Source organism: Streptomyces sp. NPDC007901 (assembly GCF_042959465.1).
GTDB lineage: Bacteria > Actinomycetota > Actinomycetes > Streptomycetales > Streptomycetaceae > Streptomyces.
Map to the genome: position 1 here is coordinate 1 of NZ_JBIBKW010000035.1, position 56,854 is coordinate 56,854.

Genomic DNA, 56,854 nt, shown 5'->3' on the forward strand with positions numbered 1-56,854 from the left:
GCCGTCGGGGGTGACGCGGAGGGTCTCATTGCCGTACCGCTTCCCGGACTCGCCGTCGGCCTGCAGGAAGCGGCGTTCGGCCTGCCACCTCGTACACCACTGTTCTTTGCTGAGCCCGGCGGCCTCCAGGTGGTGGCGGGTGTTCAGCAGCCGCTTGCCGCCGCGCACCACGCGCACGACCCCGGCCTGCCAGTCGGCTTGTGCCGCCTTCAGCCGGTCTTCGAGGACGTGCAGGCGGCGGGACTTGGCGAACCACTCCTTGCTGCTGCGATAGCCGCCCGGCTCATGCCTGGTGCCCTTCTCGCCCACGGGCAGGGACAGCCGGTGCCTGATCGTGCGCACGCCCGCCTGGAGACTGTGGACGTGCGCCAGCAGGCCGCGCCGGGCGAGCGCCCACTGGTCGTGGGTGGCCTTCGTGATGCTGCCGGCCCAGCGCGAGGAGGACTCCCCGGTCAGGACACGCTTACGCTCGGCCCACCGCTCACTGTCGTGCTCCAGCCCGGCCGCACACCGCGCCTTCAAATCCCCGCAGGCCAGCGAACCGAGGTGGCCGCCGACCAGGCCGAGCACCTGCTCGTCCCCGCCGGTCAGGCCCTTGAGCCGGGCACGGACCGCGACACCCGAGGGACCGGGCAGCACGAACGGCGCCACCACCTCCCGCAGTCCACCCATCCCGATCCCCCCGGACCCATGTCGAAGAAAGCTGTCACCACACCCAACGACCACCACCACGGAAGGTCACACATTCGACGCAAGAACTCCCGTTCCCCACCAGCGAGAGTCCGCCCACCACAACCGGGAAGCTCACTTATACGTGCCAGAACACACTCACGCGCCACCAACCACCACCAGTTCACAACCCCTGCTACCCGGCGAAACCGCCTGAGTGACGGTCAGCTCTCCTTCGGCCCCTCGGGGTGGCGGCGCAGCAGATAGGTGTCCATGATCCAGCCCTTGCGCTCCCGTGCCTCGGCCCGCAGCCGCTCGATCCGGGGAGCCGCCTCGGCGATCGGACCCGCGACCAGGATCTCGTCCGGGGTGCCGAGGTAGGCGCCCCAGTAGATGTCGATGTCCTGGTCCGCGTACCGCCGGAAGGCCTGGTGCGCGTCCAGCATCACCACGACGTCGTCCACCCCGTCCGGGAGCCCCTCGGCGAGCCGCCGCCCGGTGGTGATCTGCACCGGCCGGGCCACCCGGTTCAGCCCCGTGCGGTGCCGGGCCACCAGCGAGGACACACTGCTGATCCCGGGCACCACGTCGTACGCGAAGACCACCGCGCCCCGCTCCAGCACCTCCTCCAGGATCGCCAGCGTGCTGTCGTACAGCGACGGGTCCCCCCACACCAGGAAGGCGCCGGTCTGCTCCTCGCCGAGCTCCTCGCGGATCAGCCGCTCGTAGATGTCCGCGCGGGCGCTGCGCCAGTCCCCGACGGCCGGCGAGTACGCGCCGCCGCTCGCCGCCCGGTCCCGCTCCGGGTCCCGCGCCTCGACCAGCCGGTAACCGCCGTCCGGTATGTGTGTGTCGAGCATGTCCCGGCGCAGCTGGGTCAGGTCGTTCTTGACCTCGCCCTTGTCGAGGAGGAAGAACACGTCCGTGTCCTGCAGCGCCCGGACCGCCTGGAGGGTGAGCTGGTCGGGGTCGCCCGCGCCGATACCGATGACATGAATCTTTCGCACGCCCCCGAGTCTGCCGCATGCCACTGACAGCGGGTCACCCCGGTGCTACGCGGTGCCGCGCAGCCGGGGCGCCTCGGCCCCCGCCTCGATGCCCCCGGCGCCGCCCTCGACCCGTCCGGCCAGCTCCCGCGCCCACCGGGCGAGCCCCTCGACATCCATCCCGTACGGCCGCCGCACCCCGCTGCCGGCCGCCCACTCCTCGGCCGCGCCCGCGCCGCGCCGCAGCAGCCGCGCCCCGCCGGTCACGTTCCCGCGGGCCGCGTGCGTGAGCCCCACCGCCAGCTGGGCCAGCCCCCGCCACAGCGTCCGCTCCTCCTCGGGACCGGACTTCCAGGCGTCCTCGAACACCTCGTGCGCGTGGAACGGCTTCCCCGCGTCCAGCAGCGCCTGGGCCTCGCCGACCGTCTCCTCGGGACTCCGCACGACCCCCTCGGGCTGCCGCTCGACGCCGCGCGCACCGTACGGCAGCGGCCGCCCCAGCCCGTCGCGCGGCCGGGCACTGCGCGCCCGCCCCTCGGCGTCCCGGTCCCGTGCCCCTGTCCCCGCGTCTGTCCCCGCGTCTTCCATACGACCGATTGTCCCCCGTCCCCCCGCCCGCTTTCGGCCCGCCCAGGTACGTGCGGTAGGGTGCTGTTCGCGCGACCACGTGGATCACCGCGAGTGAGCGCACCGGGACGTGGCGCAGCTTGGTAGCGCACTTGACTGGGGGTCAAGGGGTCGCAGGTTCAAATCCTGTCGTCCCGACTGGAGACAGTCGCAGGTCAGGGCCGGTTTCGGAGGCATCCGAAACCGGCCCTTGATCATTCTTGGGGAGCAGGTGGGGACCGGCGCCCTTGACCGGGTTCAGCGGGTCACGACGATCGGGCTCGGCAGCGAGCGCGGTGCGCGCAGCACGCTGAGGTGCGCGGAGAGCGCCGCTCCGGCGGCCGTGATCTTGTGTACGTCCGGGTGCAGGTAGCGCTGGGTGGTGGTCAGGGATCCGTGGCCGGCGATCCTGCGGAGGACGTGGACCTGCACGCCTGCGTCGGCGAACCAGGTCAGTCCGGTGTGCCGGAGGTCGTGGCGGCGCAGGTGCTCGTAGCCGAGCTTGGTGACCATGTCGTCCCAGTGTGTGGCGTCGCGCAGGACGGCGGTGGAGATGCGTCCGCCGCGCGGGCCGGTGAACAGGCGGGCATCGGGATTCGGGCCGGCGGACAGGACACGCTGAGCGACGAGGGGACGGATCTCCTCGACGATGGGAACCTTGCGGGCCCGCTTGCCCTTGGTCCCCTTGTCGGTCAGCCCGCCGGGTGCGGGTGTGGTCTGGCGCCGTACCGTCCAGATCCACTGGTTGGTGTCGATGTCCCCGACACGGCAGCCTGAGACCTCGCCGATCCGTGCGGCGGTGCATGCGGCGAAGACGACGACGTCTCCCCAGCCGCGGTACTGGTCGTGGGAGGCGGCAACGAGCGCGATGCGCAGGTTCTCGCTCTCCGCGCCGATCTCGCCGAGCTGCCGGGTGAGCTCCTCGATGCGGGCCCGGAACTGCCCGGCTTGGTCGGCCAGTTCACGCTCACGGGTCTCGATGTGTTCCAGGATGGCTTTGACCTGTGGGTTTCTCGCTCATGCGGTCCTCCAGGAAGCGATGGTGGCTCCGGTGAGGCGGCGGCTCATGACGGAGGTCATCGCCCACAGGACGCGGGAGCGAGAGGAGGCGGGGCGGTGTTCGTAGTCGCGTACGAGGCGGCGGTAGAACATCAGGATCCCGTTCGTCTGCTCCACGATCCACCGCTTGGCCTGCGGAACGAAGCCCTTGTCGTCCGGGTAGCGCTCGACGATCTCGACGTCGATGCCCACGTGTCTGCCGTGCTCGACGACCTTTTTCTTGAAGCCCTGGTCGGCCAGGGCTTTCTTCACCGTGTCGCACTGCCCGGCGACACCGTCCAGCAGGGTGATGCCGGCGGTGTTCTCGTGCGCGGAGGCGGGCAGGACGCCGCAGTCAATGACGAGGCCCAGCACGTCCACGGCCAGGCATCTCTTCCTGCCCGGCACCTTCTTCGCGGCATCCCGGCCCGTCGTCGTGGCCGGGAATCCGACGGAGGCGTGGACGCTCCGCGTGTCCAGGACCACCAGGCCCGGGTCGGCTAATCGCTTCCGCTTCTCCCGCAACTGCCAGCGCAGCAGGTCGTGAACGTCCTGGTCAGTGCCCTCGTCACGCCAGAGGTAGAAGTAGTACTTCACCGCTCCGGGCGGGGGCATGTCATGGGGCAGGAACTCCCACTGACAACCCGTGCGGTTCTGGTAGAGGATCGCGTTCACGATCTCCCGCATCGCGTACTTCCCCTGATGCCCGCTGACCGACGGATATACAGGAAGAACTCCGCGCCATGCCAACGCGGCGTCGCCCGCGCAGGGTGGATCGCCCCGATCACGCGTGGGTCGTGCATCCTCGGCGGGAGGGGCGCTCCGGTCCAGTGGTGGTTCTGAGTTGCTCCTGGACTCGGGGGGCTTTTCACCCCGGTCTGCGAAGGACGAAGCCACGCCGTTGAGGCCGTCGAAGTGCTGGCCGCCCACGCGCAGACCTTGGGCCCAGGCAATGACGACCGTCCGGAGGTACCGACTGCTGCTCGACCACGCTCCGCTGGACGAGGCGGCGGGTCGTCAGCTTGCCTCGCTGGTCGTCCGCGCGGCACGCTGAGCGCACTGGGGTGGCTGGCTACTTGGGCAAGGTCTGGATCGACAACAAGGGATAACGGGTCGCACGTCGGCCGAGGACATGGATGGCGACGAGCACGACGACCAACTTCGCCTGGACGTCGTCGACTCTGGAGCGGCACCCGCGACTTCACCGCGAACCCACGGGTCCACCCCCTAGCATCAGGCCACCGCACCCCCGGGTCCCCCCCCGGAAGCGCCTTCTGTTTTCGCGAACTCGCGGGGGTCTCGGGGCGCCGGATCGTCATCAGCCGCAAACGGCGGAGCAACTGGGCCGACTTCGGGCCGGGACAGTTCGGGTGCGGCCGTCGCCTCCGCGAGGGCGACCCGGCCGCCCTCCGGTTCGGGCACGTACTTGTGGACCGTGTTCCTGCTGACGTCCAGAAGCTTCGCGATTGAGGTGACGGTGTTCCCCGGGCGGGCGACCAGGCTGCGGGCGTGACGTTCCTGCTCCACCGTCATCGCCGGCGGGCGGTCCGTCCACCGCACCGGCACGGTCGATCTGGACGGCGGAGGCACTGTCCTGCTCCACGACTCCGACTGCGCCCCCGCCTCCGGCGCCTGGCACTCGACCCTGGGCGCCTCCCCGCCTCCGCGACACCTGCGGGCCAGGGGGCTACGAGGTCGGCGGTCGGCGGGGACCACGGACGGTCCGGCCCGCCTCACACGCGGCCTTACGCGGCCGGGTGACGGCGGCCTGCGGGTGGACCGATACCCACCGCGCTGACCGCGGCTACGGTCGATGACGCGACGTTTTCGCGCATGCCGAGCGAGCGCTCTCGTGCCAGTCGTCGTGCGCTCAGAGGCAAGACGCCGCGACATGACTCCGTATCCTCGAACGGACGAAAGGGGCTCACCGCCCGTAGCTCACCCGAGGACCCCGCCATGACCCAACCGACAGACGTTCTCGTCCATGGAGCGTTCGCCGACGCCTCCTGGTACGCCCCCGTCACCAGCCGGTTGCTGAAGCGGGGCTTCAAGGTCGTCGCTCCTGGTGTGCCCAACCGCAGCCTGCTGGGCGACGCCGCCTACATGGCGTCCCTCGTGCGCGGTGCCTCGGTGAACCCCAGGGCGGCTTCCCCGACTCGAAGCTGGACGCCGCTCGTCTTCACGCCGTCGCCACTGGCGGACTACGACGAGAAGAACCCCGACGTCACCGTCGACGTGGAGAAGTTCCCCGAGGTCGTGGCCACCGACGTGGACCCGGATCTCGCCGCCGTGCTGCCGTCGTCGCAGCGCCCGCTGCGGGACTGGCGTTCGCCGAGAAGGCAACCGCCGCAGCGTGGAGGACCAAGCCCGCGTGGGCGGTCGTCTCCAGCTCCGACACCACCATCGATCCCGATGTGAACGCTTCGGTTACCGCCTTGCCGGAATCGACTTCGTGGAGATCGACGCCTCGCACATGGTCATGCTCTCCCACCCCGACGAGGTCGTGGACATCATCCTGCGGGCCGTCGAAGCAACCAAGTGAAGCTCCAAGCGGCTCGAGCGGGGGCCACCCGAGAGCCGTCTGACGGGCGAGAACGCTCTCGCACAGGCCCGACAGCGGGTCGACGCACAACCGAACATCCGAACAAGCAGAGGAACCAGCAATGAGCACAGTCACCACGCCGGACGGCACCGTCATCTTCTACAAGGACTGGGGCCCGCGGGACGCCCAGCCGATCGTCTTCCACCACGGCTGGCCGCTCAGCTCGGACGACTGGGACGCCCAGTTGCTGTTCTTCCTCTCCAAGGGCTACCGCGTCATCGCCCACGACCGCCGCGGGCACGGGCGCTCCAGCCAGCCCGCGACCGGCCACGAGATGGACACCTACGTCGCCGACGTCAACGTGCTGACCGACGCCCTGGACCTCAGGGATGCGGTGCACGTCGGGCACTCCACCGGCGGTGGCGAGGTCGCGCGCTACGTGGCGCAGGCCAAGCCCGGCCGGGTCGCCAAGGCGGTACTCGTCGCCGCCGTCCCCCCGGTCATGGTGCAGAAGGACAGCAACCCCGAAGGCACCCCCATCGAGGTCTTCGACGGCTTCCGTGCGGCGGTCGCCGCCAACCGGGCCCAGTTCTTCATCGATGTCCCGGCCGGACCTTTCTACGGCTTCAACCGGCCCGGCGCCGAGGTGTCCCAGGGACTCATCGACCGGTGGTGGTGGCAGGGCATGATGGGCGCGACGAACGCCCACTACGAATGCATCAAGGCTTTCTCGGAGACCGACTTCACCGAGGACCTGAAGAAGATCGACGTCCCCGTCCTCGTGATGCACGGGACCGACGACCAGGTCGTGCCGTACGCCGACTCGGCCCCGAAGTCCGTTGAGCTGCTCAAGAACGGCACGCTCAAGAGCTACGAGGGCTACCCCCACGGCATGCTGTCGACGCACCCCGAGGTCCTCAACGCCGACATCCTCGCCTTCGTCGAGGGTTAAGGCGACCACCCGGCTCTGCCGGGCGACAGCGCCAACCTGATCAGCGACACGCTGTCCCCCGGTGACGCCCATGCGGGCCGTTGCCGGGGGACAGCGGCGTTCGCGGTGGCGGCCGCTCGCCTCAGGCCGTCAGCTTGTCCGCGTCCGCGACACTGCACTCACGGAAGCCCAGGTGCCCGCGGATCTGCGCACGGTGGTACTCGACCGTCCGACCGCTCCACTCATACGCGTCCAGCTCGGACGCGGGCACCTGTACCTGCCGGGCAACGAACTCCACCGCCTCGCCCGGAGCTCGAACCGGCCCCGGGGAAACCGGCCGTACTGCGTATAGAACTTCAGCAACACCGCGAAGCCGAGTCTTGTCGCACCGCGCTTGCCGGACACGAGCCCCTGCTCGTCCTTCAACAGCGTCCAGTGCTCGACCAGGTCGTCCAGGTCCAAAGGGGTACGCGCCACGGTCGCAAATCGTCCTCTTGGGGCTTCCCCCGTGCAGCTGTACAACCCTGGACTCACCCACACGGGTCCCGCGGCCTGGGCATCAGGGGAGTGGCGTTCGGCGTACGCTCTGCGGAGAGTGGGCTTTTGACCGTGGCCAAGGGCGGTGGTCTGTCCGTGTGGAGGTCACGGAAGCGGGCCGGTTCTACCCCCGCCATGGGAGACAACCCAACGAAGCGGAGTCCGCTGACCGCGGTGAGACGCTGGTACCCGCCGCGTCTCCGACGCAGTACAACGAGCGGCCCGTGGCCCGTGCGCGGCGGGCGATGGCGGCGGGAGTTGGTTGACCGGCTCATGACTGAAGGACACTGCTGGTTCGCCAACGCCGATGATGAGGAGATCGCGGAATGGCGGCGCGTCATCTTGGCCGGGGCGTGCGCTGGCCTACCTGGCCGCCTACGACGTTCACCGCGCGCACGTCATCGGCTGCACCGAGGCCACCGCCGGCATCCACCCATTCATGAACATGGTCACCCAGGTCATGACCCAGGAACCCTACGCCGGCGCCAGGCGCGTGTTCTGGATTGTCGATAACGGCTTCTCCCACCGAGGAGGAGGGCCGCCGATGGCCTGACCAGCGCGTTCCCTAACGCCGTCATTGTCCACACTCCGTGTACGCCTCCTGGGCGAACCTGGTGGAGATCTACTTCTCCGTCGTACAGCGCAAGGTCATCTCACCCAACGACTTCACCGACCTCAACCAGGTCGCGGACCGGCTCCGAGTCTTCGAAGACCGCTACAACACCCCAGAGATCAAGACCTGGCTCGGCAAGCACCCCCGCTTCCATGTCCACTTCACCCCGACCGGCTCCTCCTGGATCAACCAGGTCGAGCGGTGGTTCGGTCTGCTGACAGACAAGCTCATCCGCTGCGGCGTCCACACCTCGGTGAAGGCGCTGGAGGATGACATCAGGGCCTGGATCGACTCGTGGAACGAGAACCCCAGGCCCTTCACCTGGACCAAGACCGCCGACGAGATCCTCAAATCTCTCGCCGACTACCTCACCAAGGTCACTCCGCCAGCCATCGAGAATCAGCGAGAGACTTAAGCCTGCGATTTCTGGCGCATCACACTAAGTAGCGGGTCAGGGTGGTGGCGTGAGGGTCGTTCGGGGTGGTCATGCTGGTGTTGGGCGGATGTCTCGGGTGTAGATCATCTGTCGGCGGGCTCCTCAGGGGTTCGTCAGGACGAACAGGGCGCGCAGCAGGCCGGTCGCGCGGGCGGGACCGGTGCGGAGCTTGGTGAGGATCCGTCGGTTCGACGAAGCGGCCGCAGCGCCCCAGTCCGCCCCCTTACCGGCCGGCGCCGGGGTTTCGTCGGCGACCCGGCCGAGCTGACCCGGTGAATCCGCGCGGACGTCGCGCGGATGCCGGAGGAACTGGCCGGGCGTCTTCTCCGGGAGCGGGCACGAAGTCCCCCGAGGACAGTCCGTGCAGGTAGCTCAAGGGCAGCACCTCGCCGCCTCTTCCGGGACTTACGCAACCAGGGCGGCAAGATCACCGAAGCGAACCGCTTGCGTCCGCCTGTGGTCTCATCGACGCGCTTGTCGTTCACGCGCGGTGCTCGCACCTCGACCGCCCCGGCCGCGGTGGTGACCTTCCTCGGCCTGAGGCAGCCGTTGCGGACGACCAGGCGCCGGCCCGTCTCGTCCCGCTCGTCGGTCAACTTGCCTATGACGGCGCTGACTTCGCCGCCAGCGCGGCGGCGAGCATCCGCCCGGCGCCTTCACGGAGGATCTCGTCGATCAGGGAACCTCCGCGTGCTCCCCGAGCTTGATCCACAGACATCCGAGCATTGCTCCCCGGACAGTTGCGGCTCCTCTCGATCACCGGATGAACCCTGCGGCGCACGACTCGCTGTGCCGTTGCGCCGAGGAGCAGGATGCCGGCTTCGTGGACTCCGGGGCGTGAGCGAACCGGTGGGGCGGGAGCCGCTCGGCCCCGCCCCACCGGCCACTTGGGAGCCACGGCTCCCGGGGGTTACCGCGTCACTCCCAGGAGTACTGGTTCGTGGACACCAACTGGCCCGGAATCACCTGCCCCTTGGTACGGAGCTCGGTGTACGCCCAGTACTCGACGTCAGGCTTCAGCGGAGCGCCCGGCCGCAGTTTGTACTGCGGTGTCGTGCCGCGCTCCACTGCGGTCGGCAGTTCCAGCGTCGCTGGCGTGTAGTGGCCGTTACGGCTGAGTACGACGTGGCCGAGCCGGTAGTCGACGACCGGGCTACCGGAGTCCTGTGCGAAGACATACGCCGTGTACGTGCCCGCCTCCGGCATGAAGACCCAGGCCCGCTCGGAGCTGCTCCAGCTGGCGGCGCTCCGGTAGACCAGCTTGTCGCCCTTGTACAGCCAGAGGTCGAGGTTGGTGTCCGGGTCGTCGGTCGCGGTGTCCACGACGATTCCGGCGCTGCCCGCCGGCACCTTGAAGGAGTGCGCCTGCACTCCGAGGGCCTTCCGGTCGAAGACCCCGCCGCTGACCCCGGTCTGCATCGAGTACGACTCCCGCTGCATGGGGGCGTAGCCGGTCGACCGGCCGGAGACCGGGCCGGTGAAGCCCGGCTCGAACATGCCGTAGGTGCCGTCGGCGAGCCGGCCGAACTCTTCCAGGTTGTCGTCGTACTGCCGGGGCGAGATGCCCCACGGGCGCGCGGCGACCGGGATCCGTACCTGGTGGGCGGTGCCGCGCCAGGTGATCGCGCCGGTGACGTAGCGGTCCCACGGTGCGCTGCCGCGCCGCAGCGTGATGGTGACCGTGGCGGTCTCACCCGGTGCCACCGTCACCGTTGCTGGTGCGACGCTCACCCGCATGCCCTCCAGCCCGCTCGTCGAGGCGTGGTACGTCTCCCGCTTGCCGCCGACGTTGGTCAGCTTGCGGGTCAGCACCACCGGCTTGGTGCCGTCGTAATCGCGCAGCCCGATCGACGGCAGGTTCAGCTCGCGGCCGTCGGGCTGAGCCGCTTCGCTGAAGGCGGTCAGACTCTTGGCGTCCGGCTCGATGACCAGTCCCGGATCGGTGGCCCGCTTCAGCGACGGCAGTCCGCTGCCCTGGGCCAGCGGGCTGGTGTTGCCCACGGTGCCGGCTGTGGTGTGCAACGCCGAGGCGATCGCGCCGGGCGACCAGTCGGGATGCTCGGCCCGCAGGATCGCGGCCTCACCGGCCACGTGGGGGGTCGCCATCGAGGTACCCGAGTACGCGTCGTACTGCCGGCCGAAGTTTCCCGGCGGGGAGACGGCCGCGATGATGTCGCTGCCGGGGGCGACCAGGTCGGGCTTCATCAGCCCGGGGTGCATCTTGTCCGGCCCTGTCGAAGAGTAGTCCGCGATGGTCGGCACCCCTGGGGCACCGGAGCCGTGGCTGCTCGAAGTGAACCGTGCGGTGCCGTCGGCCGGGTGCCTCATCAGGTAGTTGAAGATCTTGCCGGCCTGGTCCCTGGTGTTCAGATAGAGCACCGGGAAGTCGTAGATGCTGTTGACCCGGAAGTTGCCATTGGGGTCGAAGAGGACCATTGCCGCCGCGTGCTTGGCTTTGAGCTCCTCCACCGCGCCGTAGGGGCTGTCCAGGGCGCAGGCGACCACCTTGCCCTTCACCTTCGCCGGGTCCAGGCTGCCGGGCTCGCAGTACGCCGAGCCCTCCTCCAATGTGCCGGCCTGCTCGCCGAAGACCAGCGGCAGGGATCGGCCGCCGGGGAGCACGTCCAGCGAGGCGCCGGTGATCGAGGTGCCGTCGCCGAGCCGGACGGTTCCCTCGTTCACGTGGGTCACCGCCGCGCCGACTGTGGTGACCCACGGCTGGGTGTTGCTGACCGCGCTGCTGAAGCCGGAGTTGCCGGCCGCGGCCGTGACGAAGACTCCGGCCAGCGTGGCGTTGAGGAAGGCTTGGCCGATCGGGGTGTTGGGCTCGCTGTCCCCCAACTGCGTTCCGATCGAGTAGTTGAGCACCTGTACGCCGTCGGCGACCGCCGCGTCGATGCCCGCGATGATGTCGGCGTCGTATCCCGAGCCGCCCCAGAGGACCTTGTAGACGGCGATCTGCGCGTCCGGGGCCACACCGGAGATCGAACCGAAGTTCCGCCCCGAGATGGTGACGTTGTCGACGGGCAGGCCGGCCGCGGTGGACGCGGTGTGCGTACCGTGCCCGACCATGTCCCGGGGGGAGAGCACCTCACCCTCGGGCAGCGTGCCGCCCGACGCGGCGAGGTAGGTGTCGGCGAAGTACCGGGCGCCGACGATCTTGCCGTTGCAGTGCTGGGCGGCGAAGGTGTAGCCGGTCTGGCAGGTGCCGTGCCAGCCCGCCGGGGCCGTCGGTATCCGCTTGGCGAACGACGGGCTCTCCGGCCAGATCCCGGTGTCCAGGACGCCGATCACGACCCCGGCGCCGGTGCTTCTGCGCGGCTTCCGCGCGGCGGACTTCTGCGCGCTGGTCGCCGGCGAGCCGGTTGCCCGGGCGCCGGTGGCCGACGCCTCAGTGCTCGCTGTTCCGGCGGTGCCCGTCGCCGTGCCGGTCGTCGGCTGCGGCGTGGTGTCACCAAGAGACGCCTGGCTGGTACCGACCACCTGGGACTTGGTGACCGAGCGGACCCGCTTGTCCGCCTTCACTTCCTCGGCCTGAGCCGCGGTCAGCGTGGCCGAGAATCCGTTGAGGGCCGTGGTGTAGACCTCGTTGACCGTGATGTCGGCTGCTTTGGCCACGGCCGTCCGCTGGGTACCAAGGTGCTTCCGGTACGCCTTCGCCGCCCCCGACTGCGGTTCCAGCGGCTCGCCCGGCGCCGGGCGGGTCCGGGCCAGCCCGGAGAGCCGGCCCGTGTACGTCGCCACCGGTTCCTCGGCGAGTTGCACAATGTACGGAGTGCGGCCTGAGGGCTTTTGCTTGTGTTTCGCATCGGACTCACCGGTCTGGCGCGGTCTGAACCGGCCGGCGCCCCCGGTCAGGTCGACCCGATCTCCGCCGGGTCGCAGTCCAGAGCTGACACCGCTGCCCACCGAGGTGTCCGGCTCGGCGGCTGCCGCCGTTGCCGTACCCCCGGTGGCGACCGTGCCGCCGCCGGCCAGGACGAAGGCCAGCAGGGGTATGGCCAGCCTCCGTCGCTGGGTTCGTCTGCTCGTCGCCACGAGACTCCTTCCAGTAGCTCCCATATGGGAGCGCTCCCATGAACGTCGACGCTCTCTCCCGGGATGTGAGAGGGGAGCGCGACCTACCTAACTGGACGTCAGTTAATAAGGTGTTACAGGTTGTTTCAGACGCTCACGTGGCCACAGTGGCTGTACTTCTCCGGGAAGCAGGGGACCCCGTCGAGGGCGCTCCGGCCCCTTGCGATCGCACGTACCGGACGCCGCAGGGCTCGATCTTCGGGCGGACAACGCGAATGTGACGAGTCCCGAACCCCGATGCCAGCGGCTCCACTGCAGCAGCTCGGCGATCACACCATGCTGAGCGCCGGCAGTCTTGGAGTCGAGGTGGGCCTGTACGCGACCGACCTCTGTACCCGCGAGCACACCCTGTCGGGCAGCGCCGTTGGATCTTCGAGGGTCATTCGGGGCGCTTGGTGAGTCTGGTGCTGAGGTCCCAGAGCTCCTGCTGGATGCTCGGATCATAGGCTTCGGCGTGTGCCCTTGCGGCATGGGTGCGGTCGTAGAACTGTCCGGTCATCCCGTCGAGTTCGGGGGCGAGGATGAGGCGCAGGGTGGCCTGCAGGCCGTCTTCGAGGGAGTCGATGCTGTAACCGACCGAATCCAGGACCATCTTGGTCGGCATGAATGTGGCCGGGTGCAAACTGTTGACCGTAATCCGGTGTGGGTCGAGTTGTCGGGCGAGCACGAAGCCTGTGGCGATCATCGCCAGTTTGGACTGGCCGTAGGCGCGCATGCCCGAGTAGCCGTGTTCGAGGGTGGGGTCGTCGAAGTTGATCGGGGCCTGGCCGATCGAAGCGACGTTGACGATACGGGCGGGGGCTCCGCGGTCGAGCAGCGGCAGCAGGTGCTGGGTCAGCACGAACGGGGCGAGATGGTTGACCGCGAAGCGGAGCTCGTACCCGTCGACGGTGAGTCGGCGGTCGGTCCCGTCGGGTTCGCCGCCGATGCCGGCGTTGTTGACCAGCACCGAGATCCGGTCGCCCGTGCCGTGCAGGATCAGGCGGGCATGTCGACGGCTGAGATGTCGGCTTACCAGGTCGACGGCGCGGCGGCGGCGAAGAAGCCACCGCCGGCTGAGACGTTCCAGATCTTGCAACCGCCTCCTCGCTGATCCTGGTGCCCAGGTTCTCGTCGAGGTTGTAGAAGTCGTCGAAGCAGTTGCTGTGGTACGCGTAGCGGTCCGCCTTGACAGCCGCAACCACGTCATCGAAGAACTCCTTCGGCGCGACCCCGCCCGGGTTGTCGCCGGTCTTGAGCAGGAAGGGTCCCGCGAGGCCAGGAAGGCGACCTTGGAGATCCTGGCGGAGCCGTACGCGGAGACGTAGCGGGCGACCTCACCTGTGCCCGTCGAGAAGCCGAGCCGGGTGGCATCCTGCGGGTCGAGAGTTTCCGTCACGGTGTTCAGATCAGCCGCGAAGGTGTCGTAGTCGTAGCCGGTCGTGGGCCGGCTGGACTGCCCGAAACCGCCAGGGCGTTCAGTGCATGCGCAGCACGGATGTCATCACGCCAGGGCGAACGCCCGCCTCCTGCTGTCCTCGAGCGCACCGCTTCTTGCCTCGAAGTGGCGTGCGGAGGACGCGCCGCGGCGCGCTGCCACGCAAGGCCATTGAGGTCGGCGCTCACCCGCACCCCTCGCGGGCGCGGACGGACCACAGGTGGTGCACCGACAGACAAGATGCCTCCGCCGGGTGCCCCTAATGTGCTGCTCACGCCGACGGTCAGCGCACGTCTCGGACACCGCGTGCACCGGTCGGACCGGCGCAGCGCCTCACCCCAGGCAGCCCTTCCCATCCCCGGGGCCACTCGCTCCCAGCAAAGCAGCAAAGCAGCGAACCCGACGCTGACCGCCTGGCCGTGCATCAGCTGATCACCACGCCATCAACAGGGAGTTGAGCCATGTCCCGTTCTGAAAGCCCCACCGTCGTCCTGGTCCACGGCGCCTTCGCCGACGCGTCCAGTTACGCCCGCGTCATCCCCGAACTGATCGCTCGCGGCCTGGACGTGGTGGCCCCGGCGGTGCCCAACCGCAGCCTGCTCGGCGACGCCGCCTACATCGCCTCGATCGTCCGTCAGATACCCGGCCCGGTCGTCCTGGTCGGACACTCCTACGGCGGTGCCGTCATCACCGTCGCCGGTGTGGAGGACAACGTCAGGGCGCTGGTCTACCTGGCCGGCTACGCCCTGGAAGAAGGCGAGAGCCTGGGCGAACTGCAGGGCGCCTTCCCTGACTCCGACCTCGCCACCGCGCTCGTCTACACCCCTTTCCCAGTGGAGGGCTCCACCACTCCCGGCACCGACGTGTCGGTCCAGATCGACAAGTTCCCGGCCATCTTCGCCGCCGACGTCGACCCACGCCTCACCTCCGTACTCGCCGTCTCTCAACGTCCGCTGGCCGCACTGGCCTTCAGTGAAAAGGCGCCGAAGGCGGCCTGGAAGAGCAAGCCCTCCTGGGGTCTGGTCTCCACAGCCGACCACACCATCAACCCCGATGTGGAGCGCTTCGGTTACAAGCGGGCCGACATGACCATCGTCGAGATCGAGTCCTCGCACCTGGTGATGCTCGCCCACCCCGAGCGCGTCATCAAGCTGATCGAGGAGGCTGTCCGGGCCACCGCCCATTGACCTCACCTGCCCCTCGGCCGGTTGCCGTCGGGCCTCGACCGCAGACCGGCAACCGGTTCCTCCGCTACGCGCAGACTCATGGCGCCGGCGCCCGCGCGGCAGCTTCGGCGGGCGGCCCTCTCGGTTGTCCGACCGGGCGATCATCTGCGGACGCGGCCGGTTCGGGCTGTCGAGGAATCCTGAGGCGCCGCCCTATGCCCGTGCCACCCGTCTCCGTGCGTCCGGGGGCGCATCCCCCTCACCGTTTCACAGGAAGTCAGCGATGAACTCACCGATCTCCCGCCGTACCGTGACCGCCTCGCTCCTGGCGAGCGCAGCCGTCCTGGCAACCCCTGGTGCGGCCTTCGCCGCCACGTCGACATCGGAGAACCAGCAGGCCGACCCGCACCAGCACCCGGCCAAGCCCACTATTGTCCTGGTCCACGGCGCCTTCGCCGACGCCTCCAGCTGGAGCGCCGTCGTCGAGCGCCTCCTGCGGCGGGGTTACCACGTACTCGCACCGGCACTGCCGTTGCGCGGGGTGGCGAGCGACGCCGCCTATATCCGCAGCGTCCTGGACAGCGTTCAGGGACCGATCGTGCTCGTGGGCCACTCCTACGGCGGCTCGGTCATCAGCCAGGCCGCGGCCGGGTTTTCGCGTGTGAAGGCGCTGGTCTACATAGCCGCCTTCGTCCCCGACATCGGCGAAAGCGCGCTGGAGTTGACGAACAAGTACCCCGGCAGCACCTTGGCGCAGGCCACGTCCTCGCAGTCCTACCCGCTGCCCGGCGGCGGCACCGGCGAGGAACTGATCATCAAGAAGGACCTGTTCCGCGAACAGTTCGCGGCCGGCGTCCCGATCCCGACCGCCCGGGTGATGGCCGCGGGGCAGCGTCCGATCACGGTGGCCGCCCTCCAGGAGAAGGCCACCGCCGCCGCGTGGAAGAAGATCCCCAGCTGGTACCTCGTGGCCACGGAGGACCGCAACATCCCCCCGGCCGCCGAGCGGTGGATGGCCAAACGGGCCGGCGCCCGCATCATCACGGTCCGCGCACCCCACGCGGTCGCCGTGAGCGACCCCGGCCCTGTCACCGATCTGATCTTGAGCGCCGCCCGCTGAACGGACCGAGGTGGCGATCACTCACGTGAGGAACCAACCACCAGGGGACCCTGCGGACGCGGTACCGACTCAGGACGGAGACCCGGTTGAACGCGTTGATGGTGATCGCCACCCAGACCTGACAGAACGCATCCGACCGCTTCGGCAGCCTGGATGGCTGCGACGGCGACCGCGTTCCCGCGCCCGCCCTTCCGAATGCCGCCATTGCGTCACGCAAGAACCCGACACGCCGCTGAAAGGCACACGATGACACAGCCCGCCACCGCTCCGACTGTCCAGCGAGTGGACGCCAAGCACCGGTACGAAATCCTGGTCGACGGCAAAACCGTCGGCCTCACCGCGTTCCGCGACCACGATGACCAGCGCGTTTTCTACCACACGGAAATCGACGACGCCTTCGCCGGGCAGGGCCTGGCGGCGCTCCTCGTCCAGCAGGCCCTGACCGACGTACGTGGCTCCGGGAAGCGCGTCGTGCCGGTCTGCCCCTACGTGGCGAAGTTCCTCAAGAACCACGACGAGTTCGCCGGCATCGCCGACCCTGTGACCCCCGAAGTCCTGCAGTGGTTGGAGACCGTGCCGTCGAAGTGACCGCCCGCACCGTTGTCTTCTCCGACGCCTGCCGGAACTTCCGGACCGCCGTACCGGTCCATACGGGCAGCCCACGGCTTCTGGCCTCGCGGCGTCTGTAGTCACTCCCCGCAGGACGGCGCGACCCCCGTCATCGCGGGGACTCCAGGCGCCGGTGGTAAGGCCTCAGACGGGCTCATCTCGGATGGAGATGACTGACATCCTGAACCATCGCCGTGGATGAGGAAGCACCCGAGGCAGCTCGGCGCTTGTCCCTGCGTGACGGCATCGAAGAAGCTGCCGGTCACCGCACAGCGCTTCCGCCCGAGCCGGCTTCCCGGCACAGTCCGTCAAGAAGGTGCACATGTCCGCATCATCCGACGTCCAGAACCCGCGCCGGCCCGCGACCACAAAGGCCCCGCACGGCGTGCCGGGTTGGCTGGTCGCACTCCTGGCCGTCGCCTCCGGCATGACGGTCGCCAACCTCTACTACGCCCAGCCCCTGCTGTCCTCGCTGAGCGACGTCTTCCACACCAGCACGGCCACTGCCGGCGCACTGATCACCCTCACCCAGGTCGGCTACGTGATCGGCATGCTCTTCCTGGTCCCGCTCGGCGACCGGTTGGAGAAGCGCAACCTGGTCACCGTCCTGCTGACGGTCACGACCCTCGCCCTCGTGGCGGCGGGACTCGCCACCAGCTTCCCCATGCTGCTGATCGCCTCCCTGGTCAGCGGCGCCACCTCGGTCGTCGCCCAGATCCTGGTGCCCTTTGCCGCCGGCCTCGCTCCCGACCACGCCAGGGGTCGTGTAGTCGGCCGGGTGATGAGCGGGCTACTCACCGGCATCCTGCTCTCCCGCACTCTGAGCAGTCTGGTCTCGGACCTCGCCGGGTGGCGCGTGGTCTTCCTCGGCTCCGCTGCCCTGATGGCCGTGCTCGCCGTGGCCCTGCGCGCGGCCCTGCCGCGGTCCGCGCCGACCACGACCATCCCGTACCACCACGTGCTGCGCTCCACCGTCCGGCTGGTGCGCACGCACCCGGCGCTGCTGCGCCGTGGCCTCTACCAGGCGGCGATGTTCGGCGCCTTCAGCGCGTTCTGGACCACGGTCTCCTTCGTCCTGACCGGTCCCCGATTCCACTACTCACCGATCGGGGTCGGTGTGTTCGCCCTCGTCGGCGCGGCCGGCGCGGCCATCGCACCGCTTGCCGGACACTGGGCCGACCGGGGCCTCGTACGCCCCGTGACAGGCGTCGCCTTCGTGGTCGCCACCCTGGCCTTCGCGCTCGCCGGGTTCGGCGGACACAGCGTCGTACTGATCGCCCTGGCCGCGATCGTCATCGACATGGCCGTCCAGACCACCCTGATCCTCGGCCAGCACACTGTGTACCAACTCGACCCTGCCGCCCGCGCGCGCCTCAACAGTGCTTTCATCGCCATGTTCTTCGCCGGCGGTGCGGTCGGCTCCCAGCTCGGCTCCGTCGTCTACCACGCCGGAGGCTGGGCTCTCCTGACCGTACTCGGCGCCGCCCTCCCCTTCGGCGCGCTTCTCTACTGGACCACCGAGCGACGACGGCGTGCGGCGACGAAGCAGGGCACAGAGAGCCGGTAACGGTGCGCACCAAGGGCGTCGGGTTGGGTTGTGTCGAGGCGGAACCCGAGAGGTGGCTTGCCCGGAGAGCCGGCGAGATCATCCGTGTCTGAGGAACGGCCTCGGCCTGCCGCCCCGACGCCGTGAGCGGGTACCTGGAGGTGCATAGGCCGGCATCCGCACGACGCACCGCCTTCCGCGTACGATGCGGCGAAGATCGAAGACCGTCGCCTTCGCAGCAGACAGAGCGCTGCTTGACCGGGAGCGGATGATGGATCTGCGCCAGATGGAGGTCGTCGTCTCGGTGGCCGACGCGGGTGGTTTCACGGCAGCGGCGAGGCGGCTGCACGTGGTCCAGTCCGCTGTGTCCAGCAACGTCCGCGCCCTCGAACGCGAACTGGGCGCCCCCTTGTTCGACCGCACCACGCATCGCGTCGCGCTCACCCCGGCCGGCGAGGCGTTCGTCCCCGCCGCACGCGCGGCACTCCGGGCCGCCGAACTGGCACGGGAGGCCGTCGATGCCGTACGGGGGCAGCTGCGTGGGCGGGTGACGGTCGGCACGATGCAAGGGGTATGGGCAGGGCTCCATCACGCCCTGGCCGCGCTGCGGGCGGAGCATCCGGGCGTGGTCGTACGGCTGCGGCAGGCGGCGGTCGCACCGACATCCGGCAGGCTCTGCGCGAGGGCACGGTGGACCTGGCCGTGGTGGCGCTCGACCGCCAGCAGCAGCGTGGGTTGACGACCCGGTTGCTGTCCCGAGAGGACATGGTGCTGTTGGCGTCGCCCCCGCGGTCGCTCGCCGGGGCGACGCCGAACGGCGAGGTCCATCTCGCCGACGTGGCCCAGCTGCCCCTGGTGGACTTCACACCCGGCTGGGCCATCCGCTACGCGGTCGACCGGGCCTTCCGGGCCGCGGGCGTCGATCGCGGCACGACGTTCGAGGTGAACGACATCGTCGCGGCAGCCGAACTGGTCCGCAGCGACCTGGGCGTCTGCATCATGCCCAAGTCGATCGCGGACCGCTTCCCCGATCTGCCCCAGTACCGGTTCGGCCGACACGCGCCGAGCTGGAAGATCATGGTGGTACGACCTCCCGGCGAGGCGCCCTCGGCGGTCGCCGCGCTGCTGCGGCACATCACCTGACGGCGACCGGGGCGCCCCCTCGGCCCTCCCGGGCCGACGCCGCGCCGAACGTCATGCCGGGCGGCGTGTCTGTGTCAAACGGATGGGGTTCCACACGGCAGGGCGCGGACCGCTGCTGCAGCGAGGTGGGTGAACGGCCGACGACGAGTCACACCGGCTGCCATGACATCGCCTTGACGCGCCGAGCCTGAACCAACCCTCTCGGCGAGCACTGCCCCCTCCTGTCGCAAGGCACGGCCTGCGATGCGGAACCTCCGCTCCGACGCACAGGGCCGGAGAGGCGAACGCTGCGGGACCACTTCCCGCGGTTCGACTCCCGAAGTGACCGAGCTCTGCGGTATTGCCACGCGCCGAGAAAGGACCGCCGCCCACAAGGTGGCGGTCCTTTCTCGGAGTTCATGCTCCGGCAGGCCCGTTCTGAGGCGGACCCCAGCCGCACGCCTTGACGTGCAAGGCCGCCGCTACCGTGGTCATGCGTCCGGCTTGAGGGCGAGATCCATGCGGCGGACCCGATCGGGCGGCACTGTAGTCCTCCGGCGCAGCTCCGCGTAACCGGACGCGGTGACCTGGAGGACGTGCGGGCCCGGTTTCGCCGAGAACACGGTGTAGAAGCCGTCCCTGACGGCCGGGTCCTCGGGCGTGGCCGTGGTGAGGGTGGATTCGTCCGGGTCCGCGGTGTCGCTGACGGTGGCGCCGACCAAGCCGGCGCCGCTTGTGCCGTCCCGGACCGTGCCGACGGTCAGGCCCCCGGGGGTGGGTACGAGGACGCGGGTCTGGACGTTCACGTCGTCGAGTGACCAGAAGTAGCCCCAGTCGGCGACGAAATGGAAGCGCAGCCGCACGGCTTTGTGCCCAGCGAACTGCCGGAGTGACACGGGCACGGTCAGGCGTTGCGCGGAGTCGCTGACCTTCGGCCCGGTCCAGACGTTCTCCCAGGTGGCGCCGTCGTCCGTGCTGGCGTCCACGGTCATGTGCTGCTGGGTGGGGTTGGCCAGGTACGCGGTCTTGAAGGTGAGTTCCGCCGACTGCGCGGCGGACAGGTCGTATGCGGGGCTGATGAGTTGGCTGTCCTGATGCGGTCCGATCGGCCCGTTGTCGCTCTCGACGACGGCGAAGGCGCCGTCGCCGCCGGTGGAGTTGCCGCGTTGGGTCGGGTCGTCGAACTCCCATCCGTTGTCGGTGCCGGCCGCGTTCACCACGCTCCAGCCCTGGGGCGCGGTCGCGGTGGACTCGAACGTTTCGGCCCGGTCGGCGAGTTCGAGCCGGTAGCCGACGGCAGTGGCGGTGTCGGGATCGGCGGTCAGCGCCACGTCCGCGGTGACGGCCTTGTTGTGGACCGTCACCGGCCGTGCGAGGGATTCGTAGCCGGGCAGGGCGGCGGTGACGTTCAGCGTGTAGTCGCTGCCCTTCGGCAGGGTCATTTCGTATGCGCCGGTGACCGGGTCGGTCCAGACCGGGGCTTCCGGGGACCCGTTCACGGCGAGTCGGGCGTAGAGCGGCCAGCCGTGTCCTGACCCGTCCTTGACGGTGCCGTGGACGCGCTCACGAGGGATCGGAGAGAGTTCGAAGTCGCGGGTGAGGGTCTGGCCGTCCGCGATGTCGAGGGTGACCGGTGTGGTCGTCGTGTAGCCGAAGGCCTTCACCGTCAGGGCGTTGACCGCGCCCGCGGGGAGATCGAGCGTGTACGCCCCCTGCGTGTCGGTCGTGGCGATGTCGAGCCCGGACCCGACGGTCGCGTGGGCGACCGGCTTGCCGGTGGCCGCGTCCTTGACCGTACCGGAGAGGGTGCCGTGCGGTCCGCTGCGGAAGGCGGCCAGGCCCGCCGGGGTGCCCAGGCCGGTCGGACCGTCGTAGCCGGTGCCGGCGTTGCACAGGTACGCGACGGAGCAGGTTCCGTTCGACCCGGTGGTGATGTCGTTGAGACCGACGCCGTTCGCAGCGTAGGGATAGGAATTGGGGGAGGTGCCGGGGCGCGGGGGCCCGGCCAGCGCGTAGACGGAGGCGATCACCGGCGTCGCGACGCTGGTGCCGCCGTAGCGTTGCCAGCCGGTGCCCTGCGAGCCGTAGGTCAGGTAGACGGCAACGTTGTCGGCGACGGCTGACACGTCGGCGACGCTTCGCCCCGCGCAGCCTGTGTCCTGCTGGAAGTCCGGCTTCGCCTGCTGGGACGCGCATCCGGAGCCCGGTCCGTAGGAGTCCCTGGCCCAGACGGTCTCCGACCAGCCGCGGGCGCTGGCCGGGTCGGCCGTCAGGGTTGTGCCGCCGACCGCGGTCACGGACGGGAGGGTCGCGGGGAAGGAGACGCCGTATTTGTTGTCGCCGCTGGCCGCGACCACGGCGACGCCGGGATGGTTGTAGGAGGACCCGTAGGTGGCCAGGTCGGTCGGGTAGTCACCAGGCCTGCCGTAGGAGTTGGAGACGTACTTGGCGCCGAGGTCCACGGCCTCGTCCACACCGGCGGCGAGGTTTTCCAGACCATCGTTGTCTGTCTCCACCAGCAGGATGTCGGCGTTCGGTGCCGCCGCGGAGACCATGTCCAGGTCGAGGGCGATCTCACCCGCCCAGGCGTTGTTGGAGAGCGGGTAGTCGGTGCCGCCGCGCTGGTCCACCTTCCTGAAGCAGCCGTTGGCGGTGGTGCAGGGAGGCAGGCCGTACTGGGCGCGGTAAACGGCCAGGTCTGCCTCGGCGTTGGGGTTGTCGTAGGCGTCGACGATCGCGATGGTCTGGCCGGCGCCCCCGTCGGCGGGCAGGCTGTAGGCGCTCTGAATGTCCTGCGGACCGAGCCCCGCGGGAACCTCGGACGCGCTCAGCCGCATCCTGGCCGGCTGGTCCGTCGCGCGCATCGCGTAGCAGGTCGCGTGCCCCTTGGCCGGGGTGCCGCAGACGGGTGCCAAGTCGGGCTCGGCGTCGGATGCGTCCTGAACTGTGCCGGTCGTGGCCTGCGCGACCGCGGGCGGTGCGGCGTGCGCAAGGGGCTGGACGCCCAGGAGTGCCAAGGTCGCGACACCGAGAATCGCCGCGCCGCGATGGAATATGCGAAAGGCCGGGAACGCACCTCTCGCACGAGTGGATATCGACACATGACGCCAATCATGACTGGGCCCTCAACTCGGGCCGGACGAAAGTGAATACGCATGATGTGCGGGCGATCAATTAGCCGATGCCAATTGGCGGCCTGTCAACCCCCGAATTGTTGCGCGCATGTGTCGTCGTCGACCCGATCGAGACAAACCCACAGCAACGCATCCGGCCCGGTCCGTGACCTGCGCCCCACCCGTTCAACACGCCATGCGCAGCCTCGGGGACCAAGCCACCGACGGGCTTCTCACTTGCGCACGATCACATATTCCGCACGGTTCACCCTTGCCGGGCAGGGTGGGCAGGCAACAGAATGAAATCGCTCTCCCAGTTCTGAACTCCGTACCATCCGGGCGTTTTTGTCTTCCTCCGGGAAAAGCGTCAAATCGAGTCGGGGAGAATAGCGAGAGCGGATCGGACGAGGTTGCGCTCTGGCCCTTACTCGTTCGAGTTCGGTGTCTCCAGCGGCAGCCAGCCTCGTTCGGCTGCGCGGAGGGCGATCTGGAAGCGTGTTCTGGCGCCGAGCGCGGTGCCTGCCTCGCTCACATGCTTTTGCACGGTGCGGCGGCTGATGTCGAGTACCCGGGCGATGGCGTCGTCCTTCATCCCGGTCGCCATAAGGTCGAGGATCGCCTGGGTTCGTTCGTCGAGCGGTGTCGTTTCCCGGGTCTCGCGGGGGGCGGGCCAGTCCTGCCGGCTTTCGAGTGATACCGGCACCGCGTGCTTCCAGATGGTCTCGAACAGGGCAGCGAGTGCGGCGACGAGGGCAGGCGAGTGGACCACGAGTGATCCTGCCGACGGGCGGTCGTCGTGCAGGGGCAGGAGGGCGGTGGTCCGGTCGAACAGGACCAGTTTGACGGGGAGTCGGGAGCTGAGCCGGAACTCGCCGCCGCCGGCGCTGCCCCGCAGTGCCGTCTCCAGTGACACCGTGTCCGTGAAGCCCTCGGTGTCGTAGACCGACCGCAGTCGTATGCCGTCGCGGTACTGCGGCTGTGCGGTGCCCCCTTGACCGGAGGCAGCCGTGGGCCCGGTCACATAAGGCGGCTTGGCCAGGTGCAGTACTTCGTGGGTGCTGCCCTTGAGGAGATGCGCATAGCGTGCGGCGACCTCCTCGTTGTCTTCCAGGACCTCTACGAGGTGTGGGGCATGTGGGCGGGCCGCTGAGTCGTAGATCTCGTGGAGTTGCTCCATGTACAGCTCGGCCTGGGCCAGTTCGGCGCGCCTGCGGGCCAGCAGGGAGCCCAGGGACGAGCGTGGCGGGCCTGCCTTCCAGCGCGGGGGCCGGTCCGTGATGGGGATGACCAGGAGCGCGTCCTCCAGGGACCGCAGTGCCCTCTCGACCTCGTCGGGCGATGCGCCGACCGCTGCGGCCACAGTGGGGGAACTGGCGGAGGCGTGGCCCACCAGGTACTCGAGGACCCGGCCGCTGAGTGCGTCCAGCCCGAGGCCGGCCCAGGGGCTGTCCGACGTCTCATCCATGCAGCCCCGACGCTCCCGCTGTAGTGCGCTTGGGTGTTGAGCGTGTCGCTGCCGTATCTCTGCGCACCGCCCGCGAGACGTAAGCGCATGTGCGCAATTGCGTGAAGCCGCGACAGCCGGATCTTGTCGCGCATGACGCGTCACCGTCAAGGTGGGCACGCTCCCACCAGTCCCAAGGACGCGACTGGCCCTGTACATCAACTGCCAGTACGCCCATTCAAGTCGAGGGAATCCTTTGACACGCCACCCCTCCGGAAGACGGCGCCGCCTGCTCGTGGTCGCGACCGTCCTCCTGGTCACCGCGGCGACCCCGCACGTGGCCTCCTCCGCAGACACCTCGTCGACCGACAACTCGGCCCGTGCCACCCGCACTTCTGACAACGTTGCCTCATCCGTCGTCACCCTGGTGACCGGCGACAAGGTCACCGTCGCCCCCGGCGCGGGCGGCGGCCCCGGCACGATCACCGTTCAGGGCCCCGGCGGCGAGTCGACCGGCGCCCGCGTGCTGACCGTGGGCGGCGACACCTACGTCTATCCCGACGCCGCCCGCCCCTACCTGGCGTCCGGCGCCCTGGACGACCAACTCTTCAACGTCTCCCGGCTCGTGGCCGACGGCTACGACGACGCGAAGCTCAAGCACCTGCCCCTCATCGTCACCTACGGCGGCAAGGAGGCCCCCGCCTCCGACTTGCGCAAGCGCGCCGTCGCCATGCCGGGCGATGTCACCGACGTACGCCCCCTCACCAGCGTCAACGGGGTGGCCCTCGCCGCCGACCGCGAGGACACCGGTGCCCTGTGGAGCGCGCTCACCGGCACCGCGTCCGGCTCCGCGAAGGTGTCGGACGCCAACGCCGACGCAGCCTTCCGCGGCGGCGTCGCCAAGGTCTGGCTCGACGGCAAGGCCGAGGCCACCCTCAGCGACTCGGTAGCCCAGATCGGTGCCCCCGAGGTCTGGGCGGGCGGCAACACCGGCGAGGGCGTCGACGTGGCTGTCCTCGACACCGGCTACGACCCGGGCCACCCCGACCTGAAGGACGCGGTCGTGGACAGCGCCAGTTTCGTCCCCGGCCAGGACGTCACCGACCGCCACGGCCACGGCACGCACGTCGCCTCCACGATCGCCGGCAGCGGTGCCGCCTCCGACGGCAAGGAGAAGGGCGTCGCACCCGGCGTCGACCTGCACGTCGGCAAGGTCCTGGCCAACGAGGGCTACGGCTACGACTCCTGGATCCTGGCGGGCATGGAGTGGGCCGCCCGCGATGTTCACGCCCGGGTCATCAGCATGAGCCTGGGCAGCAGCGAGGACGCCGACGGTGAGACCGTCCTCGCCCAGGCCGTGAACGAGCTGAGCGCCGAGACCGGCGCCCTGTTCACCATCGCCGCCGGCAACGATGGCCCTGGCGCCCAGACGGTCCGTTCGCCCGGCACCGCCGACGCGGCCCTGACCGTCGGCGCGGTCGACTCTTCCGATGCCATCGCCGACTTCTCCAGCCGTGGCCCCCGCTACGGCGACGACGCCCTCAAGCCCGAGATCACCGCGCCCGGCGTCGGCATCCTGGCCGCCCGCTCGCAGTACGCGGCCAACGGCAGCGGCTCCTACATGACCGCCAGCGGCACCTCCATGGCGACCCCGCACGTGGCCGGCGCGGCCGCGCTGGTCGCCGCCGCGCACCCCGACTGGACCGGCAGCCGCATCAAGGACGCCCTAGTCAGCACCGCCAGGCCCACCCCCGACATCAGCGCGGACGACGGCGGCAACGGCCGGGCGGACGCCGCCGCGGCGGCCACGGCGACGCTCACCGCCACCGGCAAGATCGACGTCGGCATCCACTCGCCCGGCACGGAACAGGGCACCGTCCCGTCCACGGCGACCTGGACCAACACCGGCGACCAAACCGTCACCGTGGACCTCGCCGTGGACGCCCCGGGCGTTCCCGACGGCGTCTTCACCGTCACCCCCAGCCGCGTCGAGGTACCCGCGCACGGCACCGCGACCGCCACGGTCACCACCGACCTGGACAAGGCGGGCGGCCTCCAGCGCCGGACCGGGCAGCTGACGGCGTCCGCCGACGGCACCGCGCTAACCCGCACGCTGCTCGGCGTCAGCACCCGCCAGCAGTTGTTCCACGTGCGCACCAAGGTCACCGGCCGCTCGGGCGAGGCCACGGACGGTGTCCTCACCTTCTACCGCAAGGGCGACGAGTACGCGGGCACATACCTCTACAGCGGCGGCCAGTCGGACGAACTGCTGCCGCCGGGCCTGTACACCGTCTACGCCGACTTCCGCGTGCAGGGTACGCACGGCCCCGCCTCGGCCGGATACGCCCGCATGGTCATCCCTCAGGTGAAGGTGACCGGCACCACCGACCTCGTGCTCGACGGCACCAAGCTCAAGGAGGTCAAGGCCGTCACGCCGAAGAAGACCGAGAACTTCTCCCGGCGCCTGGACTACTACCGGGAGTTCAAGGACGGCTCCTCGGTCGCCGACATGTCGCTGATCGGTGACGGCTACGACAGCATCTGGACGGCACCCACGTCCGCGCCCAGTGACGGCGAGCAGTACCTCACCGCCCGCTGGCGCAACCAGGAACCACTGCTGTCGGTGACCGCAGGCGGGCACGAGTTCGACGACCTGTGGATCATGCCCGGCTCGACGAAGCTGCCCGAGGACGACTACACCCTCGACCTGATCCACCCGGGCGAAGGTCTCGCGGAGGACTACGAGGGCGTCGACGCCGCAGGCAAGGCCGCCGTGGTGCCGTGGGACTCCAGTGACGAGGACACCGCGGACGACCAGATCAGGGCCGCGCAGGCAGCGGGCGTGAAGCTGCTGCTGTTCGTCAACGACCTCGACGGGCGACTGCGCGAGCCCATCATCAAGTCCTCCATCGAGGTGGTGGGCCTGTCCCGCACGAGGGGCGACGAGCTCATGGCGAGCGTCGACGCGAGCACGACGGGCAGTGTGCCGGTGCGGGCCGTCTCCCGCCCCGACACGGACTACCTGTACGACCTGGTCCGCACCTGGAAGGGCCGCATCCCCGCCAACCCGGTCTACGCAGCCGCGACCGGTCAACTGGCCCGGGTCGAGACCTCGTTCCGCAACCCGACCGGCCGTGAGGTGTACGAGAACCGCTACGACGTCCACCCCTGGACCGCGTACCAGGTCGCCACCAACCGGCTGAGCACGGCCGGCGCGCACCGCACCGACTACGTCAGCACCGACAACACGTTCTCGTGGACCGAGGAGGGCGAGCTCCAGTCCCTGTCCTACAGTGCGTCCGGGTCCGTCACCTATCCGGCGGGAAGCACCACGGACGTGGAGTGGTTCGGCCCCGTGGTGCGCCCTCGCATCAACGACAGCGTCCAACTGCCCGTGCGCACCGGTGACGAGGTGAATGTCGTCATCCCGTCCTGGGGCGACTCCGGTGGCGGCCACGCCAACTACGTCGCCTTCGGCAGCTCCGGCACCACCCAGGAGACCTCGCTGTACCGGGGCGACACGCTGGTCGCCGAGGGCGGCGCCGGGGTGAGCGCGACCGTACCGGCTACGAAGGGCACCTATCGTCTGGTGCACACGGCGACCCGTACGGTCACGGCCGCCTTCCCTTACTCGACCGCCACGCGCACCGAGTGGACGTTCACCTCCGCGGCGCCCAGGAACGCCGACGACAGCGAGCAACTCCCGCTCGTCCAGGTGGACTACACCCTGCCGACGTCCGACGACGGCAAGGCAGCCGCCGACGCGACCCTGCTTGTCACTCCGCTGCACCTGCAGGGCGGCTCCGACGCGGCGCTCAACACCCGCAAGGTGGAACTGTCCTACGACGACGGCGCCACCTGGACGACGGCACGCCTCAGCGGCAGGGGCAACGGCAAGGTGAGCCTGCGCCTGCACGCGCCCGCCTCGGCGCAATACCTCACGGTGCGCGTTCATGCCGGTGACAGCCGCGGCAACACCGTGACGCAGACCGTCGTACGCGCCGCGGGAATCGCCGGATGACCTGACCCGACCTCGGCCTGACCGAAGCCGCCCGGCGATCCCCGCACGACCGCCGGGCGGTATCCGTCCATGCCGATCCCCTCCTACACGGTCCGAGTTGACGCACCGTCACCTCCCCTCCGCACGGTCGGACCACGCATGCCGACGCACCCCTGGCAGGCGATCCCGCGCAGGGGTCGGAGCCTGGCACCGGTCCCGCTGCCCATCGCCTACCTCGCCTGCGGCGGACTGGACGGTCACGTCGTGTGTGCCGGTGAGCAGTCGCCCGGTACGGGTGTCGTCGACGACGTCTACTCCTACGATCCGGCCGACGACACCTGCTTCCTCGAAGTGTCCTGCACCTTTCTGGCCGAGGTGCACTCCGGGGACACCCTGTACCCGGCGCTCACCATCACCGGCCTGGAGCCGACGGGCGACACCGGCATCGTGGTCACAGCGGCCACCATCCACAACCAGCGCGGCCAACTCGTCCTGTCCGGGCAGCACAAGTACCTGCTGCGGCGTCAGTAGGCCGTACGGAACAGCCGAACGGTACGACGTTCGTGCGCGCGACAGGTCGCGTTCCGCCGACCCCAACCTGCTCACCGCCCGCTTCTGCCGGGCGACGGCGAGGACGTGATCCACGCGGTCCCGTCCCCCGGTAACGACCATGCGGACGGTTACCGGGGGACGCGTATGACCGCCCATCCGGCACACCGAAGAAGGTAGAAGATGACGCACCGTAGAGCTGTGCCCGCCGCACTCGCCTGCTGCGCCGTGCTGGCAGCTGCGCTGACCGGTTGTACGAGCACCGGCACGGGCAGCGCGGCTCCGAGTAACTCCGAAAACCCGTCGTCGGCCACCGGCTCGGGGTCCGCCAACGTCGGTACCGTCGGCTCGTCGGGCCGACCAACGCCGACGCCGACCGCGTCCGCGGCTCAGGCGCCGACGGCGACCCGATGCCACACCTCCGAGGTGCGGGCATCCATCGGCCCGGACCACCCGGGCACCGGGCAGGAGAACTTCGCCATCATCTTGGCCAATGGCTCGCACCGCACCTGCACGGTGTACGGATTCCCGGGTGTGGCGTTCGTCAACGGTGCCGGCGAGGCCGTCACACCGGACGCCGAGCGGACCACCGGGCAGGAGCAAAGGATCGTCACCCTTGCCCCGGGAGCGAGCGCGTGGTCGGCCCTGAGCTTCACCAATCCGGCGATCTCCGGGGTCACCACAGTGACACCCGTGGCCGTACGCGTCACCCCGCCGGACGAGACGGAGCCGATCAGAGTCCGCTGGACCGGCGGAAGGGTCTCCAACACGGGTAAGGCGTCGGTTCCCCAAGTGAGTCCCTTCAGGCCTGGCGACGGCAGCTGACTCCCAGCTGACCGGCATCCTGGCGTCGGCTGGGCGGTCAACCGCAGCTCGAAGGGGTACGCCCACTGGTCTTTGTGGGCGACTTCACTGCTCGGGGACGGCGGGGCGTTACGGAGGGTCCGAGGTGTGGTGGGCCCAGGGCGGAGAAGCTGATTCGTCCGCGGTACGCCTACGGCGGCTGCGTCACGTAGGCCGGAGGCCACCGCGTCGGGTGCGGTCGGCTGCTCGGGCGGCGTCGAGGATCGCGTCGGTCACCACGGCAGGCCGGGTGATCAGTGACAAGTGACCGGCGTCGACCTTCGCGATGCGAGCGCCCTCACTGGTGGCCATGGCCGGCTGCTCGGCGGGCGGATGACACGGTCGGCGGTGCCGACCACGGCCCAGGAGGGGATGGTCTGCCAGGCGGGCGTACGGGACGTTCGGATCCGGCGCTGACCGCGACACTGTGCGCGAGGGCGGCTCAGCCTCGGTGGCCGATCGTGGCAGCGCGCAGGAACCACTCGGCATCGGCGAAGCGGAGGGCATCGATGCCGCCGCCCATGGTCAGCCGAAGCGTTCGGTGCGGATCGTGGCCGGGTTGCACCCCATGTCGATCAGCAGATTGCTCACGGATTCGACGAAGCCGGTGGGCCCGCAGACGTAAACGGGGCTGTCCGGCTGAAGCTGTGCCGCCTGCTTGTCCAGGTCGGCGCGGGTGACGCGGCCGGGCCTGCGCGTGCTGCCCGGCGGGGCCTGCCGGGTGTACACGATGCGGACGTCGAGCTGCGCGTCCCGCTCGGTCAGGTGCTCCCGGTACCAGACGTCGTCGGGAGTGCGCGCCGAGTACAGCAGTTGGAAAGCGCTGCGCGTCTCTGTCCGGCTGCGGGCGCGGATCATTGCTGCCAGCGGGACGACGCCGGAGCCGCCGGCCACCAGGAGCACCGGCTGTGTCTGCTCGGGCCGCCAGACGAACCAGTTGCCGAGCGGCCCGCGCAGTTCCACGTCGGCGCCGAGGGGCAGATCGTGGGCCAGGTAGGGGGAGACCTCCCCGTCGGACAGGGCTTGCACGCCGAGTTCGATGCGGTCGCCGTCGGCGGGTGCGGCCAGTGAGTAACTGCGCACCGCCTGGTAGCCGTCGTCTGCGGTGAGCCGTACGTCGACGTGCTGGCCGGGCAGGTGGCCGGGCCAGCCGGGGACGGAGAAGACCAGGGAACTCGCCGTAGCGGTCTGGGGGCGGCGCTCGGCGAGCCGCGCGGCGTGCCAGGCGATGCCCATGGTCAGTCGCCCCAGTTGCGCTGCTCGCGCCACGGGTCGCCGTAGTTGTGGTAACCGACGGACTCCCAGAAGCCCGGCTCGTCTTCGAGCGTGAGCTCAAGTCCGCGCACCCACTTGACCGACTTCCAGAAGTACAGATGCGGCACGAGCAGCCGGGCGGGTCCACCGTGCTCGGGTGAGAGCGGGCAGTCGTCGTACGTGTGCGCGATCCAGGCCTTGCCGTCGAGGAGGTCCTGCAGCGGCAAGTTGGTGGTGTAGCCGCCGTGGCCGTGGACTACGACATGGTCCGCGGCCGTCTCGACCTCGTCGAAGAAGGCGCTGACGGGGACGCCGCGCCAGTGCGTGTCGAATTTGGACCACCGGGTGACGCAGTGAATGTCGGTCACCGTCTCCTGCTGGGGAAGAGCCATCATCTCCTCCCAGGTCCAGCGGTGCGTGCGTCCCTGCTCCGTGGTCACCGTGAAGGCCCAGGTGTCGAGGGGAACGCGGGGCGTGGGCCCCGCAGACAGCACGGGAAACTGCTCCGTCAGGTATTGGCCGGGAGGCAGTCGGTCCGCCAGGGGACGGGCGCGCCCGCGAAAGCCGGGTGAGAAGGGGTTCATTCGTCGTCTCCTGAATGCCTGGGGGGCCGAGATGCTCGATGCGGTTGTCGCCCGTGTGTCCGGTGCGACCCGCGACCGGTGTGTCGCAGAAGGGCTCGACAGCGAGGCCGCGCGGCCGCAGTAGGGGGAGTCCGTCCGCGCGGCTGCCTGTTTCACCTGGTCAACTCGTGGCGCGTACCGCGTCCAGGATCAGGCCGGCGACCTCCTTCGGCTGGGACACGGCGACCGCGTGCGACGCACCCTCGATCTCGACGACGGTCGCCCCGGCCCGCCTGGCGCCGAAACGCTCGACCTCGGGGTTGATCGCGTGGTCGGCGCCGGCCACGAGCGCCCAGGACGGCTTGGTCTTCCACGCGGCCGCGGAGGCCGTCTCCTCGAACGCCGCGGCAGCCAGCGGACGTTGCGCCACCGCCAGGACCTTGGTGACGTCGGCGGGCACGTCGGCGGCGAAGACGTCCGGGAATGCCTCGGGCGTGATGGTGACCTCGACCGCGGGATCCGCGCCCTCGACGGGGTACGTCCACTGCTTCAGGTTGCTCACCAGCGGGCTGGCGGGGAACCGACCCTGCAGTTCGCCGAGGCTCTCGCCTTCTTCGAGGACATAGGCGGCGACGTAGACCAGACCGACGACGTTCTCGGTGGTGCCGGCCACGGTGATGAGCGCACCGCCGTAGGAGTGGCCGACCAGGATGACGGGACCGTCGATCTGAGCGGCCACGGAGGCGACGTACGCGGCGTCGGAGGCCAGTCCGCGCAGCGGGTTGGGCGGCGCGATCACCGGGATGCCCTGGCTCTGCAACTCGGTGATCACCCCGGACCAGCCGGCCGCGTCGGCGAAGGCGCCGTGGATGAGAACGACGGTGGGAGAGGAGGCAGTCATGTCAGGGTTCTCTCTTCGGGATCAGGCGGTGTGAAGGGCGCCGCGCAGGGTGCCGACGGCGAGCGTGATGGCGGCCTCGGCGGCGTGGGTCCCGCGCAGGGCGTTGAGCATCACGAAGTCGTGGATGATGCCCTGGAACCGCACGGCGGTGACGGGCACGCCGGCCTCACGGAGCTTGGCCGCGTAGGCCTCGCCCTCGTCGCGCAGCACGTCGGCCTCGCCGGTGATGACCAGGGCCGGGGGCAGGCCGGCCAGCTGCTCGGCGGTGGCCCGAAGCGGGGACGCGGTGATCTGGGCCCGCTCCGCCTCGTCGGTCGTGTACTGGTCCCAGAACCACTGCATGCCGTCACGGCGCAGGAAGTGGCCGGTGGCGAACTGGTGGTACGAACCGGTGTCGAAGCTCGCGTCGGTGACGGGGTAGAACAGCACCTGCTGCACCAGGGGAATGTCGCCGCGCTCCTTGGCCATCAGGGTCAGCGCGGCGCTCATGTTGCCGCCCACGGAGTCTCCCGCCACGGCCAGCCGCGCACCGTCCAGGCCCTTGGAGGCGCCCTGCTGGACGACCCACTGGGCGACCGTGTAGTTCTGCTCGATGGCGACCGGGTAACGCACCTCGGGCGACAGGTCGTACTCGGGGAAGACCACGGCGGCGCCCGCGCCGACGGCGAGTTCGCGCACCAGGCGGTCGTGGGTGTGGGCGTTGCCGAACACCCAGCCTGCGCCGTGGATGTAGAGGATCACCGGCAGGGTTCCCTCGGCACCTGCGGGCTTGACGATGCGCGCGCGGACGCTGCCCGTCGGACCGCCCGAGACGGTGATCCACTCCTCGTCGATCCGCGGCTTCTCGATCTCGCCGGACTGCACCTCGTCGACGGCCTTGCGGCCCTCGGCGGGCGGCAGGTCGAACAGGTACGGCGGATTGGCGGTGGCCTCCGCGAACGCGGCTGCCGAGGGCTCCAGCACCGGCTGAACCGGCTCGACGGTCTCGGGCATGTGAATCTCCTGAATCGGTCGGGGCCGCCGGCCTCGCCGACAATACGGCCAGGATCCCGCGAAGGACGTCCCGGAGCCGCTTTTCGCCACGCTAAACCGCCGGGCCGCGCGGCAATTGTCCGTGGGTGCACCGCCGCTGTCCTCACAGCGCACAGCTGCCCTCAGGCCTCTTGAATGACATTCAGAGCGTGGCTGAGTCAGTGCACTGTGAGGCCATGCCCTGTGCACTGGCGGGACATGATCGGCCCATCGGCGTGTCTACGGTGATGTGGCATGCAACCGAGGTCCTTCGTCCACAGACGCCGGCCTTTGTCATCAGACACAACGAGTGTCGGCGGAATGCGCTCGGTTCGGTCAATGGCTTTCCCGGAGGGGCTTTCAAGCGATGTCAACCATGCCCGTCGGCGGACTGGTTCCGCAGGCCGTCGACGATGCCGCGGACCTCGTCGTCCGCAACGCGAAGATCCACACCGGCGACCCCGGCCGCCCCCATGCGGAGGCACTCGCCATCCACGACGGCGTCATCACGGCCGTCGGTGATGACAAGGACGTGGCACCCCACATCGGCGCGGACACGAAGGTGGTCGACGCGCTGGGGCGACGGGTGATCCCCGGCCTCAACGACGCCCACCTGCACGTGATTCGCGGTGGCCTCAACTACGTGCTGGAGCTGCGCTGGGACGGCGTGCGCAGCCTGCGTCAGGGCCTGGAAATGCTGCGTGAGCAGGCCGCTCGTACCCCCAAGGGCCAGTGGGTACGGGTGGTGGGTGGGTGGTCGGCCGAGCAGTTCGCCGAACGCAGACTGCCGACCGTCGCCGAACTGAACGCCGCCGCCCCGGACACCCCCGTCTTCGTCCTGCACCTGTACCAGTCGGCAGTGCTGAACCGGGCGGCGCTCAAGGCGGCCGGATACACCCGGGACACACCCGACCCCAGGGGCGGCCAGATCGTCCGGGGCAGGGACGGGGATCCGACGGGCATGCTGCTGGCCGCTCCCAGCGCCCTCATCCTGTACTCGACCCTGGCCAAGGCACCGGTACTGGAGGGCGAGGACAAAAAGATCTCGACCCGTCATTTCCTGCGCGAGTTGAACAGATTCGGACTGACCTCGGCGATCGACGCCGCCGGCGGCTTCCAGAACTTCCCCGACAACTACAGCACCGTCGTCGAACTGGCCAAGGCCGGACAGTTGTCGCTGCGTATCGCTTATCACCTCTTCCCGCAGACAGCGGGTCAGGAGATCGACGATCTCGCCCGCTGGATCGAAATAGCCCGCCCCGAGGACGGGGACGAATGGCTGCGTCTCAACGGCGCGGGCGAGAACCTCACCTGGGCGGCGGCTGATTTCGAGAATTTCGCCCAGCCGCGTCCGGAACACGCACCTGATTACGAGGCGGAGTTCGAGAAGGCAGTGCGCCTGCTCATGGAGAACGGGTGGGGATTCCGGCTGCACGCCACGTACGACGAGACCATCCGTCGCGATCTCGCGGTGTTCGAGAAGCTCTCCGCAGAAGGGCTCTTCCCGGCCGGCAACCGGTGGCTGTTCGATCACGCGGAGACCGTCTCCCCGGACAGCCTCGACCGCGTCGCCGCCCTCGGCGGCGCGATGTCCGTGCAGAACCGCCTGTCCTTCCAGGGCGACGCGTTCGTACGCCGTTACGGCCCCGGCGCCGCCGCGGACGCCCCGCCCGTCCGGGCCATGCTGGACCGCGGCCTGACCGTGGGCGCCGGCACCGATGCCACCCGCGTCTCCACCTACAACCCCTGGGTCGCCCTGCATTGGCTCATCAGCGGCCGCACCGTCGGCGATCTGGTACTCCGCCCGCCGACGAACCGCGTCGACCGGCAGACGGCGCTCGCCATGTTCACGCGCGCCGGCGCCGCACTGACCGGCGAGGACGAGGTCAAGGGCGTGCTCCGGCCGGGATGTTACGGAGACCTGGCGATCCTGTCGGAGGACTACTTCGCCGTGCCCGAGCCGGACATCGCCCACATCGAGTCGCTGCTGACGGTGACCGGCGGCCGGATCGTCTACGCCACCGCCGAGTACGAGGGGCTCGACGAGGAACTTCCCCCCGTCAACCCGGCCTGGAGCCCGGTGGCGCACTTCGGCGGCTACCAGGTGTCCCGCCGGGCGGCCCTTCCCGGCGCCTACCAGGCGGAGCTGCTCGGCCAGGCCATCGCCGAGTCGGAGCAGCACCGCCAGTGGCGCATCGCGCGCGGCCTCGCCCCGGACGCCGTGAGCACTCCCTTCGATCCCTGCTTCGTCCTGTGAACTCCCGGAAGGGGCCGGGCTCTTGCGCCGCCCCTTCCGGGACACCACCAGCTCCGTCCACCGGACGGTTCTTCCCATGGCCCGGACAGCGGTCCGCGCCACTCCTTACCGAGGAAGGCTCACGCTCATGGTCAACATCGCCGAGGTCACCGCGGCCCCCAGCCCCGACCTGCTCACCCCCGACAACTGCGCGGTGCTGTTCGTGGACCACCAGCCGCAGATGTTCTTCGGTACCGGCAGCGGTGACCGCACCGCGATCATCAACTCCACCGTGGGCCTGGCCAAGTCCGCCAAGGCGTTCGACGTCCCCGTCGTCCTGAGCACCGTGGCCGCCGAGTCGTTCTCCGGCCCGATCATGCCGCAGCTGGCGGCCGTCTTCCCCGAGCAGAAGATCATCGACCGCAGCACGATGAACGCCTGGGAGGACCTCGCCTTCGTCGAGGCGGTCAAGTCCACCGGCCGCAAGAAGCTCGTCATCGCCGGCCTGTGGACCGAGGTCTGCGTCGTCCTGCCCGCGCTCTCCGCCCTCGCCCAGGGCTACGAGGTCTATGTCGTCACCGACGCGTCCGGCGGTGTCAGCCCGCAGGCCCACGAACACGCCGTCCAGCGCATGGTGCGGGGCGGTGCCATACCGGTGACCTGGGTGCAGGTGCTCCTGGAACTCCAGCGTGACTGGGCCCGCACCGAGACGTACGCCGCCGTGGGCGACGTGGTCAAGGAGCATGGCGGCGCCTACGGCCTCGGCATGGTCTACGCACAGGCCGTCATCGGCGCTCACGCCGCCGGCTGATCCCCGCACCGGTACCGGAACGTCAGGAACAGGCGGGAACACGATGGACGCTGGACTGCTGGTTCTCCGGCTGGTGGTGGGGTTGCTCATCGCCGGGCACGGCGTGCAGAAGGTGAGCTTCCGGCTTGGGGGCAACGGATTGGCGGGCGGGACCGAGGAGTTCCGCGGTGACGGCTTCCGCGGCGGTCGTCTCACCGCACTCGTCGCGGGCGGCAGTCAGATCGGTGCCGGCCTGTTCCTGACCGTCGGACTGCTCACGCCGCCGGCCGCCATGGCCGCGATGGGCGTGATGACGGTCGCGGGCACCGTCAAATGGCACAGGGGACTGTGGGTGCAGCACGACGGCTACGAGTATCCCCTTGTCCTCATCGCCGTCTGTGCCGCACTGGCCCTCACCGGGCCCGGGCGCTGGTCCCTCGATCACGCGCTGGGAGTGACGCCGTGGCCGGTGTGGGTCGCCCTCGCGGCAATCGTGATCGGCCCGGCCAGCGGACTGCTCACCCGCGTGGTGTTGCACCGCCCGTCCGCCGCAATGGAAAGGACGTCGTATGCACAGGCTGCTGAGTGACGCGGCCCGCACCCTCAAACCGGCCGGAGAGGACCGTCACGGTCCCCTGCCTCCCCTCATGCTGACCCTGACGGTGGTCACCGGCCTGGTCGACGCCGTGAGCTATCTGGCCCTGGGGCATGTCTTCGTTGCCAACATGACCGGCAACGTGGTCTTCCTGGGGTTCGCGCTCGCGGGCGCCCAGGGTCTGTCGGCGCTCGCCTCCGTGGTCTCGATGGCCGCGTTCCTCGTCGGCGCCCTCGCTGGGGGCAGGCTCGGTACCCGGTTCGCCACGCACCGCGGGTACCTGTTGAGGACGTCAACGGCCGTGCAGACGGTGCTGGTCGCGGTCGCCGTGGCGGTCGCCGCGGTGGCGGACGGCCGGGTCGCCACCAGCGACCGGTACGCCCTGATCGTGTTCCTGGGGCTCGCCATGGGTCTGCAGAACGCGGTCGCCCGGCGCCTCGGTGTCCCGGACCTCACCACCACCGTGCTGACCCTGACCTTGACGGGGCTGGCCGCGGACTCCACCCCGGCCGGTGGCGCGGCACCGCGGCCCGGCCGCCGGATCCTGTCCGTACTGGCCATGTTCCTCGGAGCCCTCGTCGGCGCTGAACTCCTCCTGCACGGGCACCTGGTGCTCACCCTGGGCCTCGCCCTGCTGCTCCTCGCGGCCACCTCCGTGACCAGCCACCGCGTCTCGACCGCAGACGCCGCCTGGGCCAGGTCGGCGTGAGCGTCGCACCATCACCACGAGAGCCCGCTGAGCCCGCTGAGCCCGCTGAGCCGGATTCGCCCTGGGCGCCGCTCGCGGCGCGCGTCTTCCGGGCGTTGTGGATCGCCCAGTTGGTCTCCAACATCGGCAGCTGGATGCAGACGGTGGGAGCCCAGTGGCTGCTGATCGGGGACAGCGCCGCTCTGGTGACGCTCGTTCAGACGGCCTCCAGTCTTCCCATCGTGCTGCTGGCCCTGCCCTCCGGCGTGATCGCCGACCGCTTCGACCGGCGTAGGGTGCTGCTGACCGCACAGTTCGCCATGCTCGCGGTCTCCTGTGTGCTGACGGTGCTGGCCTTCATGGACGCCCTCACTGCGGTTCCGCTGCTCGCGCTCACCTTCCTTCTGGGCTGCGGTACCGCGCTGATGGGCCCGGCCTGGCAGGCGATCCAGCCGGAGCTGGTGGAACGCCGCCGGCTCCCTGAGGCGGCCGCGCTCGGTGCCGTGAACATGAATCTGGCCCGCGCCGTGGGCCCCGCGCTCGGTGGCGTGGTGGTCGCGGCGGCGGGCGCGGGGTGGGTCTTCGCCTTCAACGCCGCCTCCTACCTGGGCATCGCGGCCGTCCTCCTGCTGTGGCGGCGACCCGCGGCGGCCTCTCCCGCCGCCGGGGACGAGAAGCTGCTGGCCGCCCTGTACGCCGGTCGCCGCTATGTGTGGCACGCGCCGGGCGTCCGCCGAGTCCTCCTGCGCACGCTCCTGTTCATTCCCGGTGGTGCCGCTCTGTGGTCACTTCTCCCGGTGATGGCGAGCCGCTCTCTCGGCCTCGGCCCGGACGGATACGGGCTGCTGCTGGGCGCGGTGGGCGTGGGCGCCGTGGGGGGCGCCTTCGTGTTGCCGCGGCTGCGTCGCGTCGTCGGTGCCAACGGCACTCTCGCCGTCGGCGCCCTGGTCTTCGCCTGCGTCCTGGCGGTGCTGGCCACGGTCCCGATTCCATGGCTGGTGGCGGTGGTACTGCTGCCCGCCGGTGTTGCCTGGATCGCGGTGCTGTCCACCCTCAACGCGGCCGTGCAGACACGTCTTCCGGGCTGGGTCAGGGCCCGCGGACTCGGCGTCTATCTCCTGGTCTTCCAGGGCGCGCAGGCTCTGACGGCACCACTGTGGGGTGCCCTGGCCGACTGGCTGGGACTTGTCGCCTCCCTCCTGACCGGCAGCGTCCTGATGCTGGTCAGCGCGGTCAGCGTGCGCCGGTGGCCGCTGCATGACGCCGCCCGTATCGACCCGTCGCCGTCCGACCACTGGCCCGTTCCCCCGCTGGTGTTCGAGCCCGGACCGGCCGACGGCCCGGTGCTGATCTCCGTCACCTATCGGGTCGCTCCAGAGAACCAGGCCCCCTTCACCACACACATGGACCAGGTCGCCCGTTCACGACGGCGCACAGGCGCCTTCACCTGGGGTCTCTACCAGGACGGCAACGATCCGGCACGGTTCATCGAGAACTACCTGGTCGCGTCCTGGTCGGAGCATCTCGCCCAGCATCACAGCCGGCTCACCGCCACCGACCGCCGCTACGAGGAGCAGGCTCGTCGACTCCTCGTCCCGGGTACCGCCCCGGAGGTGACCCATGCCTTCGACGCCATGTCGGGACCTGTCGTACCGAATACCGGCAACGCCGTCTCGGCTCAAGAGCTCGCCCGCTCGCCGGAGGATTAGCCGGCAACAGCCGTGCGCTTCTGGACAGCACGGCATGCGCTCCTCGGCAACGGGCCGGCCGGGACCGTACCCAGCATCGCTTGCGTGCCGCGGCCTGGTTGGGAGATCGGCATGCCCAAGACAGCATCCGAAGCCGCACTGGAAGTCCTGACGGACCTCCTCCTGTCCAACTCGTCCTACAGCCACACCATCCACGCACCGCTCGAGAAGATCGACGTCGCGAGCTGGGTCTTCTCCCTGCCCGAAGCCGAATACCAGCGGTGCGCCCCGCCGGACCACATCGCGGCCGGCTCCACGACCACCGACGACGGACGGCCGATGTCGATCAACGTGGAGATGATCGGCACCAGCCTCATGATCCAGCACTACGTGGGTGAGATCGTCGAGCGGCACCACTGCCGGCTGGTGTCCGTCTCGGACGGCTTCACCCCCGCGGGACGCAGCAAGGTCCAGGTGGTCTGGGATCTCAGCGTGCGCCCCATCGACAGCGAAACCTGCGAGTACACGAACTCGGTGACGGCGCATCCCACGAACCTGTTCCTCGCCTTTGTCGAGGAACAGGGCATGTCGTTTGTTCGCTGCGAGCATCGAACGTGCCGCGCTGGCAAACGGCTGATGAGGAGTCAAGGCTGGGGCCGCGCTCAAGGGCGCGGAATGTTGCGCAGGTTGGCCCGGGCCAGATGAACCATGCGGCCGACGCCGCCGGAGAGAACGGTCCGGCTCGCCGACAGGGCGAAGCCGCTGATCTGATCGGCCGTGATCTTCGGCGGGACGGCCAGTGCGGCGGGATCGGTGACGATGTCGACCAGCGCGGGCCCGTCATGGGCGAAGGCATCGCGCAGCGCGTCGCGTACGGCGGTGGGCTTCTCGACCCGGATGCCGTGTGCGCCTGCCGCCGCGGCGATGGCGGCGTAGTCGGTGTGCGCGTATGTCGTGCCGTGCGGGGGCAGGCCGTCGACCAGCATCTCCAGGTCGACCATGCCCAGTGAGGAGTTGTTGAAGACAACCACTTTCACCGGCAGGTCGTACTGGACGAGCGTCAGGAAGTCGCCCAGGAGCATGGAGAATCCGCCGTCGCCGGATAGGGAGACGACCTGCCGCCCGCGGTCGAGGAACTGCGCACCGATGGCCTGCGGCAGCGCGTTGGCCATCGAACCGTGTACGAACGAGCCGAGGATGCGGCGCCGGCCGTTAGGCGTCAGGTAGCGGGCCGCCCACACACAGCACATCCCGGTGTCGACGGTGAAGACCGCGTCATCGGCGGCTTCCTCGTCGAGTACTGAGGCCACGTACTCGGGGTGGATCGGGGTGTGCTTCTCGACGTTGCGCGTGTAGGCGCTCACGGCGCCCTCGAGCGCATGGGTGTGCCGCTCCAGCATGCGGTCGAGGAACCGGCGCGACGGCTTCTCCCGCACCGCAGGGGTGAGGCACCGCAGTGTCTCGCGTACGTCCCCCCAGACGGCGAAGTCGAGTTGAGTACGCCGCCCGAGCCGCTCGGGCTGCACGTCGACCTGCACCGTCCGCACCTGCCGCGGCAGGAAGTCCGTGTACGGGAAGTCCGTTCCGAGAAGCAGCAGCAGGTCGCACTCGTGCATGGCCTCGTACGCGGCCCCGTAGCCGAGCAGGCCGGACATGCCGACGTCGTAGGGGTTGTCGTACTGAATGTGCTCCTTGCCCCGCAGCGCGTGTCCGACCGGCGCCTTGACCTTCTCGGCGAAGGCCATCACCTCGGCGTGGGCGCCGGCGACGCCTCGGCCGCAGAACACCATGACGCGTTCGGCGGAGTCCACCAGCTGGGTCAGCCGGGCGATTTCCCGGTCGCTGGGGCGGATGGCGGGGAGGTCCGTCGGCATGGCCAGCTCGGCGGCCGCGTCGGGAGAGTCCTCGGCGGCGGTGTCGCCGGAGAGGGACACGACCGACACGCCCCGTCGGCCGACGGCGTGCTGGATCGCGGTCTGCACCACGCGCGGCATCTGACGGGGCGAGGAGATCAGTTCCGAGTAGTGGCTGCATTCCGCGAACAGCCGGTCGGGGTGGGTCTCCTGGAAGTATCCGGTGCCGATCTCCCCGCTGGGTATCTGGGCGGCCAGCGCGAGCACCGGCGCCATGGAACGGTGGGCGTCGTACAGGCCGTTGATCAGGTGGAGGTTGCCCGGTCCGCAGGAGCCGGCGCAGGCCGCGAGCCGGCCGGTCAGCTGGGCCTCGGCACCGGCGGCGAAGGCCGCGACCTCCTCGTGGCGGACCTGGATCCACTCCACGGCGTCGTGTCGTCTGACCGCGTCGACGACCGGGTTCAGGCTGTCCCCGACCACGCCGTACATACGGCGCACGCCGGCGCGGGCCATGAGGTCGACGTACTGTTCCGCGATGGTCTGCTTGGCCATGGCACTCCTCGATTCGTCTCGATCACGCACGCTAGCGAGGAGCAGAGGGACCGCTTGACCGTCCGCGCACGAGATCGGTTCCGGCAGCGCACTGGGTGAAGGCCCAGCCCAAGGCGCGCACTTCGGTGAGCGCCTGCTGGACGAGCTGCGCGGCCAGGCCCTGTCCGGCGTGGGCCTCGTCGATTTCCGTGCGGTAGAAGACTCGCTGGTCACCGCAGTCGCGGTGGGCGGTCAGGCCCGCGCGCCGGCCGTCGACGAGGATTTCGTAACGGGCCTTGCGTCTGCCCGCTCGCCGATCGGAGCGACGAGGGGCCGGCCCATCGGGTGTGCCTTTGGGAAGTCGGGTGACTGGCTACTGGGAGTGCCGGTGGCCGGGCGGGACACCCGGCCGTCAGCGGAGGGCCGCCAGGACCGGTTCGACGGCGCGGTGGAACGTCGGGTAGGTGTAGATCATGTGCTGGAGGCGCTCGACCGGGACCTCCGCGTGGACGGCCACGTTCAGTCCGTACAGCAGCTCACCCCCGGCCGGTCCCGCCGAGGTCGCGCCGACCAGGATTTTGCGGTCTGCGTCCTCGACCAGCTTGACGAATCCTTCGCCGCCCGGCCCGTGGATCCAGCCGCGGGTCGAGGACGCATTGGGCAGTACCGCAGTCCGCACGCGCAGACCCCGGTCGCGGGCCTGGCGCTCGGTGAGTCCCACGGCGGCGATCTCGGGATCGGTGAAGGTGACGCGGGGCAGAGCCCGGTAGTCGGCATCGGGACCGGGGCTGCCCAGGATGTCACGGACGGCGATCTGAGCCTGGTACATCGACACGTGGGTGAAGGCGCCGCGGCCGGTGATGTCGCCGACCGCCCACAGACCCTCCGCCGCACGCATCTGCCCGTCCGTGGGAACGGCGCCGGCCGCCGGATCGAGCCCCACGGTCTCGGCGCCCAGTCCGGCCAGTTCGACGTGACGTCCGGTGGCGACGAGCAGCCGCTCGGCGCGCAGGGACTCGGCCGAGCCGTCGAGCAGGATGGTGAACTCGGTCCCGTCATGGCTCACTTGACGGGCCCGCACTCCGGTCAGGACGGTCACACCATCGGCCCGCAGCGCCTCGGCGGCGAGTTCCCCCGCTTCCGGTTCCTCCTGGGACAACAGCCGTTGCTGCCCCTCGACCACGGTCACACGGCAGGTGAAGCGGGCGAAGACCTGAGCGACCTCCACGCCGATGGCACCCCCGCCGAGGACGACCATCGACGCCGGCAGCTCCTTGGCGGCCATGGCATCCCGGTTGGTCCAGTACGGCGTCCCGGCGAGCCCGGGCACCGGGGGAATCCGGGGCCGGCTGCCCGTGGCCAGCACTACGCCCCGGCGGGCCGTGAACGTACGGTTGCCGACCACGACCCTGCGCGGGCCGGCGAGGCACCCCTTGCCGCGGACCAGACGACCGCCCTTGGCCTCCAGGCGGTCGGCCGCCACCTGGTCGTTCCAGTCGTCGGTGGCCTCATTGCGGATGCGTGCGGCGACTCGGGCCCAGTCCGGAGTCACGTCCGCCTGTCCCGCGAGGGTGGGCACACGCCGCGCCTCGGCCAGCAGGTTCCCGGCCCGGATCATCATCTTGCTGGGCACGCACCCCCAATACGGGCATTCGCCTCCGACGAGTTCCGCCTCGACCCCGACCACGTCGAGCCCCGCCTCGGCCAGCGTGCCCGCGACATACTCGCCGCCCGGCCCCAGGCCGACGACAACCACATCCACCTGCTCGTTCATGCCCATGCCTCCCTGTGCGGGCGGCGGTCCGACGTGCCGCCGGGCACCGACGTTAAGGCTGTGGGACGGCGTCCCGAGTCCCTGAGCGCACGGGCTTGGGCCCGAGAGTGAACACCTGGGGGTGGACCGTACGGTCGGTGCGTTCACGGGCACCACCGCATGCGCTGCCGGTCAACTCACCCCCGGCTCCGGGGTCTAGCGTCGTCGGCATACGCACAGCACCGCACCAGGAGGCGCGTCATGACCACCACTTCCAAGCCCGCCGGCAGCCAACCGTGGCTGCATCAGAAGGGCGCGGTCATCCAGGAGTTCGGGACCGTCAAACAGTTCCCGCTCGGGCTGTCGTACGACGCGCGCATGTACTCCTCCCAGCGCCTGAACAAGGTTCTCGCGGACACCCAGATCCTCTACGGCCTGTACAAGAAGCACCACTGGCTGCTGCGTGGCGCGACCTTCTACCAGCTGCATCTCCTCCTGGACAAGCATGCGGGAGAACAGCTGGAACTCGTCGACACGATCGCCGAGCGGGTCCAGACCCTGGGCGGGGTCGCCGTGGGCGATCCCCGGCACGTCGCGGAGATCACGTCGATTCCACGTCCGCCGGACGGCGTGGAGGAAGTCCCGGCCATGCTCTCGCGGTTGCTCGAGGCCCACGAGACCATCCTGACGCAGGCCCATGACGCGGCTTCCCGAACCGCCGAGCTGGGTGACGACGGCACCAACGACCTCCTGGTCTCACAGGTGATCCGCACCGGCGAGCTGCAAGCCTGGTTCCTGGCCGAGCACCTGGTGGACACGCCCCTGGTCCGAACCTGACGGGCATTCCCCAGGCGCCGCCGCCGGCCCCGTCACTTGATGGCACCGCTGACGGCCCCGGCGGCAACGTGGCGCTGAGCGACCACGAGCAGCACAGCCGTCGGGGCGGACGCCAGAACCGCGGTGGCCATGATGGCGTTCCACTGGTTCGTGTGGGCGCCTATGTATGCGTAGATGCCGAGGGTGACCGGCCGGACGGTGTCCGTGGTGGTCAGCGTGAGGGCGAAGAGGAAGTCGCTCCAGGTGAAGAGGAACGTGAAGAGCGCAGCCGTGATCAAGGCGTTTGTGCTCACCGGAAGCACCACGGAGCGGAAGGTGCGCAGCCTCCCGGCGCCGTCTGCACGCGCGGCCTCGATGATCTCCCTGGGAATGTTCTGCATGAACGAACGCAGGACGATGATGGCGAAGGGGACCCCGGCGGTGGAGTCGGCGAGGATCAGTCCAAGGTAGGTGTTCAGCAGGCCCAGGTCGTTGTAGGCGCCGTAGAGAGCGTCGGCCACGACGATGCCCGGCACCATCTGTGTGATCAGAACGCCGAAGAGCACGAAGTCGATTCCCCGGACGGGGAGATGTGCCAGCGCGTAGGCCGCCGGCGCGGCGAGCCCGAGGCTGAGCGCAACGCTGCCCAGCGATACGACGAGACTGGTGACGAGGTTGCCTCCCTGATCGCGCAGCGCCGTGGCGTAACCGCTGAAGTCCGGATGGAAGGGGAACCAGCCTCCCTGGAGGGTGTTGCCCGCCGGCTGCAGGGAGGCGTTCACCATCCAGTAGACGGGAAACAGCATCACCGCGATCAGGACGATCCCGACGATCGTGGACAGTCGGCCACGCCTCGGTGCGCGCTTCACGGGATCACCTCTCAGACGTTCCGGGCGCGACGGTTGACACGCAGGTGGACAAGGGCGAACGCCAGCGAGATGACGATGAGGACGTTGCTCGTCGCGGCACCGCGCCCGAACTCGAACTGCTGGAAGGAAAGTTCGTAGGACCGGGTGGCGAGGGTCTCCGTGGCGCCTGCCGGTCCTCCGCCCGTCACCACGAGGATGATGTCCAGCACTTTGAGGGTGTAGACCACGCCCAGGACCAGTACCACGCTCACCACAGGGCGCAGCAGTGGCCAGGTGACATGGCGGAACGACGCCAGCGGACCGGCGCCGTCCAGCCTCGCCGCCTCCGCGTGGACGATCCGGCTGACCCGCGGCGAAGCGGGCGAGCAGGAAGAAGGCCGGCCATGGGACGCGGAGATCGTCGCGCGGACCGAACTGCGGGCCACGGCCGCGGAGTTCGTGATGGACAGTCACTTCGAGGCACGGGCGAACGGAGAGACAGTGGCCAAGCGCGCATGGCACCGCACCACCCCGAGGACATCGGGATGAAGGCCGAGCGGAGCCCGCGCCGCGCCGTCACCGCCGCCGACCGCACCCGGCAGCCCACCGAGGTGCGCCGCCGCCTCATCGTCGAGGCCGCGGTGCCGCTGATCGCCGAGCGGGGCTACGCCTCGGTCGGTGTGCGGGACGTCGCGGCCGCTGCCGGGGTGTCCGTCGGCACGGTCACCTACCACTTCGGCAGCGTCCAGGAGATCCTCTCCGAGGCGATGGTGCTGCAGATCGAGCGGTACTACGCGGCCCTCAACGAGGCCGCGGACCGGGCGACCAGTGGAGCCGAGGGGCTGCGGCTGCTCGTGGACGCGCTGTTCACCGAGGACACCGACCGGCACTGGCGGATGTGGTTCGAGTACTGGAACGCGGGCGAGCACCACCCCGATCCGGCGTTCGCCCGCGGTCAGGACCGGCGCTACGAGACCTGGCACCAGCAGATCCGCACGCTGGCCGAACGAGGCGTCGCCGACGGCGAGTTCAGCTGCGACGACCTGGATGGCTTCACGGTCCGCTTCGCCGCACTCGCCGACGGCCTGGCCCTGCAGCGGCTGCGCCAGGCCCCGCCGCTCACCACCAAGGACGCACGCCGCCACATGAACCACTTCGTCGAGACGGAACTCCGTCGAGGGCCCCGAACATGACGAAGCATCGATGATCCGTCGCCCGTGGCAGGCGGTGGGTGAGGGGACGAGGCCGCCCGGCGGAGGCCGGAGCACCCAGACTCCTTTACTCGGCCGAGTACGCTGAACACCGACTTCGAAGAACGACCCGTCGCACGCCGCTCAATGGCTCCACAACTGGGGGTCAAGGGGTCGCAGGTTCAAATCCTGTCGTCCCGACTGGAGACAGTCGCAGGTCAGGGCCGGTTTCGGACGCATCCGAAACCGGCCCTTGATCATTCTCGGGGATCGGTGGGGACCGGTTGGGGACCGGTGCTCTTGACCGGGGCCAGCGGGTCACGACGCTCGGGCTCGGACCAGGCGGAGCAGGGCGCTGCGGTCGGGGAGATCCCGAACACGTCGGTGCGCCGACGGATCTCCTCTGCCGGTCAGTGCGGGCCGAGGAAGCGGAGTACGGCCAGGACGCGGCGGTGGTCGGCCTCGTCGGGTGGCAGATCGAGCTTGGCGAAGATGTTGTTCACGTGCTTGGCCACCGCGCTGTCGCTGACCTTGAGCGCGGCGGCGATGGCGGCGTTGGACCGGCCCTCCGCCATCAGCGCGAGTACGTCCCGCTCCCGCGGAGTGAGCCGTTCGAGCGGGTCGTTGTGCCGACGCAACAGCAGCTGGGAGACGACCTCGGGGTCGAGCGCGGTACCGCCGGCGGCCACCCGGCGCAGGGAGTCGACGAACTCCTCGACATCGGTGACCCGTTCCTTGAGCAGGTAGCCGATACCCGAGGTGTTGGCGGTCAGCAGGTCCACCGCGTAGCGCTCCTCGACGTACTGGGACAGCAACAGCACGGCCACGTCCGGCCACTGCCGGCGGATGACCAGCGCCGCACGCACCCCCTCGTCCGAGTAGCCCGGAGGCATCCGTACATCCACGACCACCACGTCGGGCCGGCTCGTCTCGACCGCGGTCAGCAGCGCCTCGGCATCGCCCACCACATCGGTGACCTCGAAGCCCATGGTCTCCAGCACGCGCACCAGCCCGAGCCGGAGGAGAACGGAGTCCTCCGCGATCACCGCCCGCACGGCAGCTCCGCGGTGATCACCGTGGGACCCCCGAGCGGGCTGCTCACGAGCAGGCGCCCGTCCACCGAGCCGACACGCCGGCGCAGACCTGCCAGACCGGTGCCGCGCGCGGCGTCGGCACCCCCCACACCGTCGTCGGTCACGCTCACGCGTAGAAGATCGGAGACAGAGCCGACGGTGACCTCCACCCGCGAGGCGCGGGCGTGCTTCGTGACATTGGCCAGTGCCTCGGACACCACGAAGTAGGCGACCGCTTCCACGGTCGGCGACGGGCGGCGGGGCAGGTCCACCCGTAGTCGGACCGGGACCGGGGAGCGAGCGGCGACACCGGACAACGCGGCGTCGAGCCCGCGGTCGTCCAGGACGGCCGGGTGCAACCCGCGGGCGAGGTCGCGCAGTTCGGCGATGGCCTCCTTCGCCTCCAGGTGCGCCGCATCGAGGACCTGACAGACTTCCTCGGGCAGATCGGTGAGGGTGGCCCGGGCGAGGCCGAGGTTGATCGCAAGGGACACCAGGCGTTGCTGCGCACCGTCGTGCAGATCCCGTTCGATGCGCCGTCGTTCCGCGTCGGCGGCGTCGGCCAGGCCCGCCCGGCTCTCCGTCAGGTTCTCCACCCGTTTCGCCAACTGCGCCCGCGTGGGCCCGAGCAGCGCCAGCGCGGCACCGGCGTCGAGCCGGGCGACGGTCCGCGAGGTGAGCATCGCCAGCAGCAACAGGATCAGGCCACCCACCGTCAGGCCCGTGGCGTCGGCGGGATAGCCGACCTGGCTCGTCCGGTCACCCCCCGGCACCGCCCACGCCCACGCATACGCGCTCGCCGCTGCCGTGCCGGCCAGCCACAGGGCGACGACCAGCAGACCGCCGAGCGCCGCGGCGGGGGCGGCCAGGAGGTGGTAGGCGAGTTGCCGCCAGGTGATCCGGGAGGCCAGGAGCCGGACCGGCCGGAACAGCGCGCGGGTACCGGAAGGCCGTGGTCCCGCCGCCTGTCCGTCGTCGGCGGGGGTGACCACCACGCCGCGCAGGACCCGCAGCCGCCAGCGCTGCAGCGTGGTCTGAGGACCCGTCAGGAGCGCGAGCAGCACCAGCGAGGTACCGAGGGCGAGGATCAGGGAAGGCAGGGCCTTCGGGTTGACCAGCACCGAGGACACCGCCTTCGGACTGATGAACAGGCAGGACACCGACAGGACCGCCACGGTGGGAAGGCAGACCAGCACCCCTGCGAGCACGAAGCGGGTGTCCAGCAGTACCCGCGCCCACCATGACTCCCACCCGGTACGGGCACTGCCCAGGAAGGTACGCACATCCGGCGGACCCGGTTCGGTCATGCGCCCCAGGATAGGCCAGCCCTGGCCAGGCCGTCGGTCCCGCCGGCACCAGGATCCGAGGTGTACCCAGCACCACCATGGAGCCGGAACGCCACGCTACTGACGCGCCGTTCCTCGATGGCGACCCTGGTCGGGACGGCGGACACCTGCCGTGGGACGACGCCAGGAGGCGCGCATGACCATCCGAAGCTGTCCGCCGCCCGACCGCCTCTCCCTGGCCGCCGGCACCGCGGCCCACCCGGGCTCCGAGCCTCTCGTGCGGGACAGGCGCGGACGGACGGGGAGCGCGAACGCCGCCGCGGCGGATCCCTTCGCCCGCGATGTTCGGGCCTCACGACAGGCCGGGCGGGCCGGCCCCGGTCGGCGCCGGGCGGGGTTCGCGCTGGTCGGCATGGGCGTGGCGATGCTTCCGTGGCTCGTCTTCCTGGCGGTCACGCTGCCCCGCAGCGCGCATGCCGCGCACTGGTCCCTCGCGTGGGTCGGGCTGGACGCCGCCGAGGCGCTCGGGCTGACGGTGACGGGATCACTGCTGCGGCGCGCTCACCCGACGGCCGCGCTGACGGGGACCGCCACCGCCACGCTGTTGCTGGTCGACGCCTGGTTCGACATCACCACGGCCGCTTCGTCGGCCGATCGCCTCCTCGCCATGGTCATGGCCGTCGGCGCCGAGATCCCGCTGGCCGTGCTCTGTGCCGTGCTCGCCGTCGGCGCGACGGGCACCGGCAGGGTGGCCGGGTTCGAGCGCGGGCGCGACGAGGCAGCCGTCGCGGTCCGCCCGGACCGGCACCGGCCGGCACAGCGGAACGGTTGCCCGGCGAGCGGTGGTTCGACTACCACAGCATCACACACCCGGAGCTCGAAGGAGCGTGCTGGTGACAACGCATGACATGGACCTCCTGGGGCCGATACCCGAGGCGTTGCGCTCGGCGACCGGCGGGGTCGCGTCGATCGTCACTCCGGCCGGAGACCGCATGTGGCTCGTGCGCGACTACGCGCTGTCCCGCTTAGTGCTGACGGACCGTCGCTTCAGCCGCTCGGAAGCGGTCGCGGCGCAGGCGCCGAAGCTGCTCGACTCGGAACCCGTACCCGAATCGATCATGAGCATGGACGGCGAGGAGCACGCCCGGCTGCGACGCACCACGGCCGGCGCCTTCACCACGCACCGGATCGCGGCGATGGCACCGTTCATCGAACGGCTCACCGACGAACTCCTCGACCGCATGGCTGTCTCCGAGGCACCCGTCGACTTCGTCTCCACGGTCGCGGCCCACCTTCCGCTCACGGTCCTGTGCGCATTGCTGGGCGTGCCGGAGGAGGACAGCGAGCGTTTCAAGGGCTGGGTCGAGGTGCTGTTCGACATCGACTCCGGACCGGAGACCCAGTACCGCCGCCGACTGGAGCTGGCGCGCTACATCACCCGGCTGCTGGGCGACAAGCGGCGCGACCCGCAGGAGGACCTGCTCAGCACTCTCCTCGGTGAGCAGGAGGCGGGCCGGCTGTCCAGGACGGAGACCCTCACCATGGGCCTGACCCTGCTCATGGCCGGATTCCAGTCCACGATCGGCCAGATCGGCCTGATGGTGCTGTCGATCCTGTCCGATCCGCCCACCGTCGCCCGGCTCAGGGAGCGGCCGGAGCTGGTGCCGCACGCGGTGGAGGAGGCCATGCGGCTCAACCCCGCCTCGCTGATCAGCTTCCCACGTATCGCGCTCGAACCGGTGCGTCTCGGCGACGTCGTGGTCGGGACCGGGGAGGCGGTCATCGTGTCGTTCCTGGACGCCAACCGCGACGGGAAGGCGTTCGAGGATCCCATGCGGCCGGCGCTGGAGGACCGCAACCCCGGTCATATCGCGTTCGGCCACGGCGCGCACCGGTGCCTGGGCGCCCCGCTGGCCACCCTCCAACTGCGTATCGTGCTGACCCGGTTGTTGAACCGGTTCCCGACGCTGCGGCTCGCCGCCGTCCCCGAACCCGTGACGTGGAAGGAGGGCCTCGCCACCCGCGGCCTGTCCCGGCTGATGGTGGCTTGGGACACTGAGCGGACCGGGGAAGAGGCACGATGACGGTGTCGTCCGCCTGGGGCACGGCGGAGCGTCCGCCGATCTGCCTGGTGCTGGGCACGGGCCGCTGCGGGTCGACCGCGCTCTCCGGCGTGCTGCGCGAACACCCCGACGTCCTGAGCGTGTCCGAGCTCTTCGCCGGGCTGCGCGGCCGCAACCTCGCCGAACGCGAGATGGACGGCGCCGAGTTCTGGAGGCTGCTGAGCACTCCCCATCGGGCGGACTCCGCGCTGCTGCGCTTCAAGGTCGCCCCCGAAGTGACCTACCCGGTCTTCGAACCCCGCCCCGGGGCAAGCCGGTTCGCGTGGCCTGCCGAGCTGCCCCCGATCGCGGGAGTCACCCTGCCCCACCTGACCGACCGCCCGGACGACCTGTACGCGGCGCTGGAGGCACAGGCACCCACGCTGCCCCGGCAGCCGCTGTCGGAGCACCTGTGGTGGCTTTTCGAGGCGCTGTCCGGCGGGCGCCGGCCCGGCGTCGTCGTGGAACGATCGGGCGGTTCTCTCGGCCAGACGGCCGCACTGCTGCGGTTGTTCCCCGACGCGCGCGTCATCCACATGTTCCGCGACGGCCGCGAGTGCGCGCTGTCGATGAGCCGGCATCCACGCTTCAAACTCACCGCCGTCCAGGCCATGTTGAGCGCCGCGTTCGGATACGACCCGTACGCGGAGGAGCCCGGCACCCCCGAACCCCCGTCGGGGGTGCCGGCCGGGCACGAGACACTCACCGAACTGGCCCCCGGCCGGCTGACCCGGGCCGCCTTCGACCGCTTCGACGTTCCGCTGGCCCGGTACGGACTGATGTGGTCGAACATGGTGGCCGCGGGGTTCCCCGCCCTGCCGCCGGAACCCCGGCTGCTCTCCCTCGACTACGGCGACCTGGTCCGCGGCCCACGGGAGAGCATCCGCGCGCTCTTCGCCTTCCTCGGCGTGGCCCGCGACCTCGCCCGTGAGGACCGGCAGGCCGCCGGCATCACGAAGGGCCGTGACGCGCGGTCCGAGGTCGAGGAGCGGGAGTGGGCGGAACTGACCCGCTCGTGCCGCATGGGGATGAACCGGCTCTACGGGCGGGGCGCCTGGCACTGACCGCCGCGGGCATGCCGTTCAAGTGATCGAGCGCCGCAGTTGAACGATGGGCGCCGCGCAGACCCCCACGGCAGAATCCCACCGTGCCGACGTTCGTGGCCCGGGCCCGAACCGGCTGAATCTCGGCTGCGTGCCCGGCGCGTACGAGCGCCTCGGGGCCGCCGGGGTATCCGCGGACGGGGGGAACCATGCTGGACACGAGGCCGGAGCGACCCCGGGACGCTGCCGTCGTGGCCGGCCTCGGAGCCTGTCTGCCGCCGCGTGCGGTCACCAACGCGGAGCTCAGCACCGAACTCGACACGTCCGACGCCTGGATCGTCAGCCGTACCGGCATCCGGCAGCGGCACGTGGTCGACCCGGGTACCGCCACCGGCGACCTCGCCACCGAGGCGGGCGCCCGGGCGTTGAAGTCGGCGGGCGTCGACTCGGTCGACTTCGTCGTCCTGGCCACGGCCACGCCCGACCGCCCGTGCCCGGCGACCGCCCCCGAGGTGGCGTCCAGGCTCGGCATGACCGGGACGCCCGCCTTCGACCTGTCGGCCGTCTGCACCGGATTCGTGTACGGGCTCGCCACCGCCGCCGGACTGCTGAGCACCGGCGCCGCCCGACGCGTTCTGCTGATCGGCGCGGACACGTTCTCCACGATCCTCCACCCCGACGACCGGTCCAGCCGGGTCGTGTTCGGGGACGGCGCGGGGGCCGTCGTGCTCCGTGCCGGTGACGCGCGGGAGCCGGGCGCGCTGGGCCCGATGGACCTGGGCAGCGACGGCACCCTCGGCGAGCTGATCATGATTCCCGACGGCGGTTCCCGGTCGCGCTCCGGTGATCCCGCGGCCCGGGAACTCGGCTACTTCACCATGCACGGTCGCTCGGTCTTCCGAGCCGCCGTGGAGCGGATGACCGCGTCCTCGCGGGCGGTCCTCGAACGCCGCGGCTGGACTCCCGGCGACGTCGACTGCCTGGTGCCCCACCAGGCGAACGCCCGGATCACCGACGCCGTCGGCGAGCGGCTGGGCATCCCGCCCGAGCGCCGGGTGAGCAACGTCGAGCGCGTGGGCAACACCGCCGCCGCCTCCATCCCGCTGGCCCTCGCCGACGCCGTCGCCCGGGGGACCCTCCGCGCGGGCGCCCGTGTCCTGCTGACCGCGTTCGGCGGGGGAGCGACGTGGGGCTCTACGGCAGTGGTCTGGCCGGACATCGTCGTGCAGTGACCGCAATCACCTTCGTCGTCCTGGAGGAGTGCTATGAACGCCATCGAGGAGCGTCTGTCCGCGCTGCTGACCTCGAGATTCGGCCTGTCCGCCGAGGTGGACCCGGACCTGACGTTCGGCGAGCTGGACATCGACTCGATCAGCCTGGTGGAACTCGCGATGATCTCCCAGGAGGAGTTCGGAGTGACCGTCGGCGACGACGACTTCACCGCCCGGCACACGCTGCGGACGGCCGCGGCCCTCCTGGCCAGTAAGGGCGCGGGCGTCTGATGCCCACCCCGCGCGGCCGCTTCGACGTCGCCGTCACCGGCCTCGGCCTGGTGACGGCGGCGGGCGTCGGCACTGAGGAGACCTGGCGCACCGTGCTGGCCGGCATGTCCACCGCGAGCACCGATCCGGAGCTGGACGGGGTACCCGTCGATTTCTCCTACCGGGTCCCCGGCTTCGACGGCGACCGGCTGCTCGGCCGTCGCCTGGCGTTCCGCCTCGACCGACACGTCCAGTTCGGCCTGGCCGCCGCCCGTGAGGCGGTTGCCGACTCGGCGTTGGACACCTCGGCCTGGGAACCGGCGCGCGTCGGTGTCGTGATGGGCACCGCGCTGGGCGGCATGATCGCCTGGGAGCGGGAGAGCCGCAGGATCCTCGAACACGGCCCGGCGAACGTCTCCCCGCGACTCATCCCGCAGGCCGCCGTGAACATGGTGGCCGGCGAGATCGCCATCGACCTGGGCGCGGCGGGCCCCAACCTCGTCACCTCCACCGCCTGCGCCTCCGGCGCCACCGCCCTCGGCACGGCCCGGGAACTGCTGCGGTCGGGGGTCTGCGACGTCGTACTGGCCGGGGGAGCGGAGGCGAGCGTCTGCCCGCTGGTGGTCGCCCCCTTCGCCCGCATGGGCGCCCTGTCCGTCCGGCGCGACGACCCCGCCGCGGCCTCCCGGCCGTTCGACGCGGACCGCGACGGGTTCGTGATCGGGGAGGGCGCCGCGGTGCTGGTCCTCGAACGGACGGCGCACGCCGAGGCACGGGGCGCCCGGGTGTACGCCCGGCTCAGCGGGTACGGCGCCTCGGCCGACGGAACGCACCCGAACCTGCCCGACCCCGACGGACTCGGGGTCGAGAGGGCGGTGACCGCGGCGCTGCGCGACGCGGCGCTCTCGCCCGCGGACGTCGACCACGTCAACGCCCACGGCACGGCCACCCCGCTCAACGACGAGGTGGAGGCCCGGACGATGCGCCGCCTGCTCGGGGAACGTCCGCTCCTCACGTCCACCAAGGGCGTCACCGGCCACGCGCTCGGCGCCGCCGGGGCGATCGAGGCGGCGGTGACGGCGCTCACTCTCGCCCACGGCAGCGTTCCGCCCACCGCCAACCTGGCGTCCCTGGACCCGGCCGTCGAAATGGACGTCGTCGCGAAGGCCGCGAGAAACCTGTCCGTCGAGGTGGCGCTCAGCAATTCGTTCGGGTTCGGCGGCCAGAACGCGGTCCTCGTCATGACCCGCGCCTAGGAAGTGTCCAGCGATGTGGAGGCACCGAACATGAAGGCATCCGTCGACGCCGCGTCGCCGGCCGCAGCAGCGGCGTGGGACCCGCTGGCCGGACGTTCCCTCGGCCCCGCCCTCGACGGCGCGCGGCTGGCCGAGGGCTGGATGCGCCGGGACACGCTCAGCGGGCGCCTGCTGCTGCGGGCGCTGCAGGAGATGGGGGCGTTCACCGAGGCCGGTGAGGGGTGGCGGATCGCCACCCTGACCGACGATCTCGGCGTGGTGCCGGCGCACCGGAGCCTCTGGGACGCGTTGCTGGAGATCCTCGTCGCCGCCGGGCACCTCGAACGCGACGGGGACACCGTCCGGGCCACCGGCACCGTCCGGGATCTCGCCGGACGGGACCTCACGGCGGAGAGCGCCGAACTCGTCGCCGCCTACCCCGAAGTGGCCGCGCAGGTGGAGCTGACCAGGATCTGTCTCGGCGAGTATCCGAGGCTCCTGCGCGGTGAGACCAAGCCGATCTCGGTGCTGTTCCCCGGCTGGTCGATGGAGAAGGTCGAGCGCGTCTACCGCGGCGACCCGGTCTCCGACCGCCTCAACGAACTCGTCGCCCAGGCCGTCGCCGCCCACGTGGACGCCGGCGCCGGACCCGCGCCGCGGCGGATCCTCGAGGTCGGAGCCGGTACCGGAGGCACGACGGCCGAGCTGCTGTCGGTGGTGCCGCCCGAGGCCGGCCGTCTGCACTACGTGTACTCGGACATCTCCGCGAGCTTCCTGCGTTACGGGCGGCAGCAGTTCGGCGCGACGGGCCCCGGCATGGAGTTCAGGCTCCTCGACATCGAAGGCGACCTCGCCGCGCAGGGCTGCGAGGACGGCGAGTTCGACGTCGTGGTGGCGGCCAACGTCCTGCATGCCACCCGGGAGTTGCGGCCCACGCTGGCCAACGTGCGGCGCCTGCTGCGCCCCGGCGGCCGGCTGGTACTGCGGGAGATCACGTCGCCGCTGGTGTTCACCACCCTCACCTTCGGCCTGCTGGAAGGGTGGTGGCGCACGGAGGACGCCGACACGCGGATTCCGCGCACGCCGCTCGCCGACCGGGCCACCTGGGCGGCGCTGCTGGCCGAGGTGGGTTTCGGCCGAGTGGCGGTGCTGGCGCCCGCCGAGACCGGGCAGGACGTGCTCGGGCAGCACGTGATCGTCGCCGAGAACTGACCCGATTCTTACCTCGACCCCATGGGGCCGGAGAGCTCTCTCTCCGGCCCCCACCTGCGTGTTCGGCCCGAAGTGCCCTGCCCTGCCGGGAAGTTGACGCCTGCTATGGTAGCGGTTAGCTATATGGATAGCCGTTAGCTAAGGGGGATCGTGAGGCAGGAAGTGGTACTCGCCCTGCTGGCCAAGACGTCGGCATACGGGTATCAGCTGCGCGTGAGCTTGCGGGACGCCCTCGGGCCGCTGGGCGACTCGATGAACGCCGGCCAGATCTACGTCACGCTCACCCGGCTGGAGAAGGTGGGCCTCGTCTCTTCGGAGCAGGACCCCGGCCTTCCGGATCGGCCGGACCGCAAGGTCTACTCGATCACGGCGAAGGGCCAGGAGCGGGTCCACGACTGGATCAACGAAGTCAGCTGGCCCAAGCCGGACCTGACCGAATTCCACCTCAAGCTGGTCGCCGCCGCCGAGGCGGGACTCGCCGACCCCGTGGCGATCGTGAACGCCCAGCGGCGCGAGCTCCTGCAGCGGCTGCGGGACACCCAACGCGCGGCCATGGAAAGAGCCGACGACTCCGACCCCGCGGCGCTGCTGCTCACCGGGATCGTGCTGCGGCTCCAGGCAGATCTGCGCTGGCTCGATGCCTGCGAACAGAGTTGGAGTGGTCGAAAGGTGAACAACCCATGACAGACAAGAACAACTGTGTGCTGCGAGCCTCCGGGCTGCGCAAGGAGTACGGGGCGGGCGACGGCCTCGTGCGCGCGGTCGACGACTTCTCCCTCGAGGTGGCGCCGGGGGAGACCGTGGCCGTCACCGGCCCCAGCGGCTGCGGGAAATCGACGCTGCTGCACCTGCTCGGCGGCCTGGACCGGCCCTCCTCCGGCGAGATCTGGCTGACAGGCCAGCGCATGGACCAGATGACCGAGCGGGGGCTCGCCGGGCTGCGCCGGGAGTCGATCGGATTCGTCTTCCAGTCGTTCCACCTCATGGAGGAACTCACGGCCCTGGAGAACGTCGAGCTGCCCGCGCTGCTCGCCGGCAGCTCGGCGCGCACCGCCCGGCATCGGGCGGAGAACTTCCTCGACCGTGTGGGACTCGGCGACCGCGCCGGGCATCTGCCGTCCCAGCTCTCCGGCGGCCAGCGGCAACGCGTGGCCGTGGCCCGCGCCCTGGTGAACGAGCCGGTCGTCGTCCTCGCGGACGAGCCGACGGGCAACCTCGACAGCGAGGCCATGCTCGACGTCCTGCGCCTCTTCGACGACCTGCACGAGGCGGGCCAGACCCTGGTCATCGTCACCCACGACCAGCGCATCGCCGCCACCGCGGACGTCCTGGTCACCATGC

The 56,854-nt window shown here is 70.2% G+C and carries 49 protein-coding genes, 1 tRNA gene and 4 pseudogenes (1 of these 54 cut by a window edge); 32 read left to right on the plus strand and 22 right to left on the minus strand.

The genetic code is table 11. The annotated features are described in order from the left end of the window. From ACFZDK_RS51630 to ACFZDK_RS51640, 3 genes and pseudogenes are all read right to left on the minus strand, one after another. Positions 1 to 672: pseudogene (locus ACFZDK_RS51630) on the minus strand (hypothetical protein); the annotation flags it as partial. 221 nt (positions 673 to 893) lie between these two features. After that, positions 894 to 1,676 (minus strand): precorrin-6A synthase (deacetylating), encoded by a 783-nt coding sequence (cobF, locus tag ACFZDK_RS51635; RefSeq protein WP_390985239.1) that lies wholly within the window; start codon positions 1,674 to 1,676, stop codon positions 894 to 896. Positions 1,677 to 1,721: 45 nt separating this feature from the next. Further along, positions 1,722 to 2,243 carry a DUF309 domain-containing protein gene (locus tag ACFZDK_RS51640; protein WP_390985242.1) on the minus strand — a complete coding sequence of 174 codons (522 nt, stop codon included), beginning with the start codon at positions 2,241 to 2,243 and terminating at the stop codon, positions 1,722 to 1,724. Between the two features lie 103 nt (positions 2,244 to 2,346). Between ACFZDK_RS51640 and ACFZDK_RS51645 the strand changes: the two genes are divergently transcribed. Next, positions 2,347 to 2,420: transfer RNA gene (locus ACFZDK_RS51645), tRNA-Pro, on the plus strand. A gap of 99 nt (positions 2,421 to 2,519) precedes the next feature. Here the strand turns inward: ACFZDK_RS51645 and ACFZDK_RS51650 are convergent. Further along, positions 2,520 to 3,128, minus strand: a pseudogene (locus tag ACFZDK_RS51650) (tyrosine-type recombinase/integrase); the annotation flags it as partial. A 150-nt stretch (positions 3,129 to 3,278) separates the two neighbouring features. Further along, entirely contained in the window at positions 3,279 to 4,049 is a 771-nt protein-coding gene (locus ACFZDK_RS51655) for an IS5 family transposase (protein WP_390985245.1), read from the minus strand. A gap of 1,206 nt (positions 4,050 to 5,255) precedes the next feature. Here ACFZDK_RS51655 and ACFZDK_RS51660 point away from each other — a divergent pair. Then, positions 5,256 to 5,717: a hypothetical protein gene (locus ACFZDK_RS51660; protein WP_390985247.1), complete on the plus strand. Its 462-nt coding sequence runs from the start codon at positions 5,256 to 5,258 to the stop codon at positions 5,715 to 5,717. A gap of 245 nt (positions 5,718 to 5,962) precedes the next feature. Next, positions 5,963 to 6,793 (plus strand): alpha/beta fold hydrolase, encoded by an 831-nt coding sequence (locus ACFZDK_RS51665; protein WP_390985250.1) that lies wholly within the window; start codon positions 5,963 to 5,965, stop codon positions 6,791 to 6,793. Positions 6,794 to 6,914: 121 nt separating this feature from the next. Here ACFZDK_RS51665 and ACFZDK_RS51670 read toward each other — a convergent pair whose 3' ends face one another. Continuing rightward, positions 6,915 to 7,310, minus strand: coding sequence for a DUF4158 domain-containing protein (locus ACFZDK_RS51670; protein ID WP_390985253.1), 396 nt, complete (start codon positions 7,308 to 7,310; stop codon positions 6,915 to 6,917). A gap of 306 nt (positions 7,311 to 7,616) precedes the next feature. On the opposite strand from ACFZDK_RS51670, the gene ACFZDK_RS51675 reads away from it, so the two are divergent. Together ACFZDK_RS51675 and ACFZDK_RS51680 are read left to right on the plus strand one after the other, a co-directional pair. Further along, entirely contained in the window at positions 7,617 to 7,862 is a 246-nt protein-coding gene (locus tag ACFZDK_RS51675; protein ID WP_390985256.1) for a hypothetical protein, read from the plus strand. Positions 7,863 to 8,025: 163 nt separating this feature from the next. After that, a pseudogene (locus ACFZDK_RS51680) lies at positions 8,026 to 8,337 on the plus strand (IS630 family transposase); the annotation flags it as partial. A gap of 352 nt (positions 8,338 to 8,689) precedes the next feature. Here ACFZDK_RS51680 and ACFZDK_RS51685 read toward each other — a convergent pair. From ACFZDK_RS51685 to ACFZDK_RS51695, 3 genes and pseudogenes are all read right to left on the minus strand, one after another. Further along, positions 8,690 to 9,076: pseudogene (locus tag ACFZDK_RS51685) on the minus strand (transposase); the annotation flags it as partial. Between the two features lie 200 nt (positions 9,077 to 9,276). Then, entirely contained in the window at positions 9,277 to 12,396 is a 3,120-nt protein-coding gene (locus tag ACFZDK_RS51690; protein ID WP_390985259.1) for a S8 family serine peptidase, read from the minus strand. A 418-nt stretch (positions 12,397 to 12,814) separates the two neighbouring features. Beyond that, positions 12,815 to 13,822, minus strand: coding sequence for an SDR family NAD(P)-dependent oxidoreductase (locus tag ACFZDK_RS51695; RefSeq protein ID WP_390985370.1), 1,008 nt, complete (start codon positions 13,820 to 13,822; stop codon positions 12,815 to 12,817). A 491-nt stretch (positions 13,823 to 14,313) separates the two neighbouring features. Between ACFZDK_RS51695 and ACFZDK_RS51700 the strand changes: the two genes are divergently transcribed. The 6 genes from ACFZDK_RS51700 (at position 14,314) to ACFZDK_RS51725 (ending at position 19,436) form a co-directional block, all read left to right on the plus strand. Next, on the plus strand, positions 14,314 to 15,039 hold the full coding sequence (locus ACFZDK_RS51700; RefSeq protein WP_390985262.1) for an alpha/beta fold hydrolase: 726 nt from the start codon (positions 14,314 to 14,316) through the stop codon (positions 15,037 to 15,039). Positions 15,040 to 15,301: 262 nt separating this feature from the next. Further along, a complete protein-coding gene (locus tag ACFZDK_RS51705) occupies positions 15,302 to 16,138 on the plus strand; it encodes an alpha/beta fold hydrolase (protein ID WP_390985265.1) in 837 nt (278 codons plus the stop codon). A gap of 246 nt (positions 16,139 to 16,384) precedes the next feature. Then, on the plus strand, positions 16,385 to 16,726 hold the full coding sequence (locus tag ACFZDK_RS51710; protein ID WP_390985267.1) for an N-acetyltransferase: 342 nt from the start codon (positions 16,385 to 16,387) through the stop codon (positions 16,724 to 16,726). A gap of 343 nt (positions 16,727 to 17,069) precedes the next feature. Then, entirely contained in the window at positions 17,070 to 18,314 is a 1,245-nt protein-coding gene (locus ACFZDK_RS51715; RefSeq protein ID WP_390985270.1) for an MFS transporter, read from the plus strand. A gap of 250 nt (positions 18,315 to 18,564) precedes the next feature. Next, positions 18,565 to 19,032, plus strand: a complete 468-nt coding sequence (locus ACFZDK_RS51720) for a LysR family transcriptional regulator (protein WP_390985273.1) — start codon at positions 18,565 to 18,567, stop codon at positions 19,030 to 19,032. Then, a complete protein-coding gene (locus ACFZDK_RS51725; protein WP_390985372.1) occupies positions 18,999 to 19,436 on the plus strand; it encodes a LysR substrate-binding domain-containing protein in 438 nt (145 codons plus the stop codon). Before ACFZDK_RS51720 ends, ACFZDK_RS51725 begins: the two co-directional genes overlap by 34 nt. Before the next feature lie 470 nt (positions 19,437 to 19,906). Here ACFZDK_RS51725 and ACFZDK_RS51730 read toward each other — a convergent pair whose 3' ends face one another. After that, positions 19,907 to 22,432: a carboxypeptidase regulatory-like domain-containing protein gene (locus tag ACFZDK_RS51730; RefSeq protein ID WP_390985276.1), complete on the minus strand. Its 2,526-nt coding sequence runs from the start codon at positions 22,430 to 22,432 to the stop codon at positions 19,907 to 19,909. Between the two features lie 520 nt (positions 22,433 to 22,952). Continuing rightward, entirely contained in the window at positions 22,953 to 23,993 is a 1,041-nt protein-coding gene (locus ACFZDK_RS51735; RefSeq protein ID WP_390985279.1) for a LuxR C-terminal-related transcriptional regulator, read from the minus strand. 235 nt (positions 23,994 to 24,228) lie between these two features. Between ACFZDK_RS51735 and ACFZDK_RS51740 the strand changes: the two genes are divergently transcribed. The 3 genes from ACFZDK_RS51740 to ACFZDK_RS51750 all read left to right on the plus strand — a co-directional run bounded on the left by ACFZDK_RS51740 (position 24,229) and on the right by ACFZDK_RS51750 (position 29,346). Next, on the plus strand, positions 24,229 to 27,993 hold the full coding sequence (locus tag ACFZDK_RS51740) for a S8 family serine peptidase (protein ID WP_390985282.1): 3,765 nt from the start codon (positions 24,229 to 24,231) through the stop codon (positions 27,991 to 27,993). 138 nt (positions 27,994 to 28,131) lie between these two features. Next, positions 28,132 to 28,503 carry a hypothetical protein gene (locus ACFZDK_RS51745; protein WP_390985285.1) on the plus strand — a complete coding sequence of 124 codons (372 nt, stop codon included), beginning with the start codon at positions 28,132 to 28,134 and terminating at the stop codon, positions 28,501 to 28,503. Positions 28,504 to 28,704: 201 nt separating this feature from the next. Then, on the plus strand, positions 28,705 to 29,346 hold the full coding sequence (locus tag ACFZDK_RS51750; RefSeq protein ID WP_390985288.1) for a DUF4232 domain-containing protein: 642 nt from the start codon (positions 28,705 to 28,707) through the stop codon (positions 29,344 to 29,346). A gap of 543 nt (positions 29,347 to 29,889) precedes the next feature. Here ACFZDK_RS51750 and ACFZDK_RS51755 read toward each other — a convergent pair. The 4 genes from ACFZDK_RS51755 to ACFZDK_RS51770 all read right to left on the minus strand — a co-directional run bounded on the left by ACFZDK_RS51755 (position 29,890) and on the right by ACFZDK_RS51770 (position 33,075). After that, positions 29,890 to 30,600, minus strand: a complete 711-nt coding sequence (locus tag ACFZDK_RS51755) for an FAD-binding oxidoreductase (protein ID WP_390985375.1) — start codon at positions 30,598 to 30,600, stop codon at positions 29,890 to 29,892. 2 nt (positions 30,601 to 30,602) lie between these two features. Beyond that, entirely contained in the window at positions 30,603 to 31,202 is a 600-nt protein-coding gene (locus tag ACFZDK_RS51760; RefSeq protein WP_390985290.1) for a molybdopterin-dependent oxidoreductase, read from the minus strand. 160 nt (positions 31,203 to 31,362) lie between these two features. Next, on the minus strand, positions 31,363 to 32,082 hold the full coding sequence (locus ACFZDK_RS51765) for an alpha/beta fold hydrolase (protein WP_390985293.1): 720 nt from the start codon (positions 32,080 to 32,082) through the stop codon (positions 31,363 to 31,365). Between the two features lie 21 nt (positions 32,083 to 32,103). Then, on the minus strand, positions 32,104 to 33,075 hold the full coding sequence (locus tag ACFZDK_RS51770; protein WP_390985296.1) for an alpha/beta hydrolase fold domain-containing protein: 972 nt from the start codon (positions 33,073 to 33,075) through the stop codon (positions 32,104 to 32,106). Between the two features lie 385 nt (positions 33,076 to 33,460). Here ACFZDK_RS51770 and ACFZDK_RS51775 point away from each other — a divergent pair, with 385 nt between their 5' ends. From ACFZDK_RS51775 to ACFZDK_RS51800, 6 genes are all read left to right on the plus strand, one after another. Further along, positions 33,461 to 35,350 carry an amidohydrolase family protein gene (locus ACFZDK_RS51775; protein ID WP_390985298.1) on the plus strand — a complete coding sequence of 630 codons (1,890 nt, stop codon included), beginning with the start codon at positions 33,461 to 33,463 and terminating at the stop codon, positions 35,348 to 35,350. A gap of 127 nt (positions 35,351 to 35,477) precedes the next feature. After that, positions 35,478 to 36,140, plus strand: coding sequence for an isochorismatase family protein (locus tag ACFZDK_RS51780; RefSeq protein WP_390985378.1), 663 nt, complete (start codon positions 35,478 to 35,480; stop codon positions 36,138 to 36,140). 43 nt (positions 36,141 to 36,183) lie between these two features. Continuing rightward, a complete protein-coding gene (locus ACFZDK_RS51785) occupies positions 36,184 to 36,708 on the plus strand; it encodes a DoxX family membrane protein (protein ID WP_390985301.1) in 525 nt (174 codons plus the stop codon). After that, on the plus strand, positions 36,689 to 37,423 hold the full coding sequence (locus ACFZDK_RS51790; RefSeq protein ID WP_390985303.1) for a DUF1275 family protein: 735 nt from the start codon (positions 36,689 to 36,691) through the stop codon (positions 37,421 to 37,423). Before ACFZDK_RS51785 ends, ACFZDK_RS51790 begins: the two co-directional genes overlap by 20 nt. A 110-nt stretch (positions 37,424 to 37,533) precedes the next feature. Then, positions 37,534 to 39,111 (plus strand): MFS transporter, encoded by a 1,578-nt coding sequence (locus ACFZDK_RS51795; protein ID WP_390985306.1) that lies wholly within the window; start codon positions 37,534 to 37,536, stop codon positions 39,109 to 39,111. 111 nt (positions 39,112 to 39,222) lie between these two features. Beyond that, positions 39,223 to 39,795 carry a hypothetical protein gene (locus ACFZDK_RS51800; protein ID WP_390985308.1) on the plus strand — a complete coding sequence of 191 codons (573 nt, stop codon included), beginning with the start codon at positions 39,223 to 39,225 and terminating at the stop codon, positions 39,793 to 39,795. On the opposite strand, the gene ACFZDK_RS51805 is transcribed toward ACFZDK_RS51800, so the two are convergent. From ACFZDK_RS51805 to ACFZDK_RS51815, 3 genes are all read right to left on the minus strand, one after another. Continuing rightward, positions 39,753 to 41,495, minus strand: coding sequence for a pyruvate dehydrogenase (locus ACFZDK_RS51805; RefSeq protein WP_390985311.1), 1,743 nt, complete (start codon positions 41,493 to 41,495; stop codon positions 39,753 to 39,755). The two genes, ACFZDK_RS51800 and ACFZDK_RS51805, sit on opposite strands and share 43 nt — an antisense overlap. Positions 41,496 to 41,526: 31 nt before the next feature. Continuing rightward, positions 41,527 to 41,757, minus strand: coding sequence for an N-acetyltransferase (locus ACFZDK_RS51810; protein ID WP_390985380.1), 231 nt, complete (start codon positions 41,755 to 41,757; stop codon positions 41,527 to 41,529). Positions 41,758 to 41,886: 129 nt separating this feature from the next. Further along, positions 41,887 to 43,248 carry an FAD-dependent oxidoreductase gene (locus ACFZDK_RS51815; protein ID WP_390985313.1) on the minus strand — a complete coding sequence of 454 codons (1,362 nt, stop codon included), beginning with the start codon at positions 43,246 to 43,248 and terminating at the stop codon, positions 41,887 to 41,889. A 240-nt stretch (positions 43,249 to 43,488) separates the two neighbouring features. On the opposite strand from ACFZDK_RS51815, the gene ACFZDK_RS51820 reads away from it, so the two are divergent. Beyond that, positions 43,489 to 44,064 (plus strand): ferritin-like domain-containing protein, encoded by a 576-nt coding sequence (locus ACFZDK_RS51820; RefSeq protein WP_390985315.1) that lies wholly within the window; start codon positions 43,489 to 43,491, stop codon positions 44,062 to 44,064. Positions 44,065 to 44,096: 32 nt separating this feature from the next. Here ACFZDK_RS51820 and ACFZDK_RS51825 read toward each other — a convergent pair whose 3' ends face one another. Together ACFZDK_RS51825 and ACFZDK_RS51830 are read right to left on the minus strand one after the other, a co-directional pair. Continuing rightward, on the minus strand, positions 44,097 to 44,912 hold the full coding sequence (locus tag ACFZDK_RS51825; RefSeq protein ID WP_390985318.1) for an ABC transporter permease subunit: 816 nt from the start codon (positions 44,910 to 44,912) through the stop codon (positions 44,097 to 44,099). Positions 44,913 to 44,923: 11 nt separating this feature from the next. Beyond that, positions 44,924 to 45,250, minus strand: coding sequence for an ABC transporter permease subunit (locus ACFZDK_RS51830; RefSeq protein ID WP_390985382.1), 327 nt, complete (start codon positions 45,248 to 45,250; stop codon positions 44,924 to 44,926). Here ACFZDK_RS51830 and ACFZDK_RS51835 point away from each other — a divergent pair. Beyond that, the gene (locus ACFZDK_RS51835) at positions 45,186 to 45,440 is read left to right on the plus strand and encodes a hypothetical protein (protein ID WP_390985384.1); all 255 of its coding nucleotides are present in this window, start codon (positions 45,186 to 45,188) and stop codon (positions 45,438 to 45,440) included. The genes ACFZDK_RS51830 and ACFZDK_RS51835 overlap by 65 nt on opposite strands. Beyond that, entirely contained in the window at positions 45,407 to 46,084 is a 678-nt protein-coding gene (locus tag ACFZDK_RS51840; RefSeq protein ID WP_390985321.1) for a TetR family transcriptional regulator C-terminal domain-containing protein, read from the plus strand. Before ACFZDK_RS51835 ends, ACFZDK_RS51840 begins: the two co-directional genes overlap by 34 nt. A gap of 407 nt (positions 46,085 to 46,491) precedes the next feature. On the opposite strand, the gene ACFZDK_RS51845 is transcribed toward ACFZDK_RS51840, so the two are convergent. Both ACFZDK_RS51845 and ACFZDK_RS51850 read right to left on the minus strand, forming a co-directional pair. Further along, the gene (locus ACFZDK_RS51845) at positions 46,492 to 47,136 is read right to left on the minus strand and encodes a response regulator (RefSeq protein WP_390985323.1); all 645 of its coding nucleotides are present in this window, start codon (positions 47,134 to 47,136) and stop codon (positions 46,492 to 46,494) included. Then, positions 47,124 to 48,461, minus strand: a complete 1,338-nt coding sequence (locus ACFZDK_RS51850; protein WP_390985326.1) for a histidine kinase — start codon at positions 48,459 to 48,461, stop codon at positions 47,124 to 47,126. The genes ACFZDK_RS51845 and ACFZDK_RS51850 overlap by 13 nt, the downstream gene beginning before the upstream one ends. Before the next feature lie 175 nt (positions 48,462 to 48,636). On the opposite strand from ACFZDK_RS51850, the gene ACFZDK_RS51855 reads away from it, so the two are divergent. From ACFZDK_RS51855 to ACFZDK_RS51895, 9 genes are all read left to right on the plus strand, one after another. Continuing rightward, the gene (locus ACFZDK_RS51855) at positions 48,637 to 49,347 is read left to right on the plus strand and encodes a hypothetical protein (protein WP_390985329.1); all 711 of its coding nucleotides are present in this window, start codon (positions 48,637 to 48,639) and stop codon (positions 49,345 to 49,347) included. Next, positions 49,334 to 50,524, plus strand: a complete 1,191-nt coding sequence (locus ACFZDK_RS51860; protein ID WP_390985332.1) for a cytochrome P450 — start codon at positions 49,334 to 49,336, stop codon at positions 50,522 to 50,524. The genes ACFZDK_RS51855 and ACFZDK_RS51860 overlap by 14 nt, the downstream gene beginning before the upstream one ends. Next, positions 50,521 to 51,606 carry a sulfotransferase gene (locus tag ACFZDK_RS51865; protein WP_390985335.1) on the plus strand — a complete coding sequence of 362 codons (1,086 nt, stop codon included), beginning with the start codon at positions 50,521 to 50,523 and terminating at the stop codon, positions 51,604 to 51,606. The genes ACFZDK_RS51860 and ACFZDK_RS51865 overlap by 4 nt, the downstream gene beginning before the upstream one ends. Positions 51,607 to 51,794: 188 nt before the next feature. Beyond that, complete coding sequence (locus ACFZDK_RS51870; RefSeq protein ID WP_390985338.1) at positions 51,795 to 52,817, plus strand: beta-ketoacyl-ACP synthase 3; 1,023 nt, start codon at positions 51,795 to 51,797, stop codon at positions 52,815 to 52,817. A 33-nt stretch (positions 52,818 to 52,850) separates the two neighbouring features. After that, complete coding sequence (locus ACFZDK_RS51875) at positions 52,851 to 53,087, plus strand: phosphopantetheine-binding protein (protein ID WP_390985341.1); 237 nt, start codon at positions 52,851 to 52,853, stop codon at positions 53,085 to 53,087. After that, positions 53,087 to 54,322 (plus strand): beta-ketoacyl-ACP synthase II, encoded by a 1,236-nt coding sequence (locus ACFZDK_RS51880; RefSeq protein ID WP_390985343.1) that lies wholly within the window; start codon positions 53,087 to 53,089, stop codon positions 54,320 to 54,322. Before ACFZDK_RS51875 ends, ACFZDK_RS51880 begins: the two co-directional genes overlap by 1 nt. A 30-nt stretch (positions 54,323 to 54,352) precedes the next feature. Beyond that, a complete protein-coding gene (locus ACFZDK_RS51885; protein ID WP_390985346.1) occupies positions 54,353 to 55,513 on the plus strand; it encodes a methyltransferase in 1,161 nt (386 codons plus the stop codon). A gap of 150 nt (positions 55,514 to 55,663) precedes the next feature. Next, complete coding sequence (locus ACFZDK_RS51890) at positions 55,664 to 56,197, plus strand: helix-turn-helix transcriptional regulator (protein ID WP_390985350.1); 534 nt, start codon at positions 55,664 to 55,666, stop codon at positions 56,195 to 56,197. Next, positions 56,194 to 56,854: the 5' portion of an ATP-binding cassette domain-containing protein gene (locus tag ACFZDK_RS51895; protein ID WP_390985353.1), read on the plus strand. 86 nt of this gene lie beyond the right edge of the window; only the first 661 of its 747 coding nucleotides appear in the window; its start codon is at positions 56,194 to 56,196; the stop codon falls past the right edge of the window. The genes ACFZDK_RS51890 and ACFZDK_RS51895 overlap by 4 nt, the downstream gene beginning before the upstream one ends.

Coding starts and splice junctions, on each gene's coding strand:
- ACFZDK_RS51640 (WP_390985242.1), bottom strand. CDS start 2,243: ATGGAAGACGCGGGGACAGACGCGGGGACAGGGGCACGGGACCGGGAC.
- ACFZDK_RS51660 (WP_390985247.1), top strand. CDS start 5,256: ATGACCCAACCGACAGACGTTCTCGTCCATGGAGCGTTCGCCGACGCC.
- ACFZDK_RS51665 (WP_390985250.1), top strand. CDS start 5,963: ATGAGCACAGTCACCACGCCGGACGGCACCGTCATCTTCTACAAGGAC.
- ACFZDK_RS51675 (WP_390985256.1), top strand. CDS start 7,617: ATGATGAGGAGATCGCGGAATGGCGGCGCGTCATCTTGGCCGGGGCGT.
- ACFZDK_RS51700 (WP_390985262.1), top strand. CDS start 14,314: ATGTCCCGTTCTGAAAGCCCCACCGTCGTCCTGGTCCACGGCGCCTTC.
- ACFZDK_RS51705 (WP_390985265.1), top strand. CDS start 15,302: ATGAACTCACCGATCTCCCGCCGTACCGTGACCGCCTCGCTCCTGGCG.
- ACFZDK_RS51710 (WP_390985267.1), top strand. CDS start 16,385: ATGACACAGCCCGCCACCGCTCCGACTGTCCAGCGAGTGGACGCCAAG.
- ACFZDK_RS51715 (WP_390985270.1), top strand. CDS start 17,070: ATGTCCGCATCATCCGACGTCCAGAACCCGCGCCGGCCCGCGACCACA.
- ACFZDK_RS51720 (WP_390985273.1), top strand. CDS start 18,565: ATGGATCTGCGCCAGATGGAGGTCGTCGTCTCGGTGGCCGACGCGGGT.
- ACFZDK_RS51735 (WP_390985279.1), bottom strand. CDS start 23,993: ATGGATGAGACGTCGGACAGCCCCTGGGCCGGCCTCGGGCTGGACGCA.
- ACFZDK_RS51745 (WP_390985285.1), top strand. CDS start 28,132: ATGCCGACGCACCCCTGGCAGGCGATCCCGCGCAGGGGTCGGAGCCTG.
- ACFZDK_RS51750 (WP_390985288.1), top strand. CDS start 28,705: ATGACGCACCGTAGAGCTGTGCCCGCCGCACTCGCCTGCTGCGCCGTG.
- ACFZDK_RS51755 (WP_390985375.1), bottom strand. CDS start 30,600: ATGGGCATCGCCTGGCACGCCGCGCGGCTCGCCGAGCGCCGCCCCCAG.
- ACFZDK_RS51760 (WP_390985290.1), bottom strand. CDS start 31,202: ATGAACCCCTTCTCACCCGGCTTTCGCGGGCGCGCCCGTCCCCTGGCG.
- ACFZDK_RS51765 (WP_390985293.1), bottom strand. CDS start 32,082: ATGACTGCCTCCTCTCCCACCGTCGTTCTCATCCACGGCGCCTTCGCC.
- ACFZDK_RS51770 (WP_390985296.1), bottom strand. CDS start 33,075: ATGCCCGAGACCGTCGAGCCGGTTCAGCCGGTGCTGGAGCCCTCGGCA.
- ACFZDK_RS51775 (WP_390985298.1), top strand. CDS start 33,461: ATGTCAACCATGCCCGTCGGCGGACTGGTTCCGCAGGCCGTCGACGAT.
- ACFZDK_RS51780 (WP_390985378.1), top strand. CDS start 35,478: ATGGTCAACATCGCCGAGGTCACCGCGGCCCCCAGCCCCGACCTGCTC.
- ACFZDK_RS51785 (WP_390985301.1), top strand. CDS start 36,184: ATGGACGCTGGACTGCTGGTTCTCCGGCTGGTGGTGGGGTTGCTCATC.
- ACFZDK_RS51790 (WP_390985303.1), top strand. CDS start 36,689: ATGCACAGGCTGCTGAGTGACGCGGCCCGCACCCTCAAACCGGCCGGA.
- ACFZDK_RS51800 (WP_390985308.1), top strand. CDS start 39,223: ATGCCCAAGACAGCATCCGAAGCCGCACTGGAAGTCCTGACGGACCTC.
- ACFZDK_RS51805 (WP_390985311.1), bottom strand. CDS start 41,495: ATGGCCAAGCAGACCATCGCGGAACAGTACGTCGACCTCATGGCCCGC.
- ACFZDK_RS51815 (WP_390985313.1), bottom strand. CDS start 43,248: ATGAACGAGCAGGTGGATGTGGTTGTCGTCGGCCTGGGGCCGGGCGGC.
- ACFZDK_RS51820 (WP_390985315.1), top strand. CDS start 43,489: ATGACCACCACTTCCAAGCCCGCCGGCAGCCAACCGTGGCTGCATCAG.
- ACFZDK_RS51840 (WP_390985321.1), top strand. CDS start 45,407: ATGGCACCGCACCACCCCGAGGACATCGGGATGAAGGCCGAGCGGAGC.
- ACFZDK_RS51850 (WP_390985326.1), bottom strand. CDS start 48,461: ATGACCGAACCGGGTCCGCCGGATGTGCGTACCTTCCTGGGCAGTGCC.
- ACFZDK_RS51855 (WP_390985329.1), top strand. CDS start 48,637: ATGACCATCCGAAGCTGTCCGCCGCCCGACCGCCTCTCCCTGGCCGCC.
- ACFZDK_RS51865 (WP_390985335.1), top strand. CDS start 50,521: ATGACGGTGTCGTCCGCCTGGGGCACGGCGGAGCGTCCGCCGATCTGC.
- ACFZDK_RS51870 (WP_390985338.1), top strand. CDS start 51,795: ATGCTGGACACGAGGCCGGAGCGACCCCGGGACGCTGCCGTCGTGGCC.
- ACFZDK_RS51875 (WP_390985341.1), top strand. CDS start 52,851: ATGAACGCCATCGAGGAGCGTCTGTCCGCGCTGCTGACCTCGAGATTC.
- ACFZDK_RS51880 (WP_390985343.1), top strand. CDS start 53,087: ATGCCCACCCCGCGCGGCCGCTTCGACGTCGCCGTCACCGGCCTCGGC.
- ACFZDK_RS51885 (WP_390985346.1), top strand. CDS start 54,353: ATGAAGGCATCCGTCGACGCCGCGTCGCCGGCCGCAGCAGCGGCGTGG.